The sequence below is a fragment of the Cyanobium sp. L1E-Cus genome, from assembly GCF_024345755.1.
Classification (GTDB): domain Bacteria; phylum Cyanobacteriota; class Cyanobacteriia; order PCC-6307; family Cyanobiaceae; genus Cyanobium_A; species Cyanobium_A usitatum.
The window spans coordinates 1-54156 of sequence record NZ_JAGQBS010000003.1 but is presented as its reverse complement, the minus strand read 5'-3'; the positions used below and the strand labels follow the sequence as shown (position 1 = coordinate 54156).

Annotated in this window: 56 protein-coding genes (1 of these 56 only partly in view); 38 read left to right on the top strand and 18 right to left on the bottom strand. The window is 63.2% G+C overall.

All coding sequences use genetic code 11. From position 1 onward, the window contains the following. The 3 genes in view from KBZ22_RS03140 to KBZ22_RS03130 are tightly spaced (each overlapping or abutting the next) and all read left to right on the top strand, a layout consistent with a single transcriptional unit that may run on beyond the window. On the top strand, positions 1 to 160 hold the final stretch of the coding sequence (locus tag KBZ22_RS03140) for a hypothetical protein (protein WP_255021003.1). Its footprint begins 290 nt before the window's first position; the window shows 160 of its 450 coding nt (coding positions 291-450); the start codon falls outside the window, past its left edge; its stop codon occupies positions 158 to 160. Continuing rightward, positions 157 to 453: a hypothetical protein gene (locus KBZ22_RS03135; protein WP_106632868.1), complete on the top strand. Its 297-nt coding sequence runs from the start codon at positions 157 to 159 to the stop codon at positions 451 to 453. The genes KBZ22_RS03140 and KBZ22_RS03135 overlap by 4 nt, the downstream gene beginning before the upstream one ends. Further along, positions 453 to 2117 (top strand): AarF/ABC1/UbiB kinase family protein, encoded by a 1665-nt coding sequence (locus tag KBZ22_RS03130; protein WP_255021174.1) that lies wholly within the window; start codon positions 453 to 455, stop codon positions 2115 to 2117. Before KBZ22_RS03135 ends, KBZ22_RS03130 begins: the two co-directional genes overlap by 1 nt. 18 nt (positions 2118 to 2135) lie before the next feature. On the opposite strand, the gene eno is transcribed toward KBZ22_RS03130, so the two are convergent. Next, positions 2136 to 3431 (bottom strand): phosphopyruvate hydratase, encoded by a 1296-nt coding sequence (eno, locus tag KBZ22_RS03125; protein ID WP_255021002.1) that lies wholly within the window; start codon positions 3429 to 3431, stop codon positions 2136 to 2138. A gap of 154 nt (positions 3432 to 3585) precedes the next feature. On the opposite strand from eno, the gene gloA reads away from it, so the two are divergent. From gloA to rplA, 6 genes are all read left to right on the top strand, one after another. Then, positions 3586 to 3978 (top strand): lactoylglutathione lyase, encoded by a 393-nt coding sequence (gene gloA, locus KBZ22_RS03120; protein ID WP_254941896.1) that lies wholly within the window; start codon positions 3586 to 3588, stop codon positions 3976 to 3978. A gap of 11 nt (positions 3979 to 3989) precedes the next feature. Continuing rightward, complete coding sequence (locus KBZ22_RS03115; protein ID WP_255021001.1) at positions 3990 to 6728, top strand: ATP-dependent Clp protease ATP-binding subunit; 2739 nt, start codon at positions 3990 to 3992, stop codon at positions 6726 to 6728. Between the two features lie 47 nt (positions 6729 to 6775). Then, positions 6776 to 7036, top strand: coding sequence for a preprotein translocase subunit SecE (gene secE, locus KBZ22_RS03110; RefSeq protein WP_161956167.1), 261 nt, complete (start codon positions 6776 to 6778; stop codon positions 7034 to 7036). Between the two features lie 179 nt (positions 7037 to 7215). Then, positions 7216 to 7782, top strand: coding sequence for a transcription termination/antitermination protein NusG (gene nusG / locus KBZ22_RS03105; protein ID WP_396093237.1), 567 nt, complete (start codon positions 7216 to 7218; stop codon positions 7780 to 7782). A gap of 104 nt (positions 7783 to 7886) precedes the next feature. After that, positions 7887 to 8312, top strand: coding sequence for a 50S ribosomal protein L11 (gene rplK, locus KBZ22_RS03100; RefSeq protein WP_106632872.1), 426 nt, complete (start codon positions 7887 to 7889; stop codon positions 8310 to 8312). 92 nt (positions 8313 to 8404) lie between these two features. Continuing rightward, the gene (rplA, locus tag KBZ22_RS03095; protein ID WP_255021000.1) at positions 8405 to 9112 is read left to right on the top strand and encodes a 50S ribosomal protein L1; all 708 of its coding nucleotides are present in this window, start codon (positions 8405 to 8407) and stop codon (positions 9110 to 9112) included. Here rplA and KBZ22_RS03090 read toward each other — a convergent pair. Beyond that, positions 9096 to 10568, bottom strand: a complete 1473-nt coding sequence (locus KBZ22_RS03090) for an ABC transporter permease subunit (protein WP_255020999.1) — start codon at positions 10566 to 10568, stop codon at positions 9096 to 9098. The two genes, rplA and KBZ22_RS03090, sit on opposite strands and share 17 nt — an antisense overlap. A 254-nt stretch (positions 10569 to 10822) precedes the next feature. Here KBZ22_RS03090 and rplJ point away from each other — a divergent pair, with 254 nt between their 5' ends. Together rplJ and rplL are read left to right on the top strand one after the other, a co-directional pair. Continuing rightward, the gene (rplJ, locus tag KBZ22_RS03085; protein ID WP_106632875.1) at positions 10823 to 11347 is read left to right on the top strand and encodes a 50S ribosomal protein L10; all 525 of its coding nucleotides are present in this window, start codon (positions 10823 to 10825) and stop codon (positions 11345 to 11347) included. Between the two features lie 50 nt (positions 11348 to 11397). Next, positions 11398 to 11781, top strand: a complete 384-nt coding sequence (rplL, locus tag KBZ22_RS03080; protein WP_106632876.1) for a 50S ribosomal protein L7/L12 — start codon at positions 11398 to 11400, stop codon at positions 11779 to 11781. Between the two features lie 299 nt (positions 11782 to 12080). Here the strand turns inward: rplL and KBZ22_RS03075 are convergent, their stop codons facing one another. Beyond that, entirely contained in the window at positions 12081 to 12821 is a 741-nt protein-coding gene (locus tag KBZ22_RS03075) for a DUF3747 domain-containing protein (protein WP_255020998.1), read from the bottom strand. A gap of 72 nt (positions 12822 to 12893) precedes the next feature. On the opposite strand from KBZ22_RS03075, the gene KBZ22_RS03070 reads away from it, so the two are divergent. The 7 genes from KBZ22_RS03070 (at position 12894) to KBZ22_RS03040 (ending at position 20529) form a co-directional block, all read left to right on the top strand. Further along, a complete protein-coding gene (locus KBZ22_RS03070; RefSeq protein ID WP_396111570.1) occupies positions 12894 to 13688 on the top strand; it encodes a ribonuclease H in 795 nt (264 codons plus the stop codon). Positions 13689 to 13698: 10 nt separating this feature from the next. Further along, positions 13699 to 14913, top strand: coding sequence for a quinone-dependent dihydroorotate dehydrogenase (locus KBZ22_RS03065; protein WP_255020996.1), 1215 nt, complete (start codon positions 13699 to 13701; stop codon positions 14911 to 14913). Between the two features lie 103 nt (positions 14914 to 15016). Further along, the gene (pilM, locus tag KBZ22_RS03060) at positions 15017 to 15832 is read left to right on the top strand and encodes a type IV pilus biogenesis protein PilM (RefSeq protein WP_255020995.1); all 816 of its coding nucleotides are present in this window, start codon (positions 15017 to 15019) and stop codon (positions 15830 to 15832) included. Continuing rightward, positions 15829 to 16545 carry a PilN domain-containing protein gene (locus KBZ22_RS03055; RefSeq protein ID WP_255020994.1) on the top strand — a complete coding sequence of 239 codons (717 nt, stop codon included), beginning with the start codon at positions 15829 to 15831 and terminating at the stop codon, positions 16543 to 16545. Before pilM ends, KBZ22_RS03055 begins: the two co-directional genes overlap by 4 nt. A gap of 41 nt (positions 16546 to 16586) precedes the next feature. After that, positions 16587 to 17276, top strand: coding sequence for a hypothetical protein (locus tag KBZ22_RS03050; RefSeq protein WP_255020993.1), 690 nt, complete (start codon positions 16587 to 16589; stop codon positions 17274 to 17276). A 678-nt stretch (positions 17277 to 17954) separates the two neighbouring features. Further along, positions 17955 to 19718 (top strand): type II secretion system protein GspD, encoded by a 1764-nt coding sequence (locus KBZ22_RS03045; RefSeq protein WP_255020992.1) that lies wholly within the window; start codon positions 17955 to 17957, stop codon positions 19716 to 19718. Between the two features lie 226 nt (positions 19719 to 19944). Beyond that, positions 19945 to 20529, top strand: coding sequence for a DUF4115 domain-containing protein (locus KBZ22_RS03040; RefSeq protein WP_255020991.1), 585 nt, complete (start codon positions 19945 to 19947; stop codon positions 20527 to 20529). 9 nt (positions 20530 to 20538) lie between these two features. Here the strand turns inward: KBZ22_RS03040 and KBZ22_RS03035 are convergent, their stop codons facing one another. The 4 genes from KBZ22_RS03035 to KBZ22_RS03020 all read right to left on the bottom strand — a co-directional run bounded on the left by KBZ22_RS03035 (position 20539) and on the right by KBZ22_RS03020 (position 24995). Continuing rightward, on the bottom strand, positions 20539 to 21258 hold the full coding sequence (locus KBZ22_RS03035; RefSeq protein WP_255020990.1) for a pentapeptide repeat-containing protein: 720 nt from the start codon (positions 21256 to 21258) through the stop codon (positions 20539 to 20541). Between the two features lie 119 nt (positions 21259 to 21377). Continuing rightward, positions 21378 to 23189, bottom strand: a complete 1812-nt coding sequence (locus KBZ22_RS03030) for a DUF3488 and transglutaminase-like domain-containing protein (RefSeq protein ID WP_255020989.1) — start codon at positions 23187 to 23189, stop codon at positions 21378 to 21380. Continuing rightward, the gene (locus KBZ22_RS03025) at positions 23186 to 24124 is read right to left on the bottom strand and encodes a hypothetical protein (RefSeq protein WP_255020988.1); all 939 of its coding nucleotides are present in this window, start codon (positions 24122 to 24124) and stop codon (positions 23186 to 23188) included. The genes KBZ22_RS03030 and KBZ22_RS03025 overlap by 4 nt, the downstream gene beginning before the upstream one ends. Beyond that, a complete protein-coding gene (locus tag KBZ22_RS03020; RefSeq protein WP_255020987.1) occupies positions 24111 to 24995 on the bottom strand; it encodes a MoxR family ATPase in 885 nt (294 codons plus the stop codon). Before KBZ22_RS03020 ends, KBZ22_RS03025 begins: the two co-directional genes overlap by 14 nt. 59 nt (positions 24996 to 25054) lie before the next feature. Here KBZ22_RS03020 and KBZ22_RS03015 point away from each other — a divergent pair, with 59 nt between their 5' ends. Beyond that, positions 25055 to 26227: a histidinol-phosphate transaminase gene (locus KBZ22_RS03015; protein WP_255020986.1), complete on the top strand. Its 1173-nt coding sequence runs from the start codon at positions 25055 to 25057 to the stop codon at positions 26225 to 26227. Here KBZ22_RS03015 and KBZ22_RS03010 read toward each other — a convergent pair. From KBZ22_RS03010 to KBZ22_RS03000, 3 genes are read right to left on the bottom strand one after another with little or no spacing between them, the layout of a single operon-like run. After that, entirely contained in the window at positions 26151 to 26417 is a 267-nt protein-coding gene (locus tag KBZ22_RS03010; protein ID WP_255020985.1) for a Txe/YoeB family addiction module toxin, read from the bottom strand. The genes KBZ22_RS03015 and KBZ22_RS03010 overlap by 77 nt on opposite strands. Further along, positions 26417 to 26692, bottom strand: coding sequence for a type II toxin-antitoxin system Phd/YefM family antitoxin (locus KBZ22_RS03005; RefSeq protein ID WP_255020984.1), 276 nt, complete (start codon positions 26690 to 26692; stop codon positions 26417 to 26419). The genes KBZ22_RS03010 and KBZ22_RS03005 overlap by 1 nt, the downstream gene beginning before the upstream one ends. 26 nt (positions 26693 to 26718) lie before the next feature. Continuing rightward, complete coding sequence (locus tag KBZ22_RS03000; protein WP_255020983.1) at positions 26719 to 27789, bottom strand: glycosyltransferase; 1071 nt, start codon at positions 27787 to 27789, stop codon at positions 26719 to 26721. Positions 27790 to 27839: 50 nt separating this feature from the next. Between KBZ22_RS03000 and KBZ22_RS02995 the strand changes: the two genes are divergently transcribed. Continuing rightward, complete coding sequence (locus KBZ22_RS02995; RefSeq protein WP_255020982.1) at positions 27840 to 28610, top strand: hypothetical protein; 771 nt, start codon at positions 27840 to 27842, stop codon at positions 28608 to 28610. On the opposite strand, the gene KBZ22_RS02990 is transcribed toward KBZ22_RS02995, so the two are convergent. Continuing rightward, positions 28607 to 28900, bottom strand: coding sequence for an EF-hand domain-containing protein (locus tag KBZ22_RS02990; protein WP_255020981.1), 294 nt, complete (start codon positions 28898 to 28900; stop codon positions 28607 to 28609). The genes KBZ22_RS02995 and KBZ22_RS02990 overlap by 4 nt on opposite strands. A 100-nt stretch (positions 28901 to 29000) precedes the next feature. Between KBZ22_RS02990 and KBZ22_RS02985 the strand changes: the two genes are divergently transcribed. The 5 genes from KBZ22_RS02985 to KBZ22_RS02965 all read left to right on the top strand — a co-directional run bounded on the left by KBZ22_RS02985 (position 29001) and on the right by KBZ22_RS02965 (position 32646). Beyond that, positions 29001 to 29726 (top strand): response regulator, encoded by a 726-nt coding sequence (locus tag KBZ22_RS02985; protein WP_254942233.1) that lies wholly within the window; start codon positions 29001 to 29003, stop codon positions 29724 to 29726. Then, positions 29704 to 31032 (top strand): ATP-binding protein, encoded by a 1329-nt coding sequence (locus KBZ22_RS02980; protein ID WP_255020980.1) that lies wholly within the window; start codon positions 29704 to 29706, stop codon positions 31030 to 31032. The genes KBZ22_RS02985 and KBZ22_RS02980 overlap by 23 nt, the downstream gene beginning before the upstream one ends. 135 nt (positions 31033 to 31167) lie before the next feature. After that, positions 31168 to 31554 (top strand): hypothetical protein, encoded by a 387-nt coding sequence (locus KBZ22_RS02975; RefSeq protein WP_255020979.1) that lies wholly within the window; start codon positions 31168 to 31170, stop codon positions 31552 to 31554. An 80-nt stretch (positions 31555 to 31634) separates the two neighbouring features. Continuing rightward, the gene (locus KBZ22_RS02970) at positions 31635 to 32030 is read left to right on the top strand and encodes a glycine zipper 2TM domain-containing protein (protein ID WP_255020978.1); all 396 of its coding nucleotides are present in this window, start codon (positions 31635 to 31637) and stop codon (positions 32028 to 32030) included. Positions 32031 to 32181: 151 nt separating this feature from the next. Continuing rightward, the gene (locus KBZ22_RS02965; RefSeq protein WP_255020977.1) at positions 32182 to 32646 is read left to right on the top strand and encodes a hypothetical protein; all 465 of its coding nucleotides are present in this window, start codon (positions 32182 to 32184) and stop codon (positions 32644 to 32646) included. Positions 32647 to 32686: 40 nt separating this feature from the next. On the opposite strand, the gene KBZ22_RS02960 is transcribed toward KBZ22_RS02965, so the two are convergent. Next, positions 32687 to 33892 (bottom strand): phosphoglycerate kinase, encoded by a 1206-nt coding sequence (locus KBZ22_RS02960; RefSeq protein ID WP_255020976.1) that lies wholly within the window; start codon positions 33890 to 33892, stop codon positions 32687 to 32689. Positions 33893 to 34050: 158 nt separating this feature from the next. Here KBZ22_RS02960 and KBZ22_RS02955 point away from each other — a divergent pair, with 158 nt between their 5' ends. Genes KBZ22_RS02955 through KBZ22_RS02945 form a run of 3 tightly spaced genes read left to right on the top strand, consistent with a single transcriptional unit; the run spans position 34051 to position 36277 of the window. Continuing rightward, positions 34051 to 34425, top strand: coding sequence for a universal stress protein (locus KBZ22_RS02955; RefSeq protein WP_254942239.1), 375 nt, complete (start codon positions 34051 to 34053; stop codon positions 34423 to 34425). After that, positions 34425 to 35336, top strand: coding sequence for a ribosome biogenesis GTPase YlqF (gene ylqF, locus KBZ22_RS02950; protein ID WP_255020975.1), 912 nt, complete (start codon positions 34425 to 34427; stop codon positions 35334 to 35336). The genes KBZ22_RS02955 and ylqF overlap by 1 nt, the downstream gene beginning before the upstream one ends. Beyond that, positions 35333 to 36277, top strand: coding sequence for an RluA family pseudouridine synthase (locus KBZ22_RS02945; RefSeq protein ID WP_255020974.1), 945 nt, complete (start codon positions 35333 to 35335; stop codon positions 36275 to 36277). The genes ylqF and KBZ22_RS02945 overlap by 4 nt, the downstream gene beginning before the upstream one ends. Positions 36278 to 36283: 6 nt before the next feature. Here KBZ22_RS02945 and KBZ22_RS02940 read toward each other — a convergent pair whose 3' ends face one another. Next, positions 36284 to 37885 carry an ABC transporter ATP-binding protein gene (locus KBZ22_RS02940; RefSeq protein WP_255020973.1) on the bottom strand — a complete coding sequence of 534 codons (1602 nt, stop codon included), beginning with the start codon at positions 37883 to 37885 and terminating at the stop codon, positions 36284 to 36286. 52 nt (positions 37886 to 37937) lie between these two features. Between KBZ22_RS02940 and KBZ22_RS02935 the strand changes: the two genes are divergently transcribed. Next, the gene (locus KBZ22_RS02935; protein ID WP_255021173.1) at positions 37938 to 40268 is read left to right on the top strand and encodes a bifunctional (p)ppGpp synthetase/guanosine-3',5'-bis(diphosphate) 3'-pyrophosphohydrolase; all 2331 of its coding nucleotides are present in this window, start codon (positions 37938 to 37940) and stop codon (positions 40266 to 40268) included. On the opposite strand, the gene KBZ22_RS02930 is transcribed toward KBZ22_RS02935, so the two are convergent. Beyond that, positions 40265 to 40414 (bottom strand): hypothetical protein, encoded by a 150-nt coding sequence (locus tag KBZ22_RS02930; RefSeq protein ID WP_193486314.1) that lies wholly within the window; start codon positions 40412 to 40414, stop codon positions 40265 to 40267. The genes KBZ22_RS02935 and KBZ22_RS02930 overlap by 4 nt on opposite strands. Before the next feature lie 139 nt (positions 40415 to 40553). On the opposite strand from KBZ22_RS02930, the gene KBZ22_RS02925 reads away from it, so the two are divergent. The 3 genes from KBZ22_RS02925 to KBZ22_RS02915 are packed head-to-tail and all read left to right on the top strand — an operon-like array spanning position 40554 to position 42999. Next, positions 40554 to 40742, top strand: coding sequence for a hypothetical protein (locus KBZ22_RS02925; RefSeq protein WP_254931775.1), 189 nt, complete (start codon positions 40554 to 40556; stop codon positions 40740 to 40742). 44 nt (positions 40743 to 40786) lie between these two features. After that, positions 40787 to 42172: a tRNA uridine-5-carboxymethylaminomethyl(34) synthesis GTPase MnmE gene (gene mnmE / locus KBZ22_RS02920; RefSeq protein ID WP_254931774.1), complete on the top strand. Its 1386-nt coding sequence runs from the start codon at positions 40787 to 40789 to the stop codon at positions 42170 to 42172. Between the two features lie 53 nt (positions 42173 to 42225). After that, positions 42226 to 42999, top strand: a complete 774-nt coding sequence (locus KBZ22_RS02915) for a hypothetical protein (RefSeq protein WP_255020972.1) — start codon at positions 42226 to 42228, stop codon at positions 42997 to 42999. Here the strand turns inward: KBZ22_RS02915 and KBZ22_RS02910 are convergent. Next, positions 42990 to 44561, bottom strand: a complete 1572-nt coding sequence (locus KBZ22_RS02910) for an NCS2 family permease (protein WP_255020971.1) — start codon at positions 44559 to 44561, stop codon at positions 42990 to 42992. The two genes, KBZ22_RS02915 and KBZ22_RS02910, sit on opposite strands and share 10 nt — an antisense overlap. A gap of 26 nt (positions 44562 to 44587) precedes the next feature. Further along, positions 44588 to 45202, bottom strand: coding sequence for a phosphoribosyl-AMP cyclohydrolase (locus KBZ22_RS02905; RefSeq protein WP_255020970.1), 615 nt, complete (start codon positions 45200 to 45202; stop codon positions 44588 to 44590). A 117-nt stretch (positions 45203 to 45319) separates the two neighbouring features. Between KBZ22_RS02905 and nadC the strand changes: the two genes are divergently transcribed. The 6 genes from nadC to KBZ22_RS02875 all read left to right on the top strand — a co-directional run bounded on the left by nadC (position 45320) and on the right by KBZ22_RS02875 (position 51773). Further along, a complete protein-coding gene (gene nadC / locus KBZ22_RS02900; protein ID WP_255020969.1) occupies positions 45320 to 46189 on the top strand; it encodes a carboxylating nicotinate-nucleotide diphosphorylase in 870 nt (289 codons plus the stop codon). A gap of 73 nt (positions 46190 to 46262) precedes the next feature. Continuing rightward, positions 46263 to 47279 carry an extracellular substrate binding-like orphan protein GrrP gene (gene grrP / locus KBZ22_RS02895; protein ID WP_255020968.1) on the top strand — a complete coding sequence of 339 codons (1017 nt, stop codon included), beginning with the start codon at positions 46263 to 46265 and terminating at the stop codon, positions 47277 to 47279. 31 nt (positions 47280 to 47310) lie between these two features. Continuing rightward, the gene (gene grrA, locus KBZ22_RS02890; RefSeq protein WP_255020967.1) at positions 47311 to 47724 is read left to right on the top strand and encodes a GrrA/OscA1 family cyclophane-containing rSAM-modified RiPP; all 414 of its coding nucleotides are present in this window, start codon (positions 47311 to 47313) and stop codon (positions 47722 to 47724) included. A 20-nt stretch (positions 47725 to 47744) separates the two neighbouring features. Then, a complete protein-coding gene (grrM, locus tag KBZ22_RS02885; protein ID WP_255020966.1) occupies positions 47745 to 48899 on the top strand; it encodes a cyclophane-forming radical SAM/SPASM peptide maturase GrrM/OscB in 1155 nt (384 codons plus the stop codon). A 40-nt stretch (positions 48900 to 48939) separates the two neighbouring features. Continuing rightward, positions 48940 to 50715 (top strand): arginine--tRNA ligase, encoded by a 1776-nt coding sequence (argS, locus tag KBZ22_RS02880; protein WP_255020965.1) that lies wholly within the window; start codon positions 48940 to 48942, stop codon positions 50713 to 50715. A gap of 236 nt (positions 50716 to 50951) precedes the next feature. Continuing rightward, positions 50952 to 51773: a glycosyltransferase family A protein gene (locus KBZ22_RS02875; protein WP_255020964.1), complete on the top strand. Its 822-nt coding sequence runs from the start codon at positions 50952 to 50954 to the stop codon at positions 51771 to 51773. 48 nt (positions 51774 to 51821) lie between these two features. Here the strand turns inward: KBZ22_RS02875 and KBZ22_RS02870 are convergent, their stop codons facing one another. Together KBZ22_RS02870 and KBZ22_RS02865 are read right to left on the bottom strand one after the other, a co-directional pair. Further along, the gene (locus tag KBZ22_RS02870) at positions 51822 to 52628 is read right to left on the bottom strand and encodes a hypothetical protein (RefSeq protein WP_255020963.1); all 807 of its coding nucleotides are present in this window, start codon (positions 52626 to 52628) and stop codon (positions 51822 to 51824) included. A gap of 82 nt (positions 52629 to 52710) precedes the next feature. Beyond that, positions 52711 to 53712 (bottom strand): hypothetical protein, encoded by a 1002-nt coding sequence (locus KBZ22_RS02865; RefSeq protein WP_255020962.1) that lies wholly within the window; start codon positions 53710 to 53712, stop codon positions 52711 to 52713. Between the last annotated feature and the right edge of the window lie 444 nt (positions 53713 to 54156).

Genomic DNA, 54156 nt, shown 5'->3' with positions numbered 1-54156 from the left:
CGCCAGCGAAGCTGAGCCGCCTCAGGAGTTGCCCTCGCCCGCGGCTGAACCGGAAGCCCAGGCTGTCCCCGCTGACGCGCCCAGCCTGGATGCCCCGCCGCCTCCAGATTTGCCTAGCGCTGATCTGCCACAGTCCACACCTGCTGCCAGGCCCCAATGAGTGCGCCGCAATCGCTTGTCCAAGCTGCCTTGCAGCGCTTGGGGGCTCGCTTAGGCAGCGGCCTCGTTGATGCGGCCGCCAATCTGGCTCTGCTGGCTCAGGACGCTCCGGAGCGGCTGCGTCAGGAGTTTCAGCTTTTCTGGGACGAAGTGGAAGCAGAAGCTGCCCGGATCGAGAGGGACGACGAGCCGGAGGTAGCCATCACGGCACCGTCTGTGGATATTCAGGATCAAATCGATGCCCTGCGCGCCCGGGTGGCGGCCATGGCTCGCCGACTGGACCAGGATTCGTGATCCTGCTTAGGCCGCTGCGCATCTGGTGGTTGGCCCTGGCCCTGCTGCTCGGTCTGTGGTGGGACGGCCAAGCCTGGAGCTATGTCGGTGGTGTCACCCCAGAGCGGCAGCGGAGCCGTCAGCGGCGCCGGGCCCGCTGGCTCACCCAGGCATTCCTGGGGCTTGGCTCAGCCTTTATCAAGCTGGGCCAATTGCTTTCGGCCCGTCCCGACGTGCTGCCCGCTGAACTGGTGGAGGAGCTAGCCACCCTGCAGGACCGGGTTCCCGCCTTCCCCTTTGCGGTGGTGCAAGACCTGCTGGAGCAGGAGTTGGGTGAGCGCTGCGCCGAGATAATTGACCTGGAGAGCGAGCCGCTGGGTTCGGCCAGCCTGGCCCAAGTGCACCGCGCCAGCCTGCGCAGCGGCCGTCAGGTGGTGTTCAAGGTGCAGCGCCCTGGCTTGGAGCGCACCTTCCGGCTCGACCTTGAGGTGATGCAACAAGTTGCTGCGGCGGTGCAGCGCCATCCCCGCTGGGGCCGCGGCCGCGACTGGATCGGCATTGCCCAGGAGTGCCGGCGGGTGTTGCTCAGAGAGCTCGACTTCCGGCTGGAGGCCGAGCACGCGGCCCGCTTCCGCCAGCAGTTTCTTGACGATCCCGGCATCCGCATTCCAGCCGTGGTGTGGGAATTGAGTACCCGCCGGGTGCTTTGCCTCGACTATGTGCCTGGCATCAAGATCACCGATCGCCAGGCCCTGATCGAGGCTGGAATCGTGCCCGCCGCCGTAGCGGAAAAGGGCGCCGCCAGCTACCTGCAGCAGCTGGTGCGGTTTGGCTTTTTCCACGCAGATCCCCACCCCGGCAACCTGGCCGTTGCCGCCGATGGGGCCCTCATCTACTACGACTTCGGCATGATGGGGCAGCTCTCCAGCCGCCTGCGGGGCCGCCTGGGCAGCATGGTGCGTGCCGCAGCTGGCCGAGACGCAGCTGGTTTGGTCAAGGAGCTGCAGCAGGCGGGTGTGATTGCACCTGGTGTTGATCCTGGCCCGGTGCGGCGCCTGGTGCGGGTGATGCTGGAAGAGGCGCTGACGCCCCCCTTTTCCGCCAATGTGCTTGAGCGCCTGTCGGGCGACTTATACGACCTGGTTTACGGACAGCCCTTCAGGTTGCCCCCAGAGCTGATCTTTGTGATGCGGGCCCTCTCCACGTTTGAGGGGGTCGGCCGCAGCCTCGATAGCGGCTTTAGCTTGGTGGCGATTGCCCGCCCCTACCTACTTCCCCTAATGACTTCAAGCGGTGGCAGTGGTTCTGGTGTTGGCGGTAGTGCAAACGACCTCTTCAACGAAATCTCGCGCCAGGCGGCAGAGGTGGGCAGCCGCGCCTTGGGTATTCCCAAACGATTAGACGACAGCCTGGCGCGCATCGAGCAGGGCGACCTGCAGGTGCAGATTCGCGCCGGCGAAACTGATCGCCTGCTCCGGCGCTTGGCCCTGGCCCAGCAGGCTGCGGGTCAGTCCATGCTGCTAGCTGGTTTGGCAGTTGCGGCGGCCCTGCTGGCGGTCAGTGCTCGGCCCGCCTTAGTAATCATTCCCCTGCTGGCCAGCCTGCCTGTGGGGCTCAGCTGGGTCAAGCTGCAGGGCCGGCTTAAGCGCGATGGCCGGATTGATCAATTGCCCACTTCTCGCTGAGCAAAGAGGGGGTTGAGCTCAGGCCTTGCCGCGGGGGCCCCGGTCTTCAGCGCCGGCATATATCGCTTGGCTGCCGAGTTCGTCCTCAATCCGGAGCAGTTGATTGTATTTAGCCACCCGATCGGAGCGACTGAGGGATCCGGTTTTGATCTGGCCGGCACGGGTTGCCACGGCGAGGTCGGCGATGGTGGTGTCTTCGGTTTCGCCGGAGCGGTGGCTGATGACACTGGTGTAGCCAGCCCGGCCGGCTAGATCGATCGCCTGCAGGGTTTCGGTGAGCGAGCCGATCTGATTCACTTTGATCAGAATTGAATTGGCGACACCAAGATCGATGCCCCGCTGTAGCCGGGCGGTGTTGGTCACAAACAGGTCGTCGCCCACCAGCTGCACCGTTTTGCCAAGGCGCTCGGTGAGTAGGGCCCAACCATCCCAGTCGTCTTCGGCGATGCCGTCTTCAATTGAAACGATCGGGAACCGGCTGGCCAACTGGGCTAACTGGTCCACCATCTCGGCGCTGCTGTAGCTTCCGCCGCCGAAGTTGTAGCGGCCATCTTTGAAAAACTCGGTGCTGGCCACATCCAGAGCTAGGGAGATCTGGTCGCCGGGCCGATAACCTGCCTTCTCGATTGCTTGCACCAGCAGTTCTCCGGCGGCGTCATTGCTGGCCAGGTCGGGAGCAAAGCCGCCCTCATCGCCAACGGCGGTTGAGAGGCCCTGGCTGTTCAGCAAACCCTTGAGGGTGTGGAACACCTCTGCGCCCATTCGCAGGGCTTCGCGGAAGCTGCTGGCGCCATGGGGCACCAACATGAATTCCTGAAAATCCATGTTGTTGGAGGCGTGGGCGCCGCCGTTGATCACATTCATCAGCGGCACCGGCAACAGGTTGGCCAGCGGGCCGCCTAGGTAGCGGTAGAGGGGCAGGCCGACGCCGTTGGCGGCTGCCCGGGCGGTGGCCAGGCTCACGGCCAACACGGCGTTGGCACCGAGGCTGGACTTGTTATCACTGCCGTCGAGTTCGGCCATGGCACCGTCCACGGCGCTTTGGTCAAGGGCGCTGAGGCCACAAAGGGCCGGGGCGATTCGCTCTTCGATGTTGTTGACGGCTTGGGTGACGCCCTTGCCGAAGTAACGGCTGCCGCCATCGCGCAGCTCATGGGCCTCATGGGCACCGGTGCTAGCGCCACTCGGCACAATCGCCCGGCCGCTGGCGCCTCCCTCCAGCAGCACCTCGGCCTCCACCGTGGGTGTGCCGCGGGAATCCAACACCTCCCGTGCCACCACGGTGTCAATAACAAGGTCGAGGGAATCGATCACGTTGAAGTGCCATTGGCGCTCTCTGTCGAGATCCTATGGGTCACCCCCACCCATCCATTTGTGCTGATGGGTACCGCCCTTGGGGTTGCTCGCCACAGTTGCTCGCCACAATGGAATTTGTTGTGCCCAGGTTGATGCCTGGCCTGATCCGCTGATGCGCATGCTGCACACCATGCTCCGGGTTGGCGATCTGGAGCGCTCCCTCACCTTTTATACGGAGGTGTTGGGGATGCGGATGCTGCGCCGCAAGGACTATCCCTCAGGCCGTTTCACCCTCGCCTTTGTGGGTTACGGCGAGGAGCGGGACACCACCGTGCTGGAGCTAACTCACAACTGGGACACCAGTCACTACGACCTTGGTGCGGGCTATGGCCACATCGCCCTAGGAGTGGAGGACATCCAGTCGGTTTGCGATGCAATCCGGGCTAAGGGCGGCAAGGTGGTGCGCGAACCCGGTCCGATGAAGCACGGCAACACGGTGATCGCCTTTGTGGAAGATCCTGATGGCTACAAGGTGGAACTAATCCAGCTCTCCTCCCGCGGCTGACCGCTAAGCCCATGCCCCCAAGCCTCACCAGCGAACCAGATCGCTTCAGCGAAGACGCCTGGGAGTTGCTCTTGGCCTCCCAGGACACGGCTCGCCGTTGGCGCCATGGCGCCATGGATGTGGAGCACCTGCTGCAGACCCTGCTGCTGGAAAGACGCTTCGGGCGCTGGCTGGATCCCCTGCCGCTTGAGCCCGATCGCCTGCTCGATCAGCTCGAGAGTTTCTGCGTCGACCAACCCGGCAGCGCCGGCGGTGAGCTGTACATCGGCGATGCCCTTGAGGATCTGCTCGAGGATGGGGACCGCTGCCGGGCCGCCTGGGGGGACTCTCTTTTAGACGTATCCCACCTGCTGGTCGCTTTGGTGCGCGATCCCCGGATCGGGGCGTCGTTGCTGGCGGCTGAGGGGCTCAGCGAAGACTTGCTGCAACGCCAGTTTCGGCCTGGCTCCCCTGCCAGCCCAGCCCCACCGGCTCCTGCTTCCCCGCAGGCGCCAGCTCCCCCCCCGGATGCCTGGATCGACGCGGGCCCGTCTCCGCTTGCGCCGGTGGCCGCGGCCCCGCTTGCAGCCCCACAGGCTGTCGCCCCACTGGAGCAGGAGCCGCCCGAGCCCAGCGCCCTGGAGCGCTATGGCCGGGACCTCACTGCAGCGGCCCGGGCCGGCGAACTCGACCCGGTGATCGGCCGCGACTTGGAGATGCGACGCCTGATTCAGGTGCTCTCACGCCGCAGCAAGAACAACCCGGTGCTGATTGGGGAGCCCGGCGTCGGCAAGACCGCCGTGGCCGAGCTGCTGGCCCAGCGGATCGTGGCCGGTGAAGTGCCCGACTCGCTCCAGGGTCTGCGGCTGGTGGCCCTGGATTTGGGCGCCTTGATCGCAGGAGCCAAGTTTCGCGGCCAGTTTGAGGAGCGCCTGCGGACCGTGCTCAAGGAGGTGCACGACGCCGATGCCGTTCCTGGGGCAGCCGGGGTAGTGCTGTTTATCGACGAGCTGCATACGGTGGTGAGCGGCGATCGCTCCAACGCCGACGCCGGCAGCGTGCTCAAGCCAGCCCTGGCTCAGGGCTATCTGCGCTGCATCGGCGCCACCACCGCCGAGGACTACCGCCGCAGCATCGAGAAGGATCCGGGCCTGGAGCGCCGCTTCCAGCAGGTGCTGATCAAGGAGCCAGGCCTCGACACCAGTGTGGAAATTCTGCGGGGCCTAAAGGAGCGCTACGAGTTGCACCACGGCGTGGCCATCACCGACCAGGCTTTGGTGGCGGCAACTCGCCTGGCCGACCGCTACATCACCGATCGTTGTTTGCCCGATTCGGCCATTGATCTGGTGGATGAGGCCGCCGCCCAGTTGCGCATGGAGGTCACCTCCAAGCCCCAGCTGGTGGAAGCTGCCGAGGCCGAGCTGCGCCGGGTGGAGCTGGCCCTGCTCTCGGCTGAGGCGGCGCCGCTGGAGGAGCGGCTGCAGTTGCAGGAGCAGCGCCGCCGCGCCACCGAGGCCCTGCAGGCGTTGCAGCAGCGCTGGCAGGCGGAGCGGGAGCGACTGGCGGAGCTGCGGGAGCTGTTGCAGCAAGACGAAGACCTACGCCACGCCATTACCGAGGCCGAGCGGGAGGGTGACTATGAGGAAGCAGCCCGGTTGCAGCACGACCAGCTCAATGGCTTGCAGCAGCGCCGCGAAACCCTTGAGGCCGAACTGAAGGGGGAGACGATCCTGCGTGAACAGGTGGAGGAGGGCGACATCGCCGATGTGGTGGCCCGCTGGACCGGCATTCCGGTGCAGCGCCTGCTGGCGGGGGAGCGCCAGAAATTGCTGGAGCTGGAGCAACTCTTGGGCGAGCGGGTGGTTGGCCAGCTAGAGGCGGTGGCGGCGGTGGCCGCGGCGATCCGCCGCGCTCGGGCTGGTATGCAGTCGCCAACGCGGCCGGTGGGTTCGTTTTTATTTCTGGGCCCCACCGGCGTGGGCAAAACCGAGCTGGCTAAGGCTCTGGCGGCGGCGCTGTTCGACGAGGACGACGCCCTGGTGCGTCTCGACATGAGCGAATTCATGGAGCGCAACGCCGTGGCCCGGCTGGTGGGTGCACCCCCTGGCTATGTGGGCTATGAGGAGGGCGGCCAGCTCACCGAGGCGGTGCGGCGCCGGCCCTACGCGGTGCTGTTGCTTGATGAGGTGGAGAAGGCCCACCCGGAGGTGTTCAATTTGCTGCTGCAGGTGCTCGACGACGGCCGCCTCACCGATTCCCAGGGCCGCACCGTGGACTTCCGCCACACGGTGGTGATCATGACCAGCAACCTGGCCAGCCGCGCCATCCTCGACAGTGCAAAGGCGGCACGGGAGGCGGGTTTGGAGCCTGACCAGCAGGCCTGGCTCGATCAGCAGACCTGGCTCGACCAGCAAATAGACCAGGCATTAGCCAGCCAGTTTCGGCCGGAATTCCTTAATCGCATTGACGAGGTGATCCGCTTCCGCCCCCTTGGTCCAGCCGACCTGCAGCGCATCGTGCGCCTGCAACTGGCCGAGCTGGCCCGGCTGCTGGCTGAGCAGCACCTGGAGCTGGAGGTGCCGGAGCCGGTGGTGCAGGCCCTGGCTGAGCAGGGTTACGAGCCCGAATACGGCGCCCGGCCCCTGCGGCGGGTGCTGCGGCGCCAGCTGGAAAATCCCCTGGCTACCGAGCTGCTGGCCGAGCGCTTCAGTGGCGCACGGGGCGTGCGTGTTGAGCCGGGCAATCCCTTGACCTTTGTGCCCCTCGGCTAGGGTGTTCGTTTGCCGGTACGCGCGGACGCCCCCGTGCGCGAGCGCCAGTGGACCCAACCCCCCAAACTCCCGACTCCAAAGAGGCAGAACCCAGCCCCGATGCGTCCATCTCGCCTGCCGCTGCCTCGGCGGTGCCTGATGGCTTTGCTGCCGCCACCCTGGCGGAACTCCGCAAAGTCGTTTGGCCCAGCCGTCAGCAGCTGTTTAGCGAATCGGTGGCCGTGATCTTGATGGTGAGTCTCTCGGCGGCAGCGATCGCCGCCATCGATCGTTTTTATGGCTGGGGGGCCAATCAGGTGTTCCGTTGAGCCGATCCGTAGTCGATCCCCCGTCCGTTGATCCCGTTTCTTTCCTGAGCCCCGTGTCCGAGTCCCTGACCGACAGCCAAATCGAAGCCACTGAGCTTGCGGCCGAAGAGCTCGAGCTTGCGGCAGAAGAGCTCGAGCTGGTGCCCCAAGTACTGGAAGCACCGGCGCCGGTGGAGAAGATGCAGGTGGCCCGCTGGTATGCGGTGCAGGTGGCCTCCAGCTGCGAGAAGAAGGTGAAGGCCACGCTCGAGCAGCGGGCCGTCACCTTGGGCGTCGACAACCGGATCCTCGAGATCGAGATCCCCCAGACCCCGGGGATGAAGCTGAAGAAGGATGGCTCGCGCCAGAGCACGGAGGAAAAGGTATTTCCCGGCTATGTGCTGGTGCGAATGGTGCTCGACGAAGACACCATGATGGCGGTGCGCAGCACCCCCAACGTGATCAATTTCGTGGGGGCAGAGGAGCGGCGCGCAACGGCCAAGGCCCGCGGCCACATCAAGCCCAGGCCGCTCAGCCGCACGGAAGTGGATCGCATCTTTAAGCGAGCCGCAGAAAAGAAGGCAGTCGTCAAGGTGGATCTCGCCGAAGGCGATCAGATCCTGGTCACGGCTGGTCCTTTCAAGGATTTCCAGGGCGAGGTGATCGAGGTTTCCGGCGAGCGCAACAAGCTCAAGGCCCTGCTCTCGATCTTTGGCCGGGAAACCCCGGTGGAGCTCGAGTTTTCCCAGATCAGCAAGCAGAGCTAGGTTTCGGCCCCGCTCAGCGGCCGTCTCCCTGCGGAGGGCGGCCGTTTCAGTTCACATCCCCGGCGATGGGGGTGATCCGCAGATTCGCCCCGTAGCCTTAGACGATGGCCAAGAAAGTCGTTGCCGTTATCAAGCTGGCCCTCCAGGCCGGCAAAGCCAACCCCGCGCCGCCGGTGGGCCCTGCCCTCGGTCAGCACGGCGTCAACATCATGGCGTTCTGCAAGGAGTACAACGCTCGGACGCAGGAGAAGGCTGGATATGTGATCCCGGTTGAAATTTCGGTCTTTGAAGACCGCAGCTTCACCTTCATCACCAAGACCCCTCCCGCTTCCGTGCTGATCTCCAAAGCAGCCGGTATCGAGAAGGGTGCCGCCACCTCTGCCAAGGGTTCGGTGGGTGCCATCAGCCGCGCCCAGCTCGAGGAGATCGCCAAAACCAAGCTGCCCGACCTCAACTGCACCAGCGTTGAATCGGCCATGCGCATCATCGAAGGCACCGCCCGCAACATGGGCGTCGCCGTTAACGATTAATTCCACCCCTTATTCGGGGGAGATCCAGGCAGCCTTGACCAGTTCATCTGCTCAACAGCCACGCCCTGAATCGCCCGTACCCCATCACCACCATGCCGAAAATCTCTAAGCGCTTCTTAGCGCTCAGCGCCAAGGTCGAAGACCGCAGCTACGGCCCCCTCGAGGCCATTGAGCTGGTTCAGACCAACGCCAACGCCAAGTTTGACGAAACCCTGGAGGCCCACGTGCGCCTCGGGATCGATCCCAAGTACACCGACCAGCAGCTGCGCACCACCGTGGCCCTGCCCAACGGCACCGGCCAGTCGATCCGCATTGCCGTGATCGCCCGCGGTGAAGCTGTGGCCGCCGCCAAGGCTGCCGGCGCCGACCTCGCTGGCGACGACGATCTGGTGGATCAGATCGCCAAGGGCGAGATGAACTTCGATTTGTTGATCGCCACCCCGGACATGATGCCCAAGGTGGCCAAGCTTGGCCGGGTGCTAGGTCCCCGCGGCCTGATGCCCAACCCCAAGGCCGGCACCGTCACCACCGATCTGGCTGGCGCCATCAACGAGTTCAAGGCCGGCAAACTTGAGTTCCGCGCCGACCGCAGCGGCATCGTGCACGTGCGCTTTGGCAAGGCCAGCTTCACTCCAGCCAAATTGCTCGAGAACCTCAAGGCCCTGCAGGAGACCATCGATCGCAATAAGCCCAGCGGTGCCAAAGGCCGCTATTGGAGGAGCCTCTATGTGACCTCCACCATGGGCCCCTCGGTGGAAGTTGACTTCTCGGCCCTGCAGGACCTCAAGCAGGAAGGCTGAGTCGCCGCTCCAGCTGCTTGAACAGCAGCGAGGCCGTGGTGGTCATCACTAGGTAAACCAAGGCCACCGCTAGGTAAACCTCAAACGCCCGGTAGCTGGTGGCCACCACCAGCTGCCCTTGGCGGAAAAGTTCGTCGAAGCCGATCACCGCCGCCAGGCTGGTGTCCTTAATCAGCGTGATGAACTCATTGGCTAAGGAGGGCAGCACCCGCTGCAGGGCCTGGGGCATGATCACTAGCTGCAGCGCCGTTAGGGGCTTGAGACCCAGGGCCCTTGAAGCCTCCCATTGGCCCCGGTCAATGGAAATAATTCCTGCTCGTAGGGTTTCTGCCAGGTAGGCAGCGCCGTTTAGCCCTAGGGCGAGCACTGCGGCAGCGAAGCGATCTAGTTGCAGCTCTAGTCCCATTTGGCGGGCTAGGGCAGGCACGCCGAAGTAAATCACGAACAGCTGCACCAAAATTGGCGTGCCGCGAAAGAAGTCGACGTAGATGCGGCAGCAGCGCTGCATTACTGGGTTGGCCCCCAGTAGCCCCGCAGCTACCAGGCCAGCTCCGATCAGGCCTAGGCCGAAGGAGCAGAGGGTTAGCGCCAGGGTCACGCCCGCACCGCGGATCAAATTGCGCAGCAACTGCACCCCGTCAAGTCCGGCGCTATCGCTGCGGCTATCGAGAGCAGGGGCTCGCTGGGGTAGAGCTGGCGGGCTCTGCCCAAACCAACGCTCATAGATCCGGGCGTAGCTGCCATCGGCCAGTACCTGGCCCAGCCCCTTGTTTACTGCTTCGCGCAGGCCAGAGCCCTTGGGGAAGGCGATGCCGTAGAAGTCGCTAGTGAGGGGCTTGCCGGCGATCTCGATGCCATCGAGGCCAGCGGTTTCGATCGCGTAAAGGGTGGCAGGCAGGTCATTTACGTAGGCCTCCACGTGGCCGTTCAGAAGCTCCTGCAGGGCAAGAGGACCTGAATCAAAGGTGCTGAGCTTGGCTCCCGGCACGGCTGCCATGGCCTTTGCACCCGTGGAACCGATCTGAACGGCGATCGTGCGTCCTTCTAGATCTTTGAGGTTGGCGATGCCCCGGGTGCCTCGCCGCACAACTATGCCCAAGCCAGCGGCAAAATAGGGGCGCGAAAAGTCGACGGTTTCGGCCCGCTCTGCGGTGATCGTCATGGCGCTGATCGCCAGGTCGAGGTTGCCCGCTTGCAGGGCAGGTATCAGGCCATCGAAGGGCAGAGCTGTGAGCTTTAGCCGCTGGCCAGTGCGCTTGGCGATCGCTTCGATCAGTTCGATATCGAAGCCCCGCAGCTCGCCGCTGGCGCCATCAGTCATGCCGAAGGGGGCATAGGTGGGATCGGTGCCTACGGTCCAGGTGGGGGCCGCTCCAGCTGGAATTGCCAGGCCGACCACCAAGGGCATCACCAAGCTGAGCAGCAGCTTGGCGCCGCGGCGGCGAGAGGCAGGCATGGCTGGGCTCGGGTGTGGGCAGTGTGTAGTGTGGACCTCTGGCTTTGTCCAGAAGGGCACGCGCCCTACCCCAGACAGCAGGTGGATTTCGGTCCATAAGTCCTGCCGAGGTGATCGCGACAGGTTTGGCACCAGGAAGGATTCGTCCGGAAGGGTTGTGGAGCGTGCAGCGGCCTCGAGTTGACCTTTCCCTTGGGAAAAGTCAACGTCCCGGGCTGCGTTCCCGGCTTGTTCCCCTGATCCGTTCCTTTCCTATGGGCCGCACGCTGGAGAGCAAGCAACAGATCGTCGATGAGCTCAAGGGGCTCCTCGGCGAGGCCGAAATGGCGCTTGTCCTTGATTTCAAGGGCTTGTCCATCAAGGAGATGTCTGATCTGCGGATTCGTCTGCAGGCCAGCAAGGGGGTGTGCAAGGTGACCAAAAACACCTTGATGCGCCGCGCCATTGATGGAAATACCGCCTGGGCGAATCTCGATTCTCTGCTCACCGGCTCCAACGCTTTCGTCCTTGTTAAGGGCGATGTGGGTGGTGCGGTGAAGGCCGTGCAGTCCTTCCAGAAGGACACGAAGAAGTCTGAGGTGAAGGGTGGCCTTTTCGAAGGCAAACTCCTCTCCGAAAAAGACATCAAGGCCATCGGAGATCTGCCCTCCAAGGAGGTGCTCATGGCCCAGATCGCAGGTGCGATTAATGCCGTGGCTACCAAGTTGGCCGTGGGTATCAACGAGGTTCCGTCCGGTCTTGCCCGGGCGCTCAAACAGCACGCCGAAGGCGAAAGCTGAGCTCCCCCGATCCGACTGTTCACAAACAGATCTGTTGCTGATTCTCAACCATGTCCGCTACAACCGACCAAATTCTCGAGTCACTGAAGACTCTTTCCCTGCTTGAAGCTTCCGAGCTCGTCAAGCAGATTGAAGAGGCTTTTGGTGTATCCGCCGCCGCTTCCGCGGGCGTCATGATGGCCGCAGCTCCCGCTGCTGCCGCTGAAGCCGTCGAGGAGCAGACCGAATTCGACGTCATGCTCGACAGCTTTGACGCCACTGCCAAGATCAAGGTCCTCAAGGCCGTCCGCGAAGTCACCGGCCTCGGCCTGGGCGAAGCCAAGGCCCTGGTGGAAAGCGCTCCCTGCGCCATCAAGGAAGGCATCGCCAAAGGCGAAGCCGAATCCATCAAAAAAGCTGTGGAAGAAGTCGGCGGCAAGGTTTCGATCAAGTGATCGCTGGGGCCCTGCGGGGCCCTATCACCTTTCTGCCAACGTCATTCGTTGCCATCAGACCGGCCCCTTCAGGGCCGGTTTTTTGATGCAGTAACTAATAAAAAGAAGGGACCAACAAAAAGAGGTGACCAATAAAAAAGCCCCGCCGAAGGCAGGGCTCTGAGTTGGAACGATTCTGGGAGTCTGTCCTCGTTTCGACCCCGGAAGAGCGTTCCCACTCCTCACACCCCAGAAACTTAATGGCAGGCTTTGGGATCGGCTAGCTGGACTGGGACTCTCCGGCAACTGGCACCCGGGCTTCAATCGCGGAAGGGGATCACTGGCAAGCGAATAGGGCCCTGGCCCGTCCCCTGGGCCAGCAGGTTCGGGGGGGCAACCGGCGGACGCAGGCCGAGCTGGGCTCCAGGCCTGGCTGGGGGTTGGGAGATCCCGCTGGCTGCGGCTAGTAGCTGGGGCAGGGGTGCGGCGTTGGCGAAGTACAGGTGATTCAGGGTCTGCTCGCCAAAGCTGCGGCGTTGCAGGTCCCAGCCGGCTTCGAGCTTCAGGGCTACAAACCCATCTCGATCCCGCAGGGGCACCTTGGCGCGGGCAACCACCAGGGTGGTGGGATCGCTGGGGGTGCTGGCCTGCAGTTGCAGTTCGTTGCCGCTCTGGCGCAGCTGCAGCCGGTAGCGACTGGCCAGATCCTGATCGCCGATGCGCAGGGAGTAGCCGTTGCTGTCGAGATAGCGGCTGCAGATGCCGGTGTAGTTGAAGCGGTTGAGGGCCGGGTCGATCAGGCCGTCGGGGCGCTCCTCCCAGCAGCGGGGCTGGGGTTGGATCTGCTCAAGCACCAGCAGGTTCCAGTCGTTGCGCCCCAGGGGCCGCGCCAGCACGGCGAAGCGGCTGGCATCGAGCGGCCGGCTATTGAACAGGTTGGCGGCCTCTGCCCAGGGGGTGAGGGCGGCCAGGGCCGCACCTGCCAGCAGGGCGTTGCGCCAGGGACGGTAGGTTCGGCGCTCTGCCTGGCTTCTGGTCAGGCCCGGTTTGGATGGGTCCATGGCGGGGCGCAGCAAGCGGGCAGATGGGTTCTCTAGCGAATTTTCGGGGGTTGTCCAGTGGCGGCTAAGCCGGTGAAAGTGGTGGCTGCGGCCTGTGATGGTGCTTGCAGTGGCAATCCGGGTCCAGGCGGCTGGGGCGCCTTGCTGCGCTTCGAGGATGGCTCGGTGCATGAGATGGGCGGCGCCGATCGGGCTACCACCAACAACCGCATGGAGCTCACCGCAGCGCTGGCCTTGCTGGAGGCCATCAAGGAGCTGCCCCGTCCGGACCAGCTCAGCATCCGCACCGATAGCCGCTACCTGATCGATGGTTTCAGCAAGTGGATCCAGGGCTGGAAGCGCAAGGGCTGGCGCACGGCCTCCGGCGGGGCGGTGCTCAATCGGGATCTATGGGAGCAGCTAGACCAGGCCAGGCTTGAGGGGGTGTCCCTGGTGCACGTCAAGGGTCACAGCGGTGATCCAGACAACGACCGCTGTGATGCGATCGCCGTGGCCTTTTCCAAGGGTCAGATGCCGGCCATGGCGGCTGGCGAGGTGATCGCCACTGCCCGGATCGAAGCCGATGTTCCTGCCGATATTCCTGCCGATATTCCCAGCGCTAAAACCGCCGCCCCTGGCCCAGCGATTGCCGACCCTGCGCCTGCTGGCCTGCAGCAGCTGTTGAGCCGCCTTGAGCTGGCCGATCGCTTCGCTGGCCAGGGCTACGGCCTCAGCTTGGTGGAGCTGGCCCAGCTGGTGGAGCAGCCCTTGCAGCAACTGGAGCGCCGCAGTGGCCCCTGGCGCTGGCGCGACTGGCAGGTGTTGCCCCTGGCGGGAGGGCGCTGGCGTTTGCAACGGGACGAGGGAGGATTGGGCGCGCGGGAGTAGGCGGCGGCTGATGGTGGATTCAGGCTCATCGAGCAGGGCTGGCACCGGCACGGTTCGCACCAGCACGGTCAGTACCAGTACAGACGCCTTGTATGGGCGGCTGGTGGGTCCGCTGCTGGGCCGTGATGACGGCGCTGACGCTGAGCAGCTCAGCCAGCTCACCCTCACGGCCCTGGCCCAGGCCTCTTTGCGGCGCCAGTGGCCCTTCGTGAGTGGTGCCCTGGCAGGTTTGGCCGCTGAGCTGCAGCGCCCCGATCCACGGCTGGAGCAAACCCTGTTTGGTTGCCGCTTCTCTAACCCGGTGGGCTTGGCGGCCGGATTTGATAAAAACGGTGTAGCAGCAGGGATCTGGCATTTGTTTGGTTTTGGCTTTGCCGAGTTGGGCACGGTCACCTGGCATGGCCAGCCGGGCAATCCCAAGCCGCGGCTGTTCCGGCTGGCGGCCGAGCGGGCGGCCCTCAACCGCATGGGTTTCAACAACGGCGGCGCCCAGGTGTTGCGCCGCACCCTGGAGCGTCAGCAGCTGCCGGCACCGGGCCAGCGCCCGGCGGTGCTGGGTATCAACCTGGGCAAATCCAAGATCACCTCCCTGGAGCTGGCCCCCGACGACTACGCCTCCTCCCTGGAGCTACTCGCCCCCCTGGCCGACTATGCGGTGATCAATGTGAGCTCGCCCAACACGCCGGGCCTGCGGGAGCTGCAGGAGGAAACCCTGTTGCGGCGCCTGGTGGAGCGGCTGCGGCGCTTGCCGGCCTGCCCGCCGCTGCTGGTGAAGATCGCGCCGGATCTGGAGGACGACGCCATTGATGCCATCGCCCGCATGGCCTACGAGGAGGGCCTGGCCGGCGTAATCGCCGTTAATACCAGTCTGCATCGCCTTGGCCTGGAGCAGCGGCGCCTGGTGCAGACGGGCCGCACATTGGCCGAGGAGGCCGGCGGCCTCAGCGGAGTGCCCCTACGGGGCAGGGCCCTTGAGGTGCTGCGTCGGCTGCGGGCCACGGCGGGTCCAGCCTTGCCCCTGATTGGCGTCGGCGGGATCGATTCGGCCGAGAGCGCCTGGGAGCGGATCACCGCGGGGGCCTCGCTGGTGCAGCTCTATACCGGCTGGATCTACGGCGGGCCGGCGCTGGTGCCGCAGATTTTGGAAGGTCTGGCGTCCCAGCTGGATCGTCATGGCCTGAGCCATATCAGCGCAGCTGTGGGCACAAGTCTGCCTTGGCGCTGAATGTTCGGTAAGTTGCTATAGCGAATGGGTTTGCACCTTGGTACTAGCGGGACTCCAAAACACTTGGCAGCCCCTCCGTGCCCAGCTATTTCCCAAACTGGTGATGGTGGATTTGTCCGAGCACTTGGTGCTTGGCCAGTCCGTTAAACGGGGCCAGCCAGTTGAGCCAGCCTGGTCGGCGCCGATACCGGCGCGCACCTGCCGTAATGGGGTGCCCCAGCTCGCGGATGCCGTGGGCGACTTCATCGGTGATCTGCTGCTCGAGCACGGTGGGATTGATTCCCAGCTGGTGGTGTCCCTGCCCCGCCAGGCGGCCCATTGGCGGGTGGTCGAATGGGCTAGCGCGCAGCATCCCGTGGATTCGATCGATGAGCTACGCGATCTGAACCCGGATCTGGGGCTGCCGTTTGCGTTGGATGATGCTTACGTCGATGTGCAGCCCCTACCTGGAAATACTGCCAGCTCCCTGGTGGTGGCCGCAGCTCGCTCGGTGGTGGAGGCCTGGGTGGAGGTGTTTGCAATAGCTGGCGGCACCCTGCAACATCTGCTGCCGGCTCAGGTGTGCTTAATGGGAGCCCTTAGCGATGAACTAATAGCTACACCTGCCTCCACCCTGGTAGCCCTGTTGCAGCCGCTTGATGAGCAGACGGTACTAACCCTCTGGCGCCAGGGTGTGCCTGAATTTGAGCGGCTGCTGCCTGGGGCTATGCCGGATTTGTTACCAGCCCTGCAGCAGAGCCTGGATTTTTATCGCAGCCACCATGCACCCGAAGCACCCGTGAGGCTGCTGCTCACCGAATCAATGCCGGATCTGGAAGGCTTGGAACAGGCCCTAGGACTGGAGGCCGAGCTGCTCGAGTGTGATGGCTTTGGATCCCTTGTGCTGCAGGGACTTGCCGGCCTGGAGTTGGCCCAATGAGCTCCCCATCGATGGCCTCCCAGTTTGATCTGCTGCGTGAAAAACGCCAGGAGCTGAATCTGCCCGAACCAGCTGATGCCTCCATCCAGGGGCGCCGCTGGCTTGTCCAGGGTGTGGTGATTGGTGCGGCACTGGTTGGCGTTTCCCTTGTCGTGGCGGTATTGGTGTTTTTGAGAGCCTTGATGGTGAGCTCGGCGATCGAGGGCCTAGGCACCGTGGAAGCGGAGGTGCAGTTGTTTGAAACCCAGCTGAACGCCAGCAGAACCAAGCTCAATGGGGTGGCAAAGGCCAATCAGGATTTGGTTAAGGGCTTGCTGTCAGTGCGATCCGGTTCAGCGGTGCTGCGCGATCTGCAAATGAGGGTGCCTGCGGGAATCCAGCTCACTAGTGCTGCTGAAGAAGGCACTGGCTATCGCCTCAAGGGTCTATCGCGTGATCCCCAGGCTTTTGCACGTATCAATGCGCTGCAGCTGCAGCTGAAGCGTTCGCCTTTGCTTGATCCCAATGCGATCACTTTGGTGAAGGCCTCCCGCGAAGCGGGTGCGGCCAGCACACCCCAGGCTCAAGCAGTAGTAGCACCGGTCAATTTTGAGATCCAGGTAAACTTCCGCCCACCGATTAGTCCGTTAGCGGAAAAACAAATCCTCATCCAGCTGGGCTCTGAGGGTTTGGTGCGACGCCTGGATCTGCTGCAAAAGGAGGGCCTGCTCTGATGACTAATCTTCAAGATGTTGCTAGCCCTAATGCCACCAAGTTGCAGCAGCGTTTGCTGTTGGGTGTGCCGATTGGTATTGGTGCGGTAGTTGCTGCGTTGATTATTGGCTTTGGGGTATTACCTCAGTGGTTGCGCCTCCAAACCAGCAGTGAGCGTTTGGCCCAATTGGAGGAATTCAAGGCACAAATCCCCCTGCTCAGATCTCAGATTGCCAAAACTTCCGAGGACCAGAGTGCGGCGGAGCGTAAGCAGCTTCAGGTGCTGCAATTAATCCAGGGCAGTGGCGAATTTGCTACCTTTCTTGCCCAGCTGGACGCGGAAGCTGCGCGCCACGGAGTTCAGCTTGATCTCTATGAGCCAGTGGCGGCGCCAGCACCTGTGCCCGCTGTAGAAGCGAAGAAGGGTGAACAGGCTCCGCCTCCGCCAGCTTCTGCTATGGAAGCGGCTGGGCTGAAGGAGCAGAAGGTGTTGCTCACCGCTCGCGGTAGTTATCCAAGCCTACTGGCATTTATGAGAGCTATTGAAAAGCTGAGTGTGCTTGTGAGCCAGAGCAGCTTGTCTTTGGCTGTGGTTGATCCAGCTAAGTCTGGGGCTCAGGCTGCACCACCGGCCGGGACTGCTGTTCCAGGTAGTGGCCCAGTGGCGGCGAAAACCGAGGTCAAATTAATGCTGACTTCTTATCAAGCTACTGACAGCAAGATAGCTCAGCCAATTCCTAAAAAGTCCTGATTGACTAATTGGCTCCTGGCTTTTCGGAAGTATTTTCGCTAAGATTAAATTTGAGTAGCATTGGTCCAGTTGGCAAGCCCTCTCCGGTATCGATTGGCATCGGCGACCTTGGCCACAGTGCTCCCAGCAATTGCCCTGGCTGAAGCCGCGGTTCAGGCAGCCCCTCGTTCCTCTAGTGGTATTAGCAGTGCGGCCGGAGCGCCCAGTGCTAATGCTCCTGCGGTGTCGACTGCCGGGCCTTTGCAGCTAAAGGTGCGACGCCTAAGAGATTCGGTTGAAGTAGTGATTGAAGGTGCTGGTCTGGCACCGCAGCTGCAGCAATCCAGTGGTGCCAATGGCTGGCAGGGTTTGCTCACAACAGCAACCCCTTCGGGCCTAAGGGTTGGCCCCCAGCGGCTGTCTTTGCCCGAGCTGGGTTTTCAGGCCATCACGCTGGACGGATCCGGCAGTAGCTACCGAGTTGGTGTCACCCCCGTGGCGGGAGCCCCATTGGGTCGGCCTGTAGTGAGTGGTGATGGAGTCAGCTTGATCATCAGCTTCCCAGCCTCGGCCCAGGTATCTCTTCCTGTAGCTCGTTTCAATGCTCAGCAGCCTGGCTATATCCCTCAGGCCAGCTTTGCGCCGCCGCTTCAGCCTCGGGCAGTGGCGCCCCCCCTCGGAGATATGGCCGTGGGGTCGATGACACTGCGCAATCCTGGCTATTTGAATTTAAGTGGCCCTGCCGTCACCATGACCCTCAAGAATGCTCCGGCCAAAGATGCCTTGATGGCTCTTGCACAGGTGGGAGGGTATGGCTTTGCCTACGTGGCAGAGGCTGATGCGGCTAATTCCACTGGGGGAGCCGGAGGTGTTGATGCGGGGTCAACTCGAATATCTCTGGCATTTCGTGGTGAAAGCTTTGGGCGTGCTTTCAATACTGCTTTGCTGGCAGCTGGTTTGCAAGGAAGGCGTGAGGGCAACATGATCCTTGCCGGTCCGAAAGCCTTATCCAAAACCTTTGGGCCACAGTTATCGAAGGTTTATCGCCTAAATCAGGTGGGCCCGAATGCTGCTGCTGATTACCTCGCCAACTTGGGTGCAACAGTTACCAAGACCAACACGATTACTACCTCGGTAACTCAGGGTGGTGATTTGAATCAGCCTAGTGGGGCACCCAATTCGGCTACAACACAATCAAGCTCAATTACTAACGTAGAGGCCTATGGCGCTTCCAGTGGTCCCTTGCTCGGCCTCAGGGCTACAACCGATACTCGCCTTGGGACGATTACTCTAGTTGGCGATCCTGTTATTGTTTCGGTCGCCGAGCAGTATCTTAAGCAGCTTGATCTTCGCCAGCGCCAGGTTGCATTGAGTGTGCGAATTCTTGATGTTAATCTCGACAATGTGTCAGAAATAGATAATTCCTTTGCTGTTAGATGGGGCAATAATTTTATAGTCAATGATAGCGGTCAGCTCTTGGGAGCTTTTGGCCGCAATCTCCCTCCAACTTCCAATGACTTTAGGCGCGGTGTGCCTAATGATCTGACTGTTGAGCTTAAGCCGAGTGATGGAACCACGCCGGGAACGGTAACCACTGAAGGAACTAATTTGCCTGGTCTTCAGACATCTGCTTCCGCAACTCTGAATGGTGCGGTTTCCCAGGGTGGCAGTTTGGTCAATGGTGTTCGGCTAAATCCTGGTGTTAATTTTCCAAGTGATCAGTTCTTTGACTTTGTGCGAGCTCAGATTGTTTCAGGTTCTACCAAGCTGCTTGCCAGCCCTACTTTAATTCTTCAGGAAAATACCTCGTTGTTGAGAGAGGGATCCGAAACGGCATCGTCTACTGGCTCTTCTCAAAGTGCTAGTCAAGGCATCACAAACATTGGATTAGATAGTGCTGTTGGCAGGAGGCGTGCCAATGAGGGAGTTGTTCGAGTTGGTACCAATGTGGTTACGGGATACAGCACAGAGACACCATCTCAGGGTGGCAACGTAGTATGTACTCCGGAATTGTCCACGGCTGGACTTGTTTTAGGTGCCAGGGTGGAGAAAATTGACGACAATGGATTTGTGACGTTTGTTTTGTCGCCAAGCGTTTCCGCGGTTACTGATCAAGAAAATGCTCCCCAGGGCTGTGGATCTAACCTAAATATCCTTAGTATTCGCAGTCTTGATACTGGTGCTTTACGCGTACGTGATGGTCAGACACTAATAATGACTGGTGTTATTTCTGATTTTGATAGAACCGAAGTTAGCAAGTGGCCCATTCTTGGTGACATACCTTTGATCGGTCAATTCTTTAGAAAGAGCTCGGGACGCAAGGAAAAGCGCGAACTTGTGATTATGGTGTCGCCGCGAATAATTAATGATGACCAGGGTGGCGTGTATGGCTACGGCTATCAACCGGGAACCGCTGCCGGGCGTGAATTCTTCGGGGCAATAAATGGAGCAGGTGGCAATTAATCTTGATACTTGCTAATTTTTCTGGTTCTGATTGTTAGGGCTGATGTCTATGCAGCCTTCTGATCGTCCTGGCTTTGTGCCTTCAGGGCAAGATCCTGTTGATGAACAGACTGCCCGTCTAGGTGCTTTGGAGTCTCAAGTTGCAGAGGCTCATGCTGAGCTTGAGCAATACCAGCGACTGCTGAATGAGCTTCCAGGGATTTATGAAGGAAAGTTTCGTCAGAAGTTGCGCTCTGTTGCCCAGGAGATCCGTCAGCTGCTTGATGAGCGCAAGGACCTTCAGCAGCAAGTGGGCCAGGCGTTGGCAGAGACCAAGCAGCCGAAATTGCTGCCGCAGTCAGGTGCAGCCTCTGAAGTTTTGGATCACCCCAAGACCCAAATTTGGACCAAGTTGCAAATTCCCCGCTTCAGGCGCCTGCCCAAGCTGCGGCTGATTGGTCTTTGTACAGGCACCGCGTTGGTGCTCGTTGGCGCAGCACTAGGGATCCCCAGCCTTTTCGGCAGCCGTTTAGCTGAGCCCCGGGGTGGGTCGTCGCTTCCTTCCCCTCAGGCACCTCCAGTGCCAAAAGCTCCTACCACGATTCAGTTGCAGGCTAGAGGTGGTGAGAGCTGGGTGTTAGTTGAAGATCTCAAGGGGCGCCAAGTCTTTAGTGCAATCCTCAAGCCAGGTGCGCCAAAGCGGTTTCCGCTGGCTCAGGGGTTGCGGCTGCGTTCCGGTCGCCCTAATCAGCTTTTCATTGCTGTAGGTGATGCGGTGCCTAAGCCCCTCGGTGGCGTTGGCGATCTCGATTGGGTGAAGATTCGCCCCTGAAGCTCAGATTCAGAATCCCACCCCCATGCCCATGCCAGCTGCCTTGATCGCCAGTGGCGCCAGTGCTCCGAAGGTTGAGATCAGCCCGTTCAGCACCTGGCTGCCGAAGCCATTTCCGCCGCCCTGTTGATCCCCTTGGCCCATCTCCTTTACAGTCTCCCGTAGCTGTTGGGCCTGGCTGGTGTCACCGCTCTGTTCATACAGGTTGGCGGCGTAGTTGAAGTCCTTGGCTGCCATTTCAACCTGTCCCTGTTGCCCCCTCGTGATCCCTCGGGCTACCCAGGTGATGGCAGCGGCTGGTTCGCGCCGAATGGCCGCATTGAAATAACCCTCCGCTTCGCTATGGCGTCCCTGCATCGAAGCCTCCACCCCGGCGTTATGGAGTTCCACAAAGCTCAGTTGCTCCTGATTCACTCCCTTTGCCTGTTGCCAGTGGCTGCGCGACAGGGCGCCAGGGTCTAGAAGGGCTCCATTCAGATCTGCCTGGCGTAAATCGGTTCCTTCGACTCTCGCGCCGCGCAGATCGGCGCCCCGCAGCGAGGCACCCGTAAGGCTGGTGAAACTAAGGTCTGCGCCGTTCAGGCGCGCCCCGTCCAGCTTTGCTTGGCCAAGATTGGCTCGCTGCAACTGGGCGCCCCTAAGGTCCGCATCACGCAGGTTGGCGTGAACCAGATCAGCATCCTGCAGCTTGCAATTACGGCAGCTACGGCTATCCAGCAGTTTGATCAAGTCTTCGCCCGAGGCACGGGCTGCAGGGCTGCCTAGGCAAGCCGTTAGGCAAGCAACTGCCAGAAGTTGATATCTCAGCTTTGATCTGTTCATCACAACTATTCCCAAGCCCTGCTGCCTTATAGCGCCTTCAGCTGGCGCGTCCCAAGCTCTTTGCGCAACCTGTGCCACCGAGCCTCGGCCTGGCGGCGTTGGGGGCCAGTGAGTGGGGCAAAGAGCAGCTGGTTGTAGCTGGCTACCAGTTCCGTTAGGAGTTCAGCTTGGCCATAGTCCGCCTCCCGGGCTCTCAGGGCGAGGGATTCGAGAGTTTCGCCCGGCTGCAGCTGCAGACCTTGTTGCTCCAGCAGCTGCAGCAGCCGGTTGAGTTGTCGCCGCCGCCCTTGTGGCCGGCCTGGTTGCTGCAGCCACTGCAGCCAGCCCAGTCCCAGCGCCAGCAAGCCAGCCACTGCCCCAAGCACCACGGCGCCCAGCCATTGGCGTTGGTCGCCAAATAGCCGTTGCAGCAATGCTTCCTGGCCGGCTTGATCGAAGCCCAGCCACCAGCGGCTCCAGGCCAGGTCCAGGCCCCACCATTGCCACTGCAGCCAGGAGCTAATGGGGTTGGTGCTGGCGCCTGCTTCGCTGGCTTCAGCGCGGCTGGCTGGGGCCGTTGCCCATGCGCTTGGGTCAATGCGTTGCCAGCCCTGGCCCGGCAGCCACACCTCGCTCCAGGCGTGGGCGTTGCTGTGGCGCAGGTCCAGGTAAGGCGCTCCGCTGAGCGGCCGCACCCAGGTGCCGCCCAAATAGCCGCTCACCACCCGGGCCGGCACCCCCGCGGCGCGCATCAGGGCCGTGAAGGCGCTGGCGTAGTGGCCGCAGAAGCCTTCGCGCCTCTCAAACAGAAATGCATCGAGTCCCCGCTGGGCCGGCAGTGCCCCAGGGCTGCGGCTGTAGCGGAAATCCTGCTGCGTAAACCATTGCTTGGCAGCGGCCAGCCGTTGCTCGGGCGTGGCCAGATCTCGCCAGCTGGCACCAAGCGCCTCCAGCTGGGGATTGCTGCCGGCGGGTAGCTCCAGATCCGCCGGGCTGGGCTGCCGTTGCTGCCACGGCTGGGGGCTGCCCGTGTCCCTCACCAAATAGGCCTGGCGTTCGCGACTGGCCTGGAGGGGCTGCAGTTCGCCGCTGCGATTCACCCGCAACTGGTTGGGGTTGGCCCGGCCGCTGCCATCCCAGGGCAAGGCGTTCACCGGGCTGGCTTCCACCAGCCACACCTGGCTGCTGGTGTTGCTCTCTGGGTTGCTATCGGATCCGGTTGGCGTGGCCCGGCGGTTGCTTGGTAGCTCTCGCTGCTTCCAGCGCTGCCCGTCGAATTGTTCGTGCACGATCACGCGCCAATAGCGCTCAGCCGGCTCGGGCAGCTGGCCGCTGCTGAAGCTCACCCGCGCTGCCGGGCCCGTGTTGTCGGCGAGGTTTGAGATGCTGCCTGGATCGAGTTCGCTGTTCAAGCCGGTTACGGCGCTGGCGCCGGCACCCCGCAGGTTTGGCGTTTGCCAAATCGGCTCGATTCGCGGCACCAGTAGAAAAAGCACCAGGGCCACCGGCAGGGCCGCCAGCAGCACCGCCAGGCTGCGGCGCAATACAGCGCGCCAGCTCAGCCCGCTCCCCACCTCCAGGGCCAGCAGCCCCGCCAGGCCCAGCGCTGTGGCCAGCAGCTGCAGCAGGCTGGGCAGCAGCTCCCCTTGCTGGGCACCCTGCACACCGCCGCCTATCAAGGTGAGCAGGCTCACCAGTCGCCGCTCAGGCAGGCTGCGGGCCTCGGCCAGCTTCAGGCCGGCCAGCACCAGCAGCCCCGCCGATAGCCAGCTGAGCGGTGCGCTGAAATCCAGCCCCGCCAAACCCGCCGCCAGGGCCCCTAGCCCCAGGATCTGCAGCCAGCGGGCGCTACCACTCATGGCGCTGCGCCAGGTGCCAGGGCCAGGGCCAGTAGGCAGCGGTCCCGGTGTTCGGGGCCCGTGCTTGGGGCAAGTTGGAAGCCGCCCAGTGCCAGGCCGTAGGCCTCGCCCGCCTTGCTGCGGCGCCAGATTTCGGCGCTGAGGTGCTCCAGGGCTCGCTCCGGCGGCAGGCCCGGCGCTGGCGTCAATAGCCCCACCGCAGGGGTGGCATCGGCGAAGGTTTTGGTTTGGCGGCCCCGGCCCTGGGCGAGGGATTTCCAGGCCAGTCGGGCTAGGCCGTCCTCGGGGCGGTGGGGGCGCAGGTCGTACCAGTCGTCGCTACCTGCGGCGAACTTGCTAGCGGCGGTGGCGGCGGTGTCGCTGCTGGCGGGCCAGGCGGTTTCGGCTACGGGCCCCGGCCGCCGGGCTGGATAGATGGGCTGGGGCCGTGGCGGTTCCCACAGCGTCCAGCACACAAAAAGTCCGAGGGGAGCGGTGGTTTGCAGCCGCAGTCGCCCCGGGGTTTGCAACCCCCGCCGCCCCGGGCGCCAAGGCACCGAGAGCACCGATTCGCCAGCCGCCAGGGGCTGGGGTGTTGTCGCGCTGCCGGCCAGCCCCAGCTGGATCCCATCGCGCTGGCAGCGGCTGCGGCAGAGCAGCGGATAGGCGACCATTTCGCCCGCGAAGCCGCCGCTGGGGGCCAGGGCTTCAAGTTCGAGGCCTTGCAGGTTGAACTGGGTGAGGTGCAGGGCCAGCAGCCACAGCCCCAGCATCAAGAAGCTCAGCAGCAGCGGTCCATTGCGCTGGCTTTGGATCGCCACGAGCAGCAGCAGGCCGCCGCCCGCCAGCCAGAGCAAGCCGAAGCGGGTCGGCAGGATGTAGAGGCTGCGCAGCCCCAGCCTTAGCCGCTCGCCTCGGTGCGGTTTGATCAGTTGCCGGGCCCTAGCGAAGTCCATCCACCCCCGCCAGCAGCGTTGCGGCATCGCCAGCCAGCCTGTGCTCAGCCACAGCTGGCAGCACCGCCTGCACGTCGGCGGGGGTGACGTGGTCCCGCCCCTCGAGCAGCGACCAGGCCCGGGCGGCGGCCACCAGCCCCTGGCAGGCCCGCGGTGAAAGCCCGGTGCCGGCTTGGTCTGCTCGCCGGCTGAAAGCGGCCAGGTCGAGTACGTAGTCGAGCAGGGCGCTGGAGCAGTGCTGGGCGGCGGCTCGCCGCTGCAGCTCCAGCAGGCCGGCGCCATCTAGCAGGGGCCCCAGGCTGGCTGGCGGCAGCGCCTGGCCGCTGAGCAGATCACGCTCGGCCCGTCGATCCGGATAACCCAGGCTCAGCCGCATCAAGAAGCGATCCAGCTGGGATTCCGGTAGGGGGGCGGTGCCCACCTGGTCGAGACCGTTCTGGGTGGCGATCACCAGGAAGGGCTCGGGCAGCGGGTGGCTCACCCCATCGACGCTCACCCGGCCGGCCGCCATCGCCTCCAGCAGGGCGCTCTGGGTGCGGGGGCTGGCCCGGTTGATCTCATCGGCCAGCAGCACCTGGCTGAATAGGGGGCCGGGCTGGAAGTGGAAACGGGCGCTGCCGGCATCAAAGACGTTGATGCCCGTGAGATCGGCTGGCAGGAGGTCGCTGGTGAAGCTCACCCGCTTGAAGTCGAGGCCGAAGGCGCGGGCAAGGGCTTCGGCCAGGGTGGTTTTGCCCATGCCGGGCAGGTCTTCGATCAGCAGATGGCCGCGGGCTAGCAGGCAGGCCAGGGCCAGCCGCACCGCCTGCTCTTTGCCCAGCAGCACCTGGCCGATGGCGCTGATCAGCGGTTGCAGCCTGGGGCTGGACACGGAGCCGGTGCGAAGAACACGATTGTGACGGCGCTGCCACTTAAATTGCCTTGATGCCGATGGGGTTGCTTCAGCGCCATGGCGGCAACCAGGCCGCCACCGCCGCGCGGCTCGGTTGCCGGCCCTCCCAGTTGCTTGATGCCAGCGCCTCTCTGGTTCCTTTTGGGCCGCCTTGGTTTGTGCGCCGCTCCTTGATGTGGGCCGGGCTGACCGCGCCGCTACGGGCCTATCCCGACCGCTCCTATGCAGGTTTGCGCAGCGGATTGGCCCGGCTGCATGGTCTGGAACCCGATTGGCTGTTGCCGGGTAACGGTGCGGCTGAGCTGTTCACCTGGGCGGCCCGGGATGCGGCGGCGGCAGGGCTGAGTGTGTTGGCCCAGCCAGGCTTTGCCGATTATCCGCGGGCCCTGGCCTGCTGGGATGGGGCTTGGCGGCCCCAGCCGCTGCCGATGCAGGTGGATGGGTCTGCGGGGGCTGGTGCCGCTCAGGCCTATCCGGCACCTCCGGCGGGCGAGGTGCTTTGGCTCACCAATCCCCACAACCCCACTGGAGCGCTCTGGACTTGCGCCTCCCTCGAGCTCCTGCTGCAGCGCTTTGCCCTGGTGATCGCCGATGAGGCTTTCCTGTCTCTGGTGCCGGGTGGCGAGGCTCAGAGCCTGATCCCGCTGCTGCCTATGCACCCAAACTTGGTGGTGATCCGCAGTCTCACCAAGCTTTACGGCATAGCGGGCCTGCGCCTTGGCTATGCCCTTGGCCACCCCGAGCGCCTGGCCCAGTGGGCCTCCTGGCGAGATCCCTGGCCGGTGAATGGCCTGGCGGCCGCCGTGGGGGAGCGGCTGCTGGCTGATCCGGCGGCCTACCGGCGCTGGTGCGGCAGGGTGCAGCGCTGGACCGGCCGCGAGGGTGCCTGGCTGCAGCGTCGGCTGGCCCAGCTGCCTGGCATCACGCCCCTGCCTTCAGCCGCCAACTTTCTGCTGATCCGCGCTGAGCATTCGCTAGTGCCGTTGCGCCAAGCCCTGGAGCGGCGCCATCACATCCTGTTGCGCGATTGCCGCTCTTTCGAGGGGCTGGGGGAAAACTGGCTGCGGATTGGCTATCAGAGCCACCGCAACAATCGCCGCATCCTGCGGGCTTTGCGGCAGGAATTAGGGCGCTTTAGTAGTGATAGCGCCCTTGCAGAAATTCGACCCGGCTGTTCTGGACCAAATACACGCAGCGATGTTCCTGGGTGATCCGCCGAGACCAGACGCCTGGCCCCAAGTATTTGAGCGGTTCTGGTTTGCCGATGCCCTCAAAAGGATCTTTCAAGATTGCTTGCATAACCTCAATCAGGCGTTTAGCGGTGCGTGGTTGGTGGCGCACCCAATGCTGCAAGTCATCTAGAAACTCCGGGTGAACCACCGCTTGCCAGGAGGGGCCCATCAGCCTTCAAGGCTGTTGACAAGGTCCGTCAGGTTGATTGGGTCCAGGCTCTGCTCGCGAGCTCTGCTTAGGGCTGTGAGAAGACGCTCCGCATTCGCCGGTGAGCGCAGCAGATGGGCTGTTTCCATTAAGCCGGCAAGTTCATCAGCAGCCACTAGGGCCACATCGCCGCCCTTGCGCCGCCGCACCATCACGACCTCTCGGTCTTGTACGGCACGATCCATCAGGCCCTTCAAGCCTTCCCTGGCTTGGCTGTAAGTAGTTTCAATTGCCATTTGCTGTCCAGCCTTGTTGGACAACTTTAGGGTTTTCTCAGCATCGCCGCCACTCGCTGATCGGCATCGCGCACCGCCAGCTCGCCCATGGCTGTAGACATTTGCTTTAAGGGATCACAAGCAGCTGCTGCCCCCCGCAGGCGCGGGCCCAGCAGCCGCCAAAGGCTGCGCTCGAGGGCCGGCTCAGCGGGGCCGTGCTGCCACACGATCACGGCCGCCCCAAGTTCGGCCGCGGCGGCGGCGTTGACGTCCTGGTGGTGGTCGGCGGCGGCGGGGTAGGGCACCAGCACCGCCGGGGTGCCGCACACTGCCAGCTCGCTGAGGGCGCCGGCGCCGCTGCGGCTGATCGCCAGGGCGGCGTGCTGCAGCAGGCCGGGGATCTCGTCGCTGAAGGGAAGCTCCACCACCCCTGCCGGCAGGGGCTGGCCTGCCTCGGGGTCGTTGCTGCCGGTGAGGTGCACCACCCGCACGCCAGCGGCCGTGAGCTTGGCAAGCAGGGGGCGCACCATCTGGTTGAGACCCACGGCTCCCTGGCTGCCGCCCATCACCAGCAGCAGGGGCCCGGATCCTTTGGGCGCCCAGTCGGGCAGGGGGGCGGTCTCCAGAAAGGCTTGCCGCACCGGCGTTCCCGTCACCACGGGGCGGCAGCGAGGCAGGCGGGCAGCGGCCTGGGGCAGGCCCACCGCCACCTGGCTGCAGAGCCGGCCCAGCAGGCGGGTCACTTTGCCGGGCACAGCGTTGCTCTCATGCAGCACCACCGGCACGCCGGCCCAGCGGGCCGCCAGGATTGCGGGCGCAGCGATGTAGCCGCCGCTGGTAAAAACCGCTGCGATGCGTTCGCGCCGGATCAACTGCCGCACTGATCGAACCGCTTGCAGCAGCTGCAGCAGGTTGAGCAGCTTGCGCAGGCCCCGGCCTTGCAGCCCCCCGGCCCGCACCGTGTGCAGTGGATAGCGGCTAGGCACCAGCTGGCGTTCCAGTCGGTCTGGCACCCCCAGCCACGACACGCTCCAATCCGCCGGCATGGCATCGGCCACTGCTAGAGCAGGAAATAGGTGGCCACCGGTGCCGCTGGCAGCAATTAGGAGCCTGGGCATGGGTGCTGGGGCTGAAGCATGCCTAACTTAAAAGCGGTTTCCGCCGCCCCATGCCGCGTCTCCAGCTACTTGGCCGATTTCTGCCCCGAAGCCTGGCCGGGCTCGCCGTCCTGCTGGTCAGTACGGTGCCCGCTCTTGCTGGTGCCGGGCCCAGTGCGGCTCAGCTCCAGGCCCTGGAAACGGCCCTCAACGGCACCGGCGAGCTCAGGGGCGCCATGGAGGACGGTCCCGGGCTCGACGTAACCCTGGTGGAACTGCGAAGGCGCAGCATGCTGCGGCAGTTCCCTGATGCCCGCTGGCAACTCACCACGGGCAAGCCTTTGCGTGATGGGCGCAGCACCGTGCAGCTCCAGGTGACCGGCAGCCGGCAGGAAGGCCCTACTCGCTACCGGCTCGATGCCCAGCAACAGCTCGTGCTCAGCAGCAGTGGCGGTCCTGGGGGCCGCATCAATGGCCAGATAGTGATTCGAGAGCAGACCCTGATGCGCAGCGGTGAGGCCGATCTACCTGTGAGTCTCTTGATCCCGGATGCGGTGCTCACAGGTCAGCGTTATGACGTTGACGCGTTGTTTGACGAGCCCCTGGAGGGGGCGATCGCGGCGGGTGGTTTGGTGGCCCTTACCGGTCAGCAGGTGAACGCTCTGGAGAGCCCAGAGCTCCAGCTGGGAGCACTGGGTGGCGGTGGCCTGTTCAAGTCGGTGCAGGCTCCCTTCACACCGGGATCCCAGACCTGGGCAATTTTGCTGGTCCATCCCAAGGGCATCGTCAGTGCCACCAAGCGGGTGCTGGTGGTGGCCGACAAGACCCAGCTGGATCCTTAACGCAGGTCGCCGGGCACTAGGTAGCCCTTGCCGCCGCGGTCGAGCCGCTCGAAGTGGCGCAGAAGGTAGGCGTTGGCGCGTACTTCATCAAGCTCGAGCCTGCCATCACCGTTGCGATCGAGCTGCCGGAACAATTGCGCTAGCCGCTGTTGGTACACCTCAAACTCATCGGCCGCCCGTGCCGGCAGTTCTAGGCTCCCGATAGCGGCCAAAAGCAGCACGCCCGCCAGGCTGCTGGCGATAAGTCGCAGCGGGTGACGAACACCAGGAACCATGGTTGCGGTGGGCATGGCTTAGGTGGGAATGAACTCAGGCTATGCAGCCCTGTGCTGCCCGCTATTGCCAGATTCCGGCCAAGCTGTGACTAAATCTTTCCGGAATGGCACCGCGATGTCCCCTGGTCAAAGCATCTGGGTGGTTGATGACGACCCCGAATTGCGGAGCATGGTGGGCACCTACCTGATCGACCAGGGCTATGACGTGCGCTGCCTGGCAGACGGAGCCCAGCTGATGGCGCGGTTGGCAGGCCAGCGTCCCGATCTGGTGGTGCTGGATCTGATGCTGCCGGGAGACGATGGCCTCACCCTGCTGCGGCGTCTGCGAGACGGCGGTGACGATCTGCCGGTGGTGATGCTCACCGCTAAAGGCGATGCGGTGGATCGGATCATCGGCCTGGAGCAGGGCGCCGACGACTATCTGGCCAAGCCGTTCCTGCCGCGGGAGCTCACCGCCCGCATTGAGGCGGTTTTGCGTCGCCGCGTCGCCCTGCCGGCCGGTACGCCCTTGGCCGAAGGGGAGTCCTTGACGATTGGTGAGCAGGTGCTGGATCTGGCGGCCCGCACCCTGGAGCAGGGGGGAAGGATCACGGTGCTCACCTCAGGCGAATTCGCTTTACTGGCGGCCTTTGTGCAGCATCCGCACCGACCTCTTTCGCGTGAGCGGCTGGTCGAGCTGGCGCGGGGGCCGGATTCAGTGACAGACAGCCGCAGCATGGATGTGCAGGTGTCGCGGCTACGCAAATTGGTGGAGCCGGATCCCGCTCGCCCCCGCTATCTGCAGACGGTGTGGGGCTATGGCTATGTATTCGTGCCCGATGGTCAACCTCGCAGCCGTTAGGACCGCCCTGCGCTACGGCCTGGTGGGACTTGGGGTTGCCCTGCTGAGTACGGCCCAGTTGCAGGCGCTGCTGGCCGAGCGTCTGCAGCGGGCCCGCATTGCCCAGTTGGGGCCCGAGGTGCTGTTTCAGGTGCGCCTAGCGGAGCTGGCCCTCGATCGCTTGCCGCCGGCGACCCTGGCCCGGCTCAGTGGCCTGTCCCTGCGAGTCGGGGCCCTTCCCCCCACCTCCACCAACTCTGCTCTGGCTGCCGAGGGACGGCTGCTGCGCCAGCAGCTCTGCCGTGAGCTGCGGCCCTGTCCCACCGTGCTGCCGGCGGCGCTGCCGCACAGGGGTGTGTGGGTGCAACTGCTGGCGCCGCTGGAGCCGGTGTGGCTGCTGGCGCCGATTCCGCCGGCCCGCCGCTGGCCGCCCGATCCCTGGCTGCTGCTGGCGGGTCTGGGGCTGGGCGGCAGCGTGGCGCTGCTGCTGTTTTTCTGGATCGAGGTGCAACGCCCCCTGCATCAGCTGCAGCGGGCCCTGGGCGGGGTAGGCACCGCCGCCCGGCCACCCGCTCTGCCGGAGGAGCGTGGCACCACCACCGTGCGCCAGCTCACCGGCCGCTTCAATGCCATGGTGCGGCGCTTGGGGCGCGTCGAGCAGGAGCGTTCGGTGATGTTGGGTGGCATCGCCCACGACCTCAAAAGCCCGATTACACGATTGCGCTTTCGGCTCAGCTTGGCCGGCTTGCCGGGAGTGGATCTGCAACAGGCTGAGGCCGATTTGGCGGCCCTGGAGCGGATCACTCAACAGTTTTTGCTGTTCGCTGGGGGTAACGACAACGAGGTGGCCGTGGCGGTGCCGCTTGACCAGCTGCTGGCCGAGGTGGCGGCGGGCCTGGATGCCGACACCCTGGCCCTGGAGCTGCAGCCCTTGCTGCGTGTGGTGCAGCCGGTGGCGCTTTCCCGGGCCGTGGCCAATTTGATCGATAACGCCCGCAGTTACGGCGCACCACCGCTGAGGCTGGTACTGCAGTCCGGGCCGCCTGAGGGGGAGGGCTTCCGCATCGTGCTTTGGGATGGGGGCTCCGGCATCCCCGCCGCTAAGTGGGATCAGGCCTTGATGCCCTTCCAGCGGCTCGATGCCGCCCGAGGTGGCAGCGGCCACTGCGGCCTGGGGCTGGCGATTGCCGCTCGGGTGGCGGCCGCCCACGGCGGTGGGCTGGAGCGGCTGGAGAGCGATGGCTCCGGCAATGGCCCTAGCCCCGCCTTTGGATTTCGTTTTGGAATCGCCCTTTGGGGGCGCTCCAAAAGCCAGCTGGGGAGCTGAAACTGCCGGTTAACCCCCGCGTCTGTCGGATTTGGTCACAGGTTGGTGGCAACTCGGTTGCACTTCGCCCGTTGGTTCGCCGCAAAGTTCCGGGGTGACAGCTCAAGGCTGCACCATTTCACCCACCTTCTTCCCATGAAGTCCTTTCCCCTTCCCCGTCTGGCCTTGGTGCTGGGCCTGTTGGGTAGCGGCGCCGTTAGTGCCGGCTCCGCCATGGCCGATCCCCAGTTCCCCGGTCGAGCCTTCGGCCCCTGGAGCCCTAATTCGGACCTCACGCGCGGCTGGGTTCAGGCTCAGCGGGCCTTGGCGGATCAGTCCTATCGCCAGACCCAGTGGCGCCTCGACCAACTGGATCGCTGCCTCAGCAGCGCCCGTGAGCGCTGGGACAACGACCAGTGCCTGCGCCGCGATGAGCAGGTTCGGGAGCGTCAGAGGCGGCGCGATCAGAAGGAATGGCAGCTTCTGATGGACCGCCAGGGCTTCACCGCCCAGCTGCCCGGGCGGCCCGGCCTGAGCCTCTGACGGCCTTTTCGGTTTTCTTTCTCCGAACCCCTTTCCCCGCCACACCACCTACCTCGAGATCACCTTCCGCAAGATCAACCATGCGCCTCTCTGCTCTTCCTCTCGTTTTGGCCGGCCTGCTCGGCAGTGCAGCCCTGGCTCCTGAGGCCGCCCAGGCCTATCCCTACGGCGATCAGCGCTACGGGGATCAGCGCTACGGCGGTCAGCGCTACGCCTACGACAACTACGGTCCGCCCCGAGGCCGAACCTATGCCCCCCTGCCCGTGAGTCCCTATGGCTACCCCATCGCCTCTGAGCCTGAGCCCTATAGCCCTCCTCCCGTGAATCGCTGCAATAGGGGCACCGTGCTGACCGGGGCTGCCATTGGTGGCGGACTGGGTGCGATGTTGGCCAGCAACTCCCGCAACCGCCTCTGGAGCCTGCCAATGGGGGCCGCGATGGGCGGCATCTTGGGTGGTGTGATCTCCGGTTGTTGAAGCCGGCTTCAGCCGGCGCTGCGGTTGTGCACAGTCAGATCCGGTCACAACTTTCCGCCGGCTTAGTCACATTTCAGTGAAAAGGAGCGCCCAGGATTCAGGGGTGGATCCGCTCCAAGCGGCTCCACCTCACCCCACCTCACTTACAGCTATGAATCTTTTGCACACCTTGTTGCCTAGAGCCGGACAGCGCCCTGCCTCCCTGCTTCTGGCAGGCGCCTTGTTAATCATGGGGGTGAGTGGGGCCGGTGCTGCGGCCTTCGCCGAAGGCACCGGTTACGGAAGGCGCCCCAACCCTGAGCGCCGCGAAGCGATGCAACGCCAGCAGGCCGAGGCGATGGCCAAATTGAGCAGCCAGGAGCGCCAGGCTTATTTCGCCGCCCGCCGACAGCTGGAGCAGCGGGTTTCCGTCGAACGCCTGGACCAACTGAGCCAGGCCGAGCGCTGCATGGTGCCGGCCCGTGGCGTCGATGCCTTGCAGAGCTGCCAGCGCAACCTGCAGGACCAGGCGATGGAGCAGCGTCGCCGCTGGATGAGCGAACGGGCCGAGCTTCAGCGCCGCTTTGGCTTGCCGGGCTGGGACAAGGACCAGCGCCAACAAAAAAAGGGGGCCTGAGCCCCCTTTCGCGGTCAGCCTGGATCAGGCCACTTCCAGATCAGGCCTCATCTAGTGCTGCCACGCCTGGAAGCACCTTGCCTTCCAGCAGCTCCAGGCTGGCGCCACCGCCGGTGGAGATGTGGGACATCTTCTCGGCTACACCCACCTTTTCCACGGCTGCCACGGAGTCGCCACCGCCGATGATCGTGCAGCAGCCCTTGCCGCTCAGGTCGGCCAGGGTGTGGGCGATGCCGTTGGTGCCGGCGGCAAACTTGTCGAACTCGAACACGCCCATGGGGCCGTTCCAGATCACGGTTTTGCAGTCAGCCAGGGCTTCCTGGAAGGCTTTGAGCGAGTCGGGACCGATGTCCAGACCCATCCAGCCATCCGGGATGGCGTCGATCGACACGGTCTGGCTGTTGGCGTCGGGGGCGAAGTTGTCGGCCAGCACCACATCGGTGGGCAGCAGTAGCTGCACGCCCTTGGCGGCCGCCTTGGCCTCCAGCTCCTTGGCCAGCTCAAGCTTGTCCTCTTCCACCAGGCTCTTGCCCACCGCTAGGCCACGGGCTTTGTAGAAGGTGAAAATCATGCCGCCGCCGATCAGCACCTTGTCGCACTTGTCGATCAGGGCCTCAAGCACGCCGATTTTGGAGCTCACCTTGGAGCCGCCCACGATCGCCGCCAGGGGACGCTTGGGCTCGTCGATGGCGCCCTGCAGGTACTGCAGCTCCTTCTCCATTAGGTAGCCGGCCACGCTGGGGCTGAGCGCCTTGGTGACGCCCTCGGTGGAGGCATGGGCCCGGTGGGCGGCGCCGAAGGCGTCGTTCACGTAAACATCGGCAAGGGCGGCCAGCTGGGCAGCGAAACCGGCGTCGTTCTTCTCTTCTTCAGCGAAGAAGCGCACGTTTTCGAGCAGCACCACATCGCCTTCTGCCATGGCTGCCACCTTGGCTTCGGCGTCGGGGCCGATGCAGCTTTCGGTTTTCACCACGGGCTTGCCAAGCAGCTCGCTGAGGCGGCCAGCCACGGGGGTGAGGCGCATGGCTTCGTTCACCTGGCCCTTGGGACGGCCGAAGTGGGCCGCCAGGATCACCTTGGCGCCCTTGCTGCTCAGGTCTTTGATCGTGGGCAGGGCGGCCCGGATGCGGGTGTCGTCGGTGATGGCACCGGCGTCATCTAGCGGTACGTTGAAGTCAACCCGCACCAGCACGCGCTTGCCGCGGAGCTCATCGGCCGAAAGGCTGGCCAGGGATCGCTTCGCCATGGGTTATGGAATAACTGAATTGCCGGGGGAGATTAGCCCCCGCGGGCCCCAGCCAGCCCAGGCTTCGGATTCCCCCCTGCCATCCGCCCTGGCCGGGCGACGAATCGACCCCCAGACTGAAGCCACGGGCTTGCATCTGCCCGGCCGCATTACGCCCCATGTTTGACACCGTTCTCTTTCCCATCGACCAGAGCCGCCAGGCGATGGAAACGGCTGCGGTGGCCTTGAAACTGGCCCAGCAGCACTCCAGTACCCTGGTGTTGCTGTCGGTAGTGGAGCCCGAGCAGGACGACCCAGCGGCGGTTGCTGCCCTGCTGCAGCAAGCCCGCGCTCGCTTTGAAGAGGCCGGCGTCAGCTGCCAGGTGATCGAGCGGGAGGGCAAGCCCGCCTTCGTGATCGGCGATGTGGCAGATGAGATCAATGCTGACGTGATCGTGATGGGCACCCGCGGCATTGCGATCGAGAGCGATCAGCAGAGCACCGCCGCCCGGGTGATCCAGCTGGCTCCCTGTCCGGTGCTGGTGGTGCCCTGATGCCCCAGACGCTTCCGCTCAGCGTCAACGCTCCTGCGATTCAGTGGTACCCAGGCCACATCGCTAAGGCGGAGAAAGCTCTCAGCGCCAACCTGGCCAAGGTGGACCTGGTGATCGAGGTGCGCGATGCCCGCATACCCATGGCCACCTCCCACCCGCGGCTGCAGCGCTGGATCGGCAATAAGCAACACCTGCTGGTGCTCAACCGGGTCGACATGATCCCGCCGCCGGTGCGCCAGGCCTGGACCGCCTGGTTTCGAGCCCAGGAGCAGACCTGCTGGTGGTGTGATGCCAAGGCCGGCACCGGCGTTAAGCAGCTGCAGCAGGCGGCGATCCGAGCCGGCGTAGCCCTCAATGTTCGCCGGGCTGGGCGCGGCATGAAGCCACGGCCGGTGCGGGCGCTGATGCTGGGCTTCCCCAATGTGGGTAAATCGGCCCTGATCAATCGGCTGGTGCGTCAGAAAGTCGTAGACAGCGCCCGCCGTGCCGGTGTGACTCGCAGCTTGCGCTGGGTGCGGCTGGGCCAGGACCTCGACCTGCTCGACGCCCCCGGCGTGCTGCCGCCCCGCCTCGACGACCAGCAGGCAGCCCTGCGCTTGGCCTTGTGCGACGACATCGGCCAGGCGGCCTACGACAACGAAGCCGCAGCCAGGGCCTTCCTGCAGCTGCTCACCCTGCTTGAAGCCGAGCCAGCTGCTGGCGTTCCGGCTGGGCTGGTGGGCCAGCGCTATGGCATCCCCCTGGGTGTGCTGCCTGGCGGCGGCCCCGATGTGGAGGGCTGGTTGGGGACCGCTGCGGAGCGCCATACCAGTGGCGACAGCCTGCGCATGGCCACCAAGCTGCTCGATGATTTTCGCTGCGCTCGCTTGGGGGCCATTGCGCTTGAGCTGCCGGTTTTGACTCCTCCATGAGCGAATTTGGTGAGGGCGAAGGTGAGCTGCTGACGCTCACCTATCCCAAGCCGCTGCCGATGCGGCTGGATCGCTGGCTGGTGGCCCAGCGGCCGGAGCAGAGCCGCGCCCGGATCCAGAAGTTCATCGAGGCGGGCTACGTGCGGGTGAACGGCGTCACGGGGCGGGCCAAGACACCCCTGCGTCAAGGCGACAGCGTGTCGCTGTGGATGCCGCCGCCCGAGCCCCTTCCCTACCTGCTGCCCCAGGCGATGCCGCTTGATGTGCTGTTTGAAGACGCCCACCTGATCGTGCTCAACAAGCCCGCCGGGCTCACGGTGCACCCGGCCCCTGGCAACAAGGACGGCACCCTGGTGAATGGCCTGTTGCACCACTGCCCAGACCTGCCCGGCATCGGCGGCGAACTACGGCCCGGCATCGTGCATCGGCTCGATAAGGACACCACGGGCTGCATCGTCGTGGCCAAGAGCCAGGAGGCCCTGGTGAAGCTGCAGGTGCAGATTCAGAAGCGCATCGCCTCTCGCCAGTACCTGGCGGTGGTGCACGGCCAGCCAGCTGGCGACTCCGGCACGATCGTCGGGGCGATCGGCCGCCATCCCGTCGACCGCAAAAAATATGCCGTGGTTCACGACGATTCGGGGCGTCATGCCTGCACCCACTGGCGCCTGGTAGAGCGCTTGGGGGATTACAGCCTGCTGCGTTTCAAGCTCGACACCGGTCGCACCCACCAGATCCGGGTGCACTGCGCCCACGTGGGTCACCCGATCGTGGGCGACCCCACCTACTCCCGCTGCCGCAAGCTGCCGCTCGAGCTGCCTGGCCAGGCTTTGCACGCCGTGCAGCTGGGACTTGATCACCCGATCACCAAGCAGCGGCTGGTGTGCGAAGCGCCGCTGCCGGAGGTGTTCGAGCGTTTGCTGGCCGTGCTCAGGCGGCGCTAGGCAGGGTCATGCAGCTATGGGCAGTCGCGGGCAGGCTTCCACCAGGATTCTGGTGATGGCGGTCTGGGGATCGCTCAGCAGCCGGGAGCCGGGGCCCTCCTCCACGATCTTCCCCCCCTCCAGCACCAGCACCCGGTGGCAGAAGCCACTGGCCACCGACAGGTCGTGGGTGACAAACAGCATCCCCAACCCCAGGCGCTCCTGCAGCTCCCGCAACAGGGCCAGCACATCTGCCTGCACCTCGGCATCCAGCATGCTGACGCTCTCATCGCAGAGCAGCACCTGGGGCTCCAGGATCAGGGCACGGGCAATCGCTACCCGTTGCTGCTGACCACCAGAGAGTGTGCGGGGCAGGCGGTTTTCAAAGCTTTCCGGGGGGGTGAGCCCCACCGCTGTCAGCAGTTCGCGGGCGCGTTGACGGGCCTGGGAGCGGTTGGCCAGGCCGTGGATCAGCAGGGGATCGGCAATCGCCTCACCCACCACCATCTGGGGGTTGAGGCAGGCCAGCGGGTCCTGAAACACCATCTGAATGCCGCGCCTGGCCTGGCGCAGTGCTCGGCCCCGCAGGCTGAGCAGGTTTGTGCCCTGCAGCCGCACCGTGCCACCCCGCACCGGCGCCAGCCCCATCAGGGCGCGGCAGAGGGTGCTTTTGCCGCAGCCGGAGGCTCCCACCAAGCCGATGGTTTCGCCCTGCTGCAGGCGCAGGCTGACGCCATCCACCGCCTTAAGCCAGCGGGCTTGCCAGGGCAGGGATGGCAGTGGATGCCAGCTGCGCAGCTGCTCGATTTCCAGCAGCAGTGGTGCTGGCGGTGGCGGGAAACTTTCGGCGCCCTCCCGCTCCCGTGCCTTGGCCACCAGCCGTTGGGCCAGGGCGGAGGCGGGGGCCATCAGCAACTGCCGGGCTGGCGCCTGTTCCACCAGGCGTCCCTGATCAAGTACGGCGATCTGGTCGCACCAGCGGCCCGCCATGGCCAGGTCGTGGCTGATCAGCAGCAGGGCGCTGCCCGCTTCGCGGCAGAGGTTGCTGAGCTCCGCCATCACCTGGCCGGCTACGGCCACATCCAGGCTGGTGGTGGGTTCATCGGCGATCACCAGCGGCGGCTCCAGGGCCATCGCCAGGGCGATCGCTAAGCGCTGGCGCATGCCGCCACTGAATTCATGGGGATAGCTGCCGTAGCGCTCCGGGCCGATGCCCACCCGGATCAGAAGGGTTTCCGCCCGTTGCCGCACCTGGCGCCTCTGCCAGCGGGGCCGGTGGGCCGCCAGGGTGTCGGCCAGGTGATCGCCGATCGTCAGCAGCGGGTTGAGGCGGGTCATCGGGTCCTGGAACACCAGCCCCACCGCTTCACCGCGCAGTTGGCGCAGGGCCGGACGGGCCATTTGGCTGGGGTTCTGACCCGCTAGCAGCAGGGAGCCACTGCACTGGCTGCCCGGGGGCAGTAGTTGCAGCACTGCCCGGGCCACGGTGCTTTTGCCGCAGCCGGAAGGACCCACCAGGGCCAGGCGATCGCCGGCCGCCAGGGTCAGGTTCAGGCCGTCGAGGGTGGGGCGCTCCGCGTCCGGATAGCGCACCACCAGGTTCTCAATTGCGAGCACGGGGCTGGTCATGGCCACCAGCTTGGCCCCACTTGCCTACGATGAGGGGAAGGCGCAGGCTGAAATGCTCAGGGCGGCCCCGAATCTGGATGCAACAGCCGTAGCTACTCGAGTGGCGGCAGCTCCAGATCTGGTGCGCAAGCCCATTCGCAGTCCTGCCGACTACGGCGTGCCCTTGCCGGAGTGGTTGCAGCGCTGCATCGAGCATGTGCCGCCGGGACAGGGGGTGAGCTGCCCCACCGATGCCGAGGCCCTGCTGGCTTCCGCTTTTGACTTCGCCTACCAGCTGCACGAGGGCCAGTTTCGGGCCAGTGGCGAGCCCTACATCATTCATCCGGTCGCCGTTGCCGACCTACTGCGCGATATCGGTGCCAGCGCCGGCGTGATCGCTGCGGGCTTCCTGCACGACGTGGTGGAGGACACCGAGGTCACCGCTGAGGAGATCGAACAGCACTTCGGCGCCGAGGTGCGGGCCCTGGTGGAGGGGGTTACCAAGCTCGGCGGCATTCACTTCACCAACCACACCGAAGCCCAGGCTGAAAACCTGCGCCGCATGTTCCTGGCCATGGCCAGCGACATCCGGGTGGTGCTGGTGAAGCTGGCCGATCGGTTGCACAACATGCGCACCATCGCGGCGCTCAAGCCCGAAAAGCAGTTGCGCATCGCCCGGGAAACCCGGGAGATCTATGCCCCCTTGGCCAATCGCCTCGGCATTGGCCGGCTGAAGTGGGAGCTGGAAGATCTGGCTTTCAAGATCCTCGAGCCCGAGGCCTACCGGGACGTGCAGCAGCAGGTGGCCACCAAGCGCAGCGAGCGCGAGGAGCGCCTGGCGGTCACGGTGCAATTGCTGCGAGACCGGCTTGCCGCCGTGGGCTTGGCCAATTGCGAAGTAAGCGGCCGGCCCAAGCACCTTTATGGCATCTGGAGCAAGATGCAGCGCCAGCAGAAGGCGTTCCACGAGATCTACGACGTGGCGGCTCTGCGGATTCTTTGCCCCAACTTCGAGAGTTGTTATCGGGCTCTTGCGGTGGTGCACGACACCTTCCGGCCGATCCCGGGGCGCTTCAAGGATTACATCGGCTTGCCCAAGCCCAATGGCTACCAATCCCTGCATACGGCGGTTATCGGCCGGCACCGGCCGATCGAAGTGCAGATTCGCACCACCGATATGCACCAGGTGGCCGAATACGGCATTGCTGCCCATTGGAAATACAAGGAGGGCGGTTCGCCTGCCGCCTCTGGAGCCGATGCCGAGCGGTTCAACTGGCTGCGGCAGCTGGTTGATTGGCAGAAGGATGACGGCGGCACCGACAGCAACGACTTCCTGCGCTCGATCAAAGAAGATCTCTTTGATGAGGAGGTATTCGTATTTACTCCCAATGGCGATGTGGTGGGTTTGCGTAAGGGTTCTACGGCCGTAGATTTCGCCTATCGCATCCACTCGGAAATCGGCAATCATTGCCAAGGTGTGCGCATTAATGACCGGCTATGCCCGCTCGCCACACCTCTGCGGAATGGTGACTTCGTGCAGGTGGTTACCGCCAAAACGGCCCACCCAAGCCTCGACTGGCTCAATTTCGTGGCTACCCCCACGGCCCGTAATCGCATTCGCCACTGGTACAAAACCAGCCACCGCGAAGACAACCTCCAGCGCGGCACCGAGATGCTCGAGCGCGAGCTCGGCCGCGATGGCTTCGATGCCCTGCTCAATGGTGAGGCGATGGCCAAGGTGGCCCGCCGCTGCAATCTCACCTGCACCGAAGACCTGCTGGCCTCCCTCGGCTTTGGTGGGGTCACCCTGCATCAGGTGCTCAACAGGCTGCGGGAGGAAATGCGCCTGGCCAGCGAAGCCTCCACCCCCGTGGTCAGCAATGAGCAGGTCGCGGCCAAGGTGGCGGCCCACGCTGCCCAGGTGGCGCATCAAGCGCCGGTGGGTGGGGGTGGCACCAGCTCAATCCTTGGCCTTGAGGGCCTCGATTACAGGCTCGGGGGCTGCTGCAGTCCCCTGCCTGGCGAGCAGATTCTTGGGGCGGTGGCTCTCGGCAACCACGGCATCACCATCCACCGCCAGGACTGCTCCAATGTGTCCCAGGTGCCGGCCGAAAGGCGGCTGCCGGTGCGCTGGAATTCCGCCTCCGAGACGCGCCCGCGCCGCTACCCGGTGCAACTGCGCATCGAGGTGCTCGATCGCGTTGGGGTGCTTAAAGACATCCTCACTCGCCTTTCCGATCACCGCATCAACGTCTGCGATGCCCGGGTGCGCACCAATCCCGGCAAGCCGGCCCGCATCGATCTGCGGGTGGAGCTTGAGAGTTCCAGCCAGCTAGCTAGCACGATCAATCAAATCCGCTCCATGGCCGATGTGCTGGACATCGCCCGCACGGGCATCGGCTAGGGCAGGGTGAAGCCGGAGGTGTTGAGATGTTTGAGGTCAAGCATCACCAGCGTCAGCCACACCAGCAGGGCCAAGCCGCCGACGGCGCCGAAGCCAAGCAGCAGGGTTGACAGTGCTGAGCGCGCAGATCCCTTGCCGTTCGTCACGAGTGCCCCTGAATAGAAGCTGATTCTCTCACTGTTGAGGCGTTTGCCCTCATAGGTGCGGCTGGCGCGGTCGTGATGTCCGCTACAGCGTGCCTTTGAAAGCCCAGTTACAACCTGCCCATTCCCCGGATTCCCCACCATGACCTCCGAGCAGGCGGCCCAACTGATAGACGACACCCTGGACTTGGTGCACCAGCGGCTCCAGGACCTGCAGGCCCAGGCCCTGCCCCGCGAGCAGCACGCCTTGGCCGAGGAATTCCGCGAATGGCGCCATCCCGTTGGTGGCCATATCGATTTGATGGTGTTTCCCGGCCTGGCTAATCCCTGAGCCGGGTGCTCGATCTGTGGGCACTTTGGCGCTGAAATGGGGTCATGCCAGACCCCGCCGGATTTGCTGACACCATCGCCGCCGTGGCCACCGCTGTGGCTCCAGGCGAGGGCAGTGTGGCGATCGTGCGGATTTCTGGCCCCGAGGCCGAGCCGATCGGCCGGCAGTTGTTTGCGGCCCCCGGCCAGCAGAGCTGGGAGAGTCACCGGGTGCTCTACGGCCATGTGGTGGATCCTGCTAGTGGCGAGCGGCTCGATGAGGCCCTGCTGCTGCTGATGCGGGCCCCCCGCAGCTTCACCCGGGAAGACGTGGTGGAACTGCACTGCCATGGCGGCCTGGTGGCGGTGCAGCGGGTGCTGGAGCTGGTGCTGGCGGCTGGGGCGCGGCGGGCCCTGCCGGGGGAATTCAGCCAGCGGGCGTTTTTAAACGGCCGGCTCGACCTCACCCGCGCCGAGGCGATCAGCGAAATGATCACGGCCCGCAGCCGCCGGGCGGCCCAGCTGGCCATGGCTGGCCTCGATGGCGGCCTGCAGCTGCGCATCGGCGCCCTGCGCGAGCGGCTGCTGGATCAGTTGGCGGAGCTGGAGGCGCGGGTGGACTTCGAGGAGGACCTACCCCCCCTCGATGGCGCGGCAGTAACGGCCGAATTGGAGGCGGTGCGGCTTGAGCTGGAGCAACTGGTGGCTGAGGCGCGCCAGGGGGAGTTGCTGCGCCGGGGCCTGCGGGTGGCGATCGTGGGCCGGCCCAACGTGGGCAAATCCAGCCTGCTCAACCTGCTCAGCCAGCGAGAGCGGGCGATCGTGACCGACCTACCGGGCACCACCCGCGACCTGCTGGAAAGCGAGCTGGTGCTTGACGGCGTGCCTCTCACCCTGCTCGACACCGCCGGCATTCGCCCCACCAGCGACCGGGTTGAGCAGCTGGGCATCGAGCGCTCCCGCCAGGCCCTGGCCGCCGCTGATGCGGTGCTGTTGCTATTTGATCTGGAGGCGGGCTGGAGCCTGGAGGATCAGGCCCTGCGGGAGCTGGTGCCCGAGGGCGTCGTGCTGCTGGTGGCAGGCAACAAGGCTGATGGGGCTGGCCTGCAGGTGGGTCTGGTGCCCGCGGGGGATGGGGAGCCGGCAGATGTGCGCTTCAGCGCCCTCACTGGCGCCGGCCGCGATGAGCTGGTGGCGGAGCTGCTGCGCCGCTGCGGAGCTGGCTGCCTCGAAGGCGTGCAGGTGGCACTCAATGCCCGCCAACGGGATCTGGCGGCGGCGGCAGCCCTGAGCCTGGGGGCTGCCCTTGAAGCTGCGGCGCAGCAGCTGCCCTGGGACTTCTGGACGATTGACCTGCGCGCCGCTGTGCGTGCCCTCGGTGAGATCACCGGCGAGGCGGTGAGCGAGGCAGTGCTGGATCGGGTGTTTTCGCGTTTCTGTATTGGCAAGTAGGGCTCTTAAAAACTGCCTCTTGCCAAACTGCAATCACTTGATGGTGTGCGTCGATGGCCAGCCCCCGCGCCCTGCTCGCTGCCGTGGCTATTTGCGCTGGCCTGGTGCCAGGGGCAGGAGCTGCTGAAAAGTCGGCTGCGGCGGCCCTGGCCCAGTGCAAAGCACCCGCGCCTGGCACCTTTGTGGTGCTCGGGAGCGGTCAGCAGCGGGGCGAACCCACGGCCCTGCTGATGCAGGAGCGCTGGTTTGCCGATGGCCGCATCGAAGGGGTGCGCTACCTGCGGGAGGGTCGCCGTTTTACGGAAGATCGCTACAGCGGCCAGGTGAAAGCCGATGCCAACTGCTGGGCATTAGTTGAGCGCCAGGGTTCGGCCGGTGCCATGGCTGACGCGGTCGCCCTGGATCGACTGGGCCGGCCGCGCACTTCCCTGGTGGTAGCACCCAGTGAGGTGTTGTCGTTGCGCTACGTGGCCCAGGCGCCAGGCGCTTGCCGGCCCGAGCTCGATGGCCTGGTCACCAGCCAGCAGCAGGGCCAGAGCTGGCTAGCCGGCAGTTGGCAGCCCAATGCGGTGGTGCAGCGGGAGTGGTGGCAGGCAGGGGCAGTGCAGGGCCTGGCGATGTCGAGCTACGCCGGACGCCAGGACCGGGCCACCTACAGCGGCAGCCTCAAGCTGGCTGCCAGCTGCCTGGGTTCGATGACCCAGAGAGACTCTGCGGGCGCCTCCTACAACTACAAAGTGGTGCTGCTCGCCAATGGTGGTGGCTACGTCTACCTGCAGACCGACCCAGACAATCTCACCCTCGGTTTGCTGCAGCATCAGCGCTGAGGCCGGAGGCCCCAACGGGTTGCCAGGAACACCAGGGCCATCAACCCATAGCCGAGGGCCCAGCTCTGGCCCACGCCCCAGCCCAGCTGCAGCACGGTGTCTGAGCTGGTGAATTGCCAGGCGTGGATCACACCAAACCAGGACAGCACGGCTGCGATGGCTGCGCAGGCCGCCGCCGCCAGCAGGCGGGCCTCGATCACGTACACGAGCATGCCCGCCAGCAGCATCGCCGTGATGATCTGGCCTTGCTCAAGGGCGAAGGCCCCGGCGGCCCACACATCGGCCTGGGCCAGGGGCGCCAGCATGGCTGGCCCAAAGGGGTTGGCGGCCGTGCCGCTGCCACCGGCCCGCAGCCCCGCTTTCAGCATCAGGGCTCCCCAGCCGGCCAGCCCGGGCAACAGCCCGAGGGCCACGGCCGGAGCATGGCGAGGCGGCGTGGCCTGGAAGGCCTGGGCAGCGATCACCAGGCCGATGTAAAGCACGATCGCCATACCGGCTTCAATCGGCACCAGTTGGCCGACCACTCCAAACAAGCCCAGCAGGCAGGCGGCGCCCATCACCACGCCATTGAGCCAGGAGTAGCCAATGCGGGCGCCCATGGCTTTCCAGCCCGGGTGGCCGATGTAGATGGTGGTGGGAAAGCAGGAGCCCAAGGTGGCGGCGGCCAGGGTGCCAATGCCATTGATCAGCATCGAGCTGGGCACCGGATAGCGATCGCCGGCGGCTTCGGCGCTCTCCAGGTTTTGCAGCGAGCCGATCACATTGAAAAGTCCCATCGGCACGATTACCCCCAACCAGGGCACTAGCTGGCCGCGCGCCTGCCATAGGTCTGCCAGTTGCAGCTTGGGTATGTGGAGCCCAATCAGGGCCGTGCTGCTCTGCCAGCGCACTGGATCGAGGTCGATCAAACCATTGGCCCAGGCCAGGGCTATGCCCAGCAGCACGGCCACCAGGCCGGCGGGCACCGGCCAGCGCACCGGCGCGTAGTAGCCCACCAGGATCACTGCCAGCACTGCCAGCCCCACCACCGGTTGGGCGTAGGTGCGCAGCAGGAAGCCCAGGGCGATGTAGCCCAGGGCAATGCCAGCCAGGGTGGAGAGCAGGGCTGCGCGAGGCAGCCAGCGCTGCAGGCTGTTGCCGATGAAGGCACCGGAGCATTCGATCAACCCCGAACCCAGGCAGGCGATCAGCCCAGCTCGCCACGAGAGGGTTACCGCTGCGGCTGGATCCAGGCCCTGGCTCAAGGCCGTCAGCTTCACCGGCAGCATCACCAGAAACACATAGGCGAACAAGCTCACCGTGTTGATCCCGTAGGGGAGGGCGGTGCGGTCGTCGCGCCCCTCGCGCTGGTCGAGCTGAAAGGCCTGGCGGGCGTAAGCCAGGTTGCCCACCACCAGGCTGATGCCAGTGGCAGGAAGGATCGCGCCGAAGATCAGGCTGTCGGGATAGCCGAGTACGCCGCGGCAAAGGGCCACGATCAACAGGATCTGGATCAGGTTGTCGAGCCCGAGGCCGAGGAAGCCATCGAGGTCACCGGCGGTCCACCAGCGGGGTTTGGTCATGGCGATCGTTGCAGATGCGGTGAGGCTCAGCCGCCGTAGTTCAGCGATGAATGGTGCAGAACGATGCGCACGCTGCCATAGTTTTCTTTGACAAACGTCCAGGTCTTGTCAACGCTGGTGACTTTGCCAGTGGCGTCGGTGAAGATCACATTGCCCATGGTGGTGGCCGATGCCCCATTCAGCTGAATCACCTGGTTCACAATCCTGCAAGAGCGCCAGGGCTTGATGGCGAAACCCTTGTCTTGGGGGAATTTGGGATTGTTGCCCACAAAGTAGGCGAGGGCACCTTCTCGATCAGTGCGAAAGGTTTGTGCGCCTGAGGCCAAGGTTGGCTTGAAGGCCACTGGCCCGTACTGATAGCCATAGGCTTGATCTACCACTTTTGTGGCGGTTGCCTTGGCTTTGGTGATCCCGCCCTTGGCGTAGTCCGCACTGATCTGCAGCAGGGCCGTGCACCAACCTTCCTGGGCCTTGAGCACTTGGGCGAGGGAAATGTTGTTGTCCAAGATTTGGACGTCAGGGGTGGGTTGTGTCAGGGCGGCCTTGGTTTGGGCCATGGCGGCGGTGGTGCCGGATCCCGCCAGGCTCAGCAGCGCAACGGCAGTAAGGGGGGCAAGGTTGCGCAGGTTGGGGCGGATCAAGGGGGGAGCACGTTGGATCTGGCTTTAGTAAATACGTGGGCGCGGATTTGGCAACCGTTGGCGTATCCGGCTGGCCTATGACCTCGCATCATTAGATCGTCATGCTCCGGAGGGGTAATGCCTGCTGCCCATCTGCCCTTCACCCCCGAGCTGGAGCTGCAGCTGCGCGCCTGGCTGGCAGAAGATATTGGCCGTGGCGATCTCACGGCTGTGGCGCTGGCTGGTCGCCCTGGCCGGGCCCACTGGCTTGCCAAGGCGCCAGGGGTGTTTTGCGGCGGGGTGCTGGTGGAGCCGCTGTTCCGCTTGCTGGATCCGGCGCTGCGGCTGCAGTTGCTGGTGGCTGATGGTGAGCCGGTGGTGGCAGGCCAGCGCCTGCTGGAGCTGGAGGGTGGGGCCGCTGCCCTGGTGGCCGGCGAGCGCACGGCCCTCAACTTGGCCATGCGACTTTCCGGCATCGCCACTGCCACCGCCGCCCTGGTGGCCGAGCTCGAGGGCACGGGTGTGCGCCTTGCCGACACCCGCAAAACCACGCCGGGTCTGCGCCGACTTGAAAAGTACGCCGTTCGCTGCGGGGGCGGCAGCAACCACCGCCAGGGCCTCGATGATGCCGCCATGCTCAAGGAAAACCACCTGGCTTGGGCGGGTGGGGTGGCTGGTGGGGTGGAGGCGGCGATCGCGGCGGTGCGGGCCCATGCTCCTTGGCCGGCCCGGGTGATTGTGGAGGCGGAAACGGCGGCTGAGGCGGCAGCGGCGGTGCAAGCGGGTGCTGATGGGGTGCTGCTGGATGAATTCCCGCCGGCCCAGTTGCGGCAGCTGGTGCCCGAGTTGCGCAGCCTGGCTGGCGGCCGGCAGCTTGTGCTGGAAGCCTCAGGCGTGCAGCCCGAGCAGCTAGGCGACTACGCCAGCAGCGGCATCGACCTGATCTCCACCAGCGCGCCGATCACCCGCAGCGCTTGGCTTGATCTCAGCATGCGGTTTGATTTTTGAGCCCAGTTGGCAGAGCAGCGTTGGCAGTGGCGCCGAGCCTCTGCATACTTCTGATAGTTCATGTCGAGGTTGGGTGGCAGCACCAAAGCGCAGCTTTTCCAAGCGCAGCCCTCGCTTAGCTGGCCTTGGCCGCCGGCTGGCTGCTGGCGTGGGAGCTCTCGGACTGCTGGCCACAATGCCGGCGGCGGTCCAGGCCCAATCCCAAACCAAACTCCCGGCCCAACCCCCGGCCAAGCCCCAGCTCGAGGGGGCGGTGCAGCGGGCAGCTCGCAGCGGCCAGCTGGTGCTGAGTGGTTTCGCCGACGTCCCACCCCTAATGATGCTGAGCCCCCAGGGCCAGCCCTCCGGCTACGGCATCTTGGTGGCTGAACGCATTGCCGCTGAGCTCAGCCAGGCCGTGGGCCGTCCTGTGAGTGTCCGCTTTGCGCCGATCAGCGATCCGGCCAGCCTGGTGAACAGCATCACCAGTGGCAAGGCGGATCTCGCCTGTGGCCTGCCGTTCAGCTGGGCGGTGGACATGCAGGTGGATTTCTCCCTGCCGATCGGCCTTTCCGGCGTGAGATTGCTGGCGCCCACCGGGCGTTTTGATGGCAGTCCGGCCGCTCTTGCGGGACGGCGGATTGGGGTGGTGCGCCAGTCGCTGGGTGAAACCGAACTGCGGGGCATGCAGTCCAAGGCCACGCCCGTTGCCTTCGACAGCCTCAAGGCTGCCGTTGCCGCGATGCAGGCCGGCACCGTGGAAGGCGTAATTGGCGACACGATCGTGCTGGCGGGGCTGGTGCGCCAGCAGGGGCTGCCAGGTTTAGAGCTCAGCCCGGCTTTGCCCTACGAGGCCTATGCGGTGAGCTGTGTGCTCGCCGAAAACGACTCGGCCTTCCGCAACGTGGTCAATCTGGCGATTGCCCGGCTGCTCCAGGGCTACCTCGATGGCCAACCGGACACGGTGACCGCAGTGAACCGCTGGCTCGGTCCGGAAAGTGCGGTGGGATTGCCCGAGTCTGCGATCCGCGCCAGCTTTGAGGCTGTGCTGTTGGGGGTTGAGACGATTCGCCCCGTTCTTGAAGGTCAGGCTGCTTCGACCGGTCGCTGATCCCCTCGCTGAAACCCTTTTCGCAGTTGTTATGGCGTTCTTGAACCGCTCCCATCTCTTCGGCCTGTTGCTGCTGGCCTCCCTGCCCCTCGATGGGGCGGCGGCCCTGGCCTTGGCCAGCGCCCAGCATGAGCCTTCAGCCCAGGACCAAACCGCAGCTAAACCAACCTCCCTCAGCATTGAGGAGCGGCTGAGCCGAATTGCGGCGGCAGTGCAGGAGCGCGATGGAGCCGAAGCCTCTGGATTGCCCGATGACGCCGTGTCCTATGTGTTCGTCAACGGCTCGGGCCTGGGCTGGGGCAACGGCGGCTTTCGCAACGGCGGCTTCTATAACGGCGGTTTCAACAACGGCGGCTTCCGCAATGGGGGCTTCTATAACGGCGGCTTCCGTAATGGTGGCTTCCGTAATGGGGGCTTCCTAAATGGTGGTCCCTACTGGCGCTGATCGCTCCCCGGGCTGCTGAAGTGGAAAGTCAGTCTTACGGCCCCGTGCGGCTGCTGGTGGTACAACCCACCCCCTATTGCAACCTCGATTGCGACTACTGCTATCTGCCCGATCGGGGTGATCGCACCCAGCTCTCACTTGAGCTGCTGGAGGTGGCGGTGGAGCGGGTGCTCGATAGCCCCTATTTCGAGGGGCAATTCACCCTGCTCTGGCATGCGGGCGAACCGTTAATGGCGCCAATCGCCTTCTACGACCAAGCCAGTGCGCGCTTGCGCCAGCTGCTGGAGCGGCGCGGCCTGCCCGCCAGCACGATCGTCCAGTCGCTGCAGACCAATGCCACCGTGATCAATGGGGCTTGGTGCGACTGCTTCGAGCGCAATGACATTCACGTGGGGGTGAGCATGGATGGCCCTGCCTTCCTGCATGACGCCCACCGGGTTACTCGCACCGGCTTGCCCACCCATGGGGCGGTGATGCGGGGGATCGACTGGCTGGTGCGGCGCCAGATTGCTTTTCAGGTGATCTGTGTGCTCACCGCCGACGCCCTCGACCATGCCGATGGCCTGTTTGATTTCTTCCTCGAGCACGGCATCACCGACGTGGGCTTCAACATGGAGGAAACCGAAGGTGAAAACGCCGCCTCCAGCCTCAAGGCCCCCCGCGCGGAGCAGGGCTATCGGGTGTTTTTAGAGCGGTTTTGGCAGCGCTGCATGGAGCAGCCGGGGAGCCTGCGCCTGCGGGAATTTGACGGGATCGTCAGCTTGGCCTGCAGCAATGCCCGCATGGCCCAAACCGACATGAATGCTCCATTCGCGATCGTCAATGTGGACGCCCGCGGCAATGTGTCGACCTTTGATCCGGAGTTGCTTTCGGTGCCCACCGCCGAATACGGCGATTTTGCTTTTGGTCATGTGTTGCACGACAGCCTGGAAGCCATCGCCGCCACTGACAAATTGCAGCGGGTGCTGCAGGAAATTCGCTCCGGTGTGGAACGCTGCCGCCAGGAGTGTGAGTACTTCGGGCTGTGCGGGGGTGGTGCGGGCAGCAACAAATACTGGGAGCACCGCAGTTTCGACTGCACCGAAACCCAGGCCTGCCGCTATCGCATCAAGCTGGTGGCCGATGTAGTGCTGCAGGGAATGGAGGCAGACCTGCAGCTGGCTGGAGAGGGATGATCACAGCAAGTGCCTGCCGCCACTGCGGCCCACCGTTGCCATGCTGACCGTTCTCCACGCCCTGCAGGGCCAGCTCCTGGCAGCGATGCAGCGGGCCTTCCCCGAGGCGGGCCAGCCCCTCGATCCCCAGCTGGCGCCGGCGTCTAAGCCGGAATTCGGCGACTTCCAGGCCAATGGGGCCCTGCCCCTGGCCAAACCCCTGGGCCAGCCGCCCCGGGCTATTGCCACGGCGATCGTGGCGCAACTTACGGCCGATCCCGCCTTTGCCGAGCTCTGCCTGGAGCCCCAGATTGCAGGGCCCGGCTTCATCAACCTCACCCTGCGGCCCGAGCGGCTGGCGGCGGAGCTGCAGGCCCGCCTTGGCGATCCGCGCCTGGGGGTGCCAAAGGTGGAGCTGCAAGCCCCGGTGATTGTGGACTTCTCCAGCCCCAACATCGCCAAGGAGATGCATGTGGGGCACCTGCGCTCCACGATCATTGGTGATGCTTTGGCGCGGGTGCTGGAGTTTCGCGGCCACCCGGTGCTGCGGCTCAACCATGTGGGCGATTGGGGCACTCAATTTGGGATGCTGATCACCCACTTGAAGCAGGTGGCGCCAGAGGCTCTCACCATGGCGGATGCGGTGGATCTGGGTGATCTGGTGTCCTTCTATCGCCAGGCCAAGGCCCGCTTCGACGACGACGAAAGCTTCCAAAACACCTCCCGGGAGGAGGTGGTGAAGTTGCAAGGGGGCGATCCGGTGTCGCTTAAGGCCTGGGGATTGCTGTGCGACCAGAGCCGCCGCGAATTTCAGAAGATCTACGACCAGCTCGGCATCCGTCTCACCGAGCGCGGCGAATCCTTCTACAACCCCTACCTGCAGGCTGTGGTTGACGACCTCAGGGCTGCCGGGCTGCTGGTGGTCGATGCCGGCGCAGGTTGTGTGTTTCTTGAGGGGGTGAGTGGCAAGGACGGCCAGCCCCTGCCGCTGATCGTGCAGAAGAGCGATGGCGGCTTCAACTACGCCACCACCGACCTGGCGGCGATTCGCTATCGCTTCGCCCATGGGCCGGGCGGCGATGGAGCCAGCCGAGTGATCTATGTGACCGATGCGGGCCAGGCCAGCCATTTTGCTGGCGTATTCCAGGTGGCCCAGCGGGCGGGCTGGATTCCCTCCCACTGCGGCGTCGAGCACGTGCCCTTCGGTTTGGTGCAGGGCGACGATGGCAAAAAGCTCAAGACCCGCTCCGGCGACACGGTTCGCCTCAAGGACCTGCTCGATGAGGCGGTGGAGCGCACAGAGGCTGATCTGCGTCAGCGCCTTGCCGATGAGCAGCGCAGCGAAGACGAGGCCTTCATCCAGCAGGTGGCCACCTCCGTGGGCTTGGCGGCGGTGAAGTACGCCGACCTCAGCACCAATCGGATCACCAACTATCAGTTCAGTTTTGATCGGATGCTGGCACTTACGGGCAACACGGCGCCCTATCTGCTCTATGCGGTGGTGCGCATCGCCGGCATCGCCCGCAAGGGCGGCGATCTGGGGGCTGGCACCGTTGCTTCACTCACCTTCAGCGAAGCGCAGGAGTGGGCGCTGGTGCGGGAGCTGCTCAAGTTTGATGGGGTGATTGCTGAAGTGGAGCAGGAGTTGTTGCCGAATCGGCTTTGCAACTACCTGTTTGAGCTCAGCCAGGTGTTCAACCGCTTCTACGACCAGGTGCCGGTGCTCAAGGCCGAGGAGCCGGCCCGCTCTTCCCGCTTGGCCCTGTGTCGTCTCACCACCGACACCCTCTCCCTGGGCTTGGGCCTGCTGGGTATTCCCACCTTGGAGCGGATGTGATGGAGCTTCTGAGTTCAGCAAGCCTGACTTTTAGATTACATCTATTTGCCCAAGTGATTGTGTTTCGCTCAAGGTCAATTAGTTGGCTGCCCGTCTATCAAATTCTGGCACGCTGCCTGTTGATTTATTCAAGATGTGCCACCGTGCCGAGCCATGAAGTTTTGCTTGAAGAGGTAAAGACTGGTCGGAAAATGCATAGATGCCATGGCAGTCCGGCTTGGTAGCTGATTAGGGAAATGACAAAACTCATTATTTCGCTAACAACTATTCCGCCAAGGTTTAAGTATGTGCAAGAATGCTTATGGTCGTTGCTTGTCCAGACGGCAGAGGTGGCAGCAGTCAACCTCTATATACCTCGGGGCTACAAGCGATTTAGCTATGCCGAATCGGATCTCCCTAGGCTGCCAAAGGGTGTAAGTCTACGCGTAGTTGATAAAGATCTTGGACCTGCGACAAAAATTTTACCGGCTTGTCGAGAATATCGAGGCCAAGATGTCAATATTCTTTTCTGTGATGATGACAGGATCTATGATCGTGAATGGGCACAAAGGTTTGTGGATGCGTCAAAAGAGCGACCAGATTGCGTAGTCTGTGAACGAGGAAATTATCTTTCGCATCCGGACTACGTTAATAATAACCACTGGATTTCATGTCGTTATCCACAAGCAGAGCCGATGCGGAGGGGATTTAGGTACAGAGTCCAGAGAATACTGAGTTTGGGGCGATGGAAATCGTTGAAATGGCTTAAGTCAGGCTATATTGATATTCTAGAAGGATGGGGTGGGGTAATGGTAAAGCCAGATTTTTTTGATGACTTTGCCTGGCAAATTCCAGATATTTTATGGACAGTCGACGATGTATGGCTTTCTGGTTGCCTCGAGATGCAAGGAATCCCAATTTGGTTGAATGCTAAATCCAGGCCGGTCGTAAATCAAACTTCGAATGAAGTTGAGCACGCAGCTTTACGAAATTTTGTCTACAAGGGTCATGATCGAAAAGCAGCAAACAAAGAATGCATAGCCTATTTTCGACAAAGTTTTGGCATCTGGGGCGGCTAAGTTAATTGCTGGACAGGACGTAAAATTTGGTGCAGTGCTTGCTACTATTTAAACTAGTTTGCCTTCCAGCTGATTATATTTCATTTTGAGTCCACCGGTAAGCGCGGCAAATCGTGAGAATTCAGATGGTACAGATCGCAACAGAAACCCGCATTTTGAGAGTGCAAAAAAATCAGTAATCATGTCGTCTGAATTGGTTTGGCGAAGTCTGTCACTGTTATATGAAGCGGAGTTGTGAATAACCCGTAGATCAGTATTCGCCGTGATTATATCGCTCCATGTATTTCTTGCTTCTAGGCTATCGCAAGCAAGATAGGCATGGCTGCAGCCATTGAGCGTGGATAAGTTATTAATCGCTTTAAGCATTATTCCTGTTACGTCTTTTGGCGCGTGACCGGGACGATTTGTATGAATAGAGTCGGTCGTTCTAATGTGTACCCCAATGCAATGAGCACCAAGGGGCATTGAATCAATTTTGGTTTTCACTACAGGGGATTTTGGCTTTATCCTTTTCATACCCTCATAGCCAAATTTCTTAATGATTGTTCCCTTGGCGCTATTATGATTAACCTTGAGAAAATATGAGCCGTCTATCCTGTCCTCGCCCTGAATAAAGCGAATTCCTTCGATTTCAATTAGATCAGTAATGTTCCAAGGGAATGCATCGCTACTTTTCTCTTCATAGTAGAAATAATCAACCTTATATAATCGCGATAAAAGCATTAATAGTGAGATGCCGCGAAGGCGGTCTCCGAAGCCAGTTGTGCCAACTTCTTTAAAGTGAATAACTCTATTCGAGCCAAAAAAATGCGTTAAAGGCGGAAGAATTTTGGCTATTTCGATCAATGCTCGCATACAAGAGCCCTCCGGCAGGCGGGAGTATCATAGTACTTGTTTTGGCGTAGCATGATAGATGGCTAGGCTAAATATGTAAATTTCACCATTGGCGTTTGGCTATGCTTGAAAGCCACTTTTTAAGCCGCATTAGTGGCTTCTGTGAAATATAATCATTTATAATTTCAGATGGAGATGTGCAAGGCACTTCTGCAAAGAGCAATGGGAAGCCAGGATGCTTTATTATATCTTTTGGTAGATCAAGGCTGTCAGCAGGAACAATAGCCCAGATTTCGTGATGCGCTTCTTTGCGAAAAAGCGAGGATCGATTTTTAATTAAATCGTGCACACTTGAGGGCCTTGCTGTTTGTATTTTAGCTTCTTGATGAGAAAAGCTTTTGAATTTATTTGCCAAGGAGCTGTCGTTGCCTAAGTATGAAAAGTGCCAGCCGCCATTAGTGATTCGTTTCCTGAGCAAGCTGTGATCAAATAGATGCTTATGCTTGCGCCCTTGTAGATTTCTGCCAGTTACTCGCATGCTTGCAGTGCTAACTTTGTGCCCTGCTTTGATTGCGGTGGTTCCAAGCCAAGGTAATTTTTTAGAATAGACTAGCTCATAATTGAGGCGGAAGTAAAAAAGTCTTTGCTCGAAAACTGCGAGTAGCTTGTCGCTGCTACTTTGAATTTCTTCAATTGCATATCTAATTGCCCTGGGGGAAGGTATTTCGTCAACGTCTGATAGCAGAATAATGTCTTGGCTATGGGTGGCTAATGCCTGCGCTGTAGTGAAAATAGACTCGCGTTGGTAATTTTCCCTCTCCCATGCCGAGTCGCAGTAATGGGGGAGGTCAATTATTTTTATGGTTACCTTGGGATTACTTGCAATGTCGTGGGCGCATTCTGTATCTAGGATGCACTTTTTGGAGAGGCCTGTGAATGTTTGCCTGGCTTCAACTATTACAAAGTGGTCTACGTATTCATCTAGAATGCTTATGCGTAGCCTAAGCAAGTCAAGTTCGTTGAAAAAAATTGAGCAGTCGATAACTTTGAAGTCCGACGTGCCCTGGAGGCGTTGTTGGGTGCTTCCGGGTTGAATGTCATTCAAAATCTTGCCTCTTTGGGTTTTGGCTGGCTGAAGCTGATTGTTTTATGAAAGTAAGTGGAATACTGTTCGCCTTGCTACTGCCTTCCTTGCTCGGGCTGAACAACGCGGCGAAGTTTTTGCTCTTGCGTCCAGCATCCTTGGGGCTTGTCAAGGTATTGGAAAAACTTGTTTGAGAAGTTTCCCTGCAAACAGGTGTGTTGAGCTAGGCGCCAAGTGTGACTCCTTTGTGCAAGAACATCCTGAAAGACAGATGGACCTGTTATGTCGTAGACGTTGTTGCTTTGTGAGGTTTCGATTCGATAAAGTACCTCATCTAGGGAAGCTCTGGTCAACGAGGGTTTCACGCTGGCAGCACAGAGCAATTTTGCAGATAGGTGGATTTCTGGGTGATCCAGCTCTAATTTACCTTCTTCTTACTCTTTGAGAGTAGCTTTGAGCCTATTC

Coding starts and splice junctions, on each gene's coding strand:
- KBZ22_RS03135 (WP_106632868.1), top strand. CDS start 157: ATGAGTGCGCCGCAATCGCTTGTCCAAGCTGCCTTGCAGCGCTTGGGG.
- gloA (WP_254941896.1), top strand. CDS start 3,586: ATGCGCATGCTGCACACCATGCTCCGGGTTGGCGATCTGGAGCGCTCC.
- KBZ22_RS03115 (WP_255021001.1), top strand. CDS start 3,990: ATGCCCCCAAGCCTCACCAGCGAACCAGATCGCTTCAGCGAAGACGCC.
- nusG (WP_396093237.1), top strand. CDS start 7,216: ATGCAGGTGGCCCGCTGGTATGCGGTGCAGGTGGCCTCCAGCTGCGAG.
- rplK (WP_106632872.1), top strand. CDS start 7,887: ATGGCCAAGAAAGTCGTTGCCGTTATCAAGCTGGCCCTCCAGGCCGGC.
- rplA (WP_255021000.1), top strand. CDS start 8,405: ATGCCGAAAATCTCTAAGCGCTTCTTAGCGCTCAGCGCCAAGGTCGAA.
- KBZ22_RS03090 (WP_255020999.1), bottom strand. CDS start 10,568: ATGCCTGCCTCTCGCCGCCGCGGCGCCAAGCTGCTGCTCAGCTTGGTG.
- rplJ (WP_106632875.1), top strand. CDS start 10,823: ATGGGCCGCACGCTGGAGAGCAAGCAACAGATCGTCGATGAGCTCAAG.
- rplL (WP_106632876.1), top strand. CDS start 11,398: ATGTCCGCTACAACCGACCAAATTCTCGAGTCACTGAAGACTCTTTCC.
- KBZ22_RS03075 (WP_255020998.1), bottom strand. CDS start 12,821: ATGGACCCATCCAAACCGGGCCTGACCAGAAGCCAGGCAGAGCGCCGA.
- KBZ22_RS03065 (WP_255020996.1), top strand. CDS start 13,699: ATGGTGGATTCAGGCTCATCGAGCAGGGCTGGCACCGGCACGGTTCGC.
- pilM (WP_255020995.1), top strand. CDS start 15,017: ATGGTGGATTTGTCCGAGCACTTGGTGCTTGGCCAGTCCGTTAAACGG.
- KBZ22_RS03055 (WP_255020994.1), top strand. CDS start 15,829: ATGAGCTCCCCATCGATGGCCTCCCAGTTTGATCTGCTGCGTGAAAAA.
- KBZ22_RS03045 (WP_255020992.1), top strand. CDS start 17,955: ATGACACTGCGCAATCCTGGCTATTTGAATTTAAGTGGCCCTGCCGTC.
- KBZ22_RS03030 (WP_255020989.1), bottom strand. CDS start 23,189: ATGAGTGGTAGCGCCCGCTGGCTGCAGATCCTGGGGCTAGGGGCCCTG.
- KBZ22_RS03025 (WP_255020988.1), bottom strand. CDS start 24,124: ATGGACTTCGCTAGGGCCCGGCAACTGATCAAACCGCACCGAGGCGAG.
- KBZ22_RS03015 (WP_255020986.1), top strand. CDS start 25,055: ATGGGGTTGCTTCAGCGCCATGGCGGCAACCAGGCCGCCACCGCCGCG.
- KBZ22_RS03010 (WP_255020985.1), bottom strand. CDS start 26,417: ATGGGCCCCTCCTGGCAAGCGGTGGTTCACCCGGAGTTTCTAGATGAC.
- KBZ22_RS03005 (WP_255020984.1), bottom strand. CDS start 26,692: ATGGCAATTGAAACTACTTACAGCCAAGCCAGGGAAGGCTTGAAGGGC.
- KBZ22_RS03000 (WP_255020983.1), bottom strand. CDS start 27,789: ATGCCCAGGCTCCTAATTGCTGCCAGCGGCACCGGTGGCCACCTATTT.
- KBZ22_RS02995 (WP_255020982.1), top strand. CDS start 27,840: ATGCCGCGTCTCCAGCTACTTGGCCGATTTCTGCCCCGAAGCCTGGCC.
- KBZ22_RS02990 (WP_255020981.1), bottom strand. CDS start 28,900: ATGCCCACCGCAACCATGGTTCCTGGTGTTCGTCACCCGCTGCGACTT.
- KBZ22_RS02985 (WP_254942233.1), top strand. CDS start 29,001: ATGTCCCCTGGTCAAAGCATCTGGGTGGTTGATGACGACCCCGAATTG.
- KBZ22_RS02980 (WP_255020980.1), top strand. CDS start 29,704: ATGGTCAACCTCGCAGCCGTTAGGACCGCCCTGCGCTACGGCCTGGTG.
- KBZ22_RS02975 (WP_255020979.1), top strand. CDS start 31,168: ATGAAGTCCTTTCCCCTTCCCCGTCTGGCCTTGGTGCTGGGCCTGTTG.
- KBZ22_RS02970 (WP_255020978.1), top strand. CDS start 31,635: ATGCGCCTCTCTGCTCTTCCTCTCGTTTTGGCCGGCCTGCTCGGCAGT.
- KBZ22_RS02965 (WP_255020977.1), top strand. CDS start 32,182: ATGAATCTTTTGCACACCTTGTTGCCTAGAGCCGGACAGCGCCCTGCC.
- KBZ22_RS02960 (WP_255020976.1), bottom strand. CDS start 33,892: ATGGCGAAGCGATCCCTGGCCAGCCTTTCGGCCGATGAGCTCCGCGGC.
- KBZ22_RS02955 (WP_254942239.1), top strand. CDS start 34,051: ATGTTTGACACCGTTCTCTTTCCCATCGACCAGAGCCGCCAGGCGATG.
- ylqF (WP_255020975.1), top strand. CDS start 34,425: ATGCCCCAGACGCTTCCGCTCAGCGTCAACGCTCCTGCGATTCAGTGG.
- KBZ22_RS02945 (WP_255020974.1), top strand. CDS start 35,333: ATGAGCGAATTTGGTGAGGGCGAAGGTGAGCTGCTGACGCTCACCTAT.
- KBZ22_RS02940 (WP_255020973.1), bottom strand. CDS start 37,885: ATGACCAGCCCCGTGCTCGCAATTGAGAACCTGGTGGTGCGCTATCCG.
- KBZ22_RS02935 (WP_255021173.1), top strand. CDS start 37,938: ATGCTCAGGGCGGCCCCGAATCTGGATGCAACAGCCGTAGCTACTCGA.
- KBZ22_RS02925 (WP_254931775.1), top strand. CDS start 40,554: ATGACCTCCGAGCAGGCGGCCCAACTGATAGACGACACCCTGGACTTG.
- mnmE (WP_254931774.1), top strand. CDS start 40,787: ATGCCAGACCCCGCCGGATTTGCTGACACCATCGCCGCCGTGGCCACC.
- KBZ22_RS02915 (WP_255020972.1), top strand. CDS start 42,226: ATGGCCAGCCCCCGCGCCCTGCTCGCTGCCGTGGCTATTTGCGCTGGC.
- KBZ22_RS02910 (WP_255020971.1), bottom strand. CDS start 44,561: ATGACCAAACCCCGCTGGTGGACCGCCGGTGACCTCGATGGCTTCCTC.
- nadC (WP_255020969.1), top strand. CDS start 45,320: ATGCCTGCTGCCCATCTGCCCTTCACCCCCGAGCTGGAGCTGCAGCTG.
- grrA (WP_255020967.1), top strand. CDS start 47,311: ATGGCGTTCTTGAACCGCTCCCATCTCTTCGGCCTGTTGCTGCTGGCC.
- argS (WP_255020965.1), top strand. CDS start 48,940: ATGCTGACCGTTCTCCACGCCCTGCAGGGCCAGCTCCTGGCAGCGATG.
- KBZ22_RS02875 (WP_255020964.1), top strand. CDS start 50,952: ATGACAAAACTCATTATTTCGCTAACAACTATTCCGCCAAGGTTTAAG.
- KBZ22_RS02870 (WP_255020963.1), bottom strand. CDS start 52,628: ATGCGAGCATTGATCGAAATAGCCAAAATTCTTCCGCCTTTAACGCAT.